The organism is Nocardia sp. NPDC005998 (assembly GCF_040614395.1).
Classification (GTDB): domain Bacteria; phylum Actinomycetota; class Actinomycetes; order Mycobacteriales; family Mycobacteriaceae; genus Nocardia.
In genome coordinates this window covers 1-55,542 of record NZ_JBEXUI010000049.1, presented here as the reverse complement: position 1 = coordinate 55,542, position 55,542 = coordinate 1, and the positions used below count along the sequence as shown (strand labels likewise).

Below are 55,542 nucleotides of genomic sequence, written 5' to 3'. Positions count from 1 at the left end.
ACGCGCAGCCCGGCTCCCTGAACGGCGGTCGCCGGGCGCGTCGGCACGTCGGCGGCAGCCCTTCAGGCCAACCCGCCCTTTGATCTTCTGAGCCATTCCGCACGCGATCGAGCAGCTGGGCAGGCAGACGACGAATCTCACGCCTAGAGATCCACATCTCGGCTTGGGTTCCCGCCTCCTCATGGCCCCATGATCTGACTTCAGTCCGGGTGAGTAAAGGGCGCTTCGCGTCGCTACGCGATGCCTTCGGCACCCTTGACTAACCCTCCTTCAGCACAGGATGGCCAGTATGAGAAGCGGGGGGAGTAGGTGGCGGATAGACGATCTTCCGCATGCAGCGCCGAGGCCATCTGTCGGCCGTCAACGGTCAGGTATAAGTGCAGACCCGATTCCGGCGTGGGGTTTGGGACTACCGTATGCAGTTCGATACGGTCCCAGCGTGACGGACCCCGACGCACCGCAACCACATGCGGTCGATGTTTCCACTCGTAACAGGCTTGAGTCGCTAAAAGAGGCAATCGACGCATACGCGGATCTGCTATGTGATCACGCGGCGCCTCACCCCGGCAGTGACTTTCTAGAGGAAGAGGGGAAGCTCTCTATCCGCTCTCCCCATGAAGTCGCCACGGTCGTCGCTCTGAACGCGCTAGACCACCTGCGCCTAATCGCTGACCATGCTCTGGCTTCATCACGGATCACTGCGTTTGCGTCGTTTACCCTGGTTCGATCTGCAATTACGGCAGCAGGTCTCGCGGGATGGCTCTTAGCTGCGGAAGATAGCAAAGAGCGACTCAGGCGAACATTGGTTATAACCCATTACGAGTTGTCTAATGCACGAACTGCCGCCCGCGAGATCGATGGTCAGTTCCGTGACGACACAGAAGGAAATGCGAGCTATAACCAGCGACTCGCTGCCGTAAAGAGGGTGATCGCCAATTATACAAGTCAGATAGAAAAAATTGAAACTGATGCAGTAAATTTAGAAATTGCACCGGGGAGGTCGAAAGATGAACTGAAAGTGATTAGCAGTAAGCCAAGTGATACGGATATCATTCGTGAGGCAACAAAACTAATCTCGGTTGACCTGGATTACTATCACGAATTCGGAGTAGCGAAAGAAGTGCTTCGGATCTGGCGAACCATGAGCGCTCACGCACATGGTTTGAGCTGGGCGGCCGAGTTGACTGCGACAGTGACGACGGAGGCGGACGGCGCCATCCTCACGACGTGGAACCCGCAGGGTGAGGACTTGCTGCAGGGTATACAAGTTGCCTGGGACCTCATGTACGGGGCAACCGTCAGATACATCGAGTTGCTTGGTGCGCAGCCTGAGTGACCGGTCCCCAATGACGGGACCACCCGGTAATGGAGTCCGGGTTGTTTCGTTCGGATTCAGTTGATGCTGCAGGCCATTGGGTGGTGGGTGTGGCTGCAGCGGGCAGCGTACTCGGCCGGAGTCAGGTAGCCCAGCGCCGAATGCCGATGCCGCTTGTTGTGCTCGTCCTTGAAGTCGCCGATCACCACCCGGGCCTCGAGCAGGCTGGTCCAGTGGTTGCGGTTCAAGCATTCGGTGCGTAGCCGACGGTTGAACGACTCGACGAAGCCGTTGTTCCACGGCGTGCCGGGCGGGATGTAGACCATCCCGACCCTGTCGGCGCAAAACTGTTGCAGCGCAGACGAAATCATCTCCGGCCCGTTGTCCATGCGCAGCACCCGCGGCGGCCCACCATGCGCGGTGAACACCTTTTCCAGCTCGGCCGCCAGCCGCTCGGCGGTGATCGAGCATTCCACCAGGTGCAGCAGCGACTCCCGCGTGTGCTCGTCGATCATCGACGCGATCTTCACCGGGTCAGCCCGAAAATATTATTCCTGCAGCCCATCTCGGCTTCGCCCTCCCGCGCGTCTTACCTTGACGCTGTTGATCAGATGGGAAATGGGGGTGGACGACTGGGGGCAGACACCTGTCCACCCACAGTCGTCCGCCCCGGAGGTCAGGCTCTGGAGTTCGCCGGGTGGCATAAAACTGCACCGCGCACGCGGTGTGTGCGTGCGCAGTGCAGTCCGGTTGCATGAATTTACTTGCCGAAGGTCAGTGTCTGCCAGGCCGTCGAGCGTGACCCGAATTAGGTTTCGGGAAGCGACGGCGTCCTTCTGCGAGCATCGTGGAAGAACCCCAAGCAAGCGCTGAGGATCCAGCCTGCTTGGGTCCAGTCCGACAGGACTCCTACAGCGCCGGCCAAGCTCGCGCTGACCACTATGGCCAGTAATGGATGTACGACCATTTCGGATACAGGGTCGTCGGGTTCGGGGTCGGGGTGACCCTGTACGGGCAGCCTCGAAGAGGGCATGATGGTCCTGTCTGTGGTTATGGGATTCATGGGCATACGCTGCCTCCGTCTGCGCCAACAGATGGAGGCAGCACCCCGTCTGACGTGCGTCTCGATCGCCAAGTGAATCGAGGTGTTCGCGTTTGCCGCCGGGGTGATTGCCATTGGACCACGACATCGAATCCCCCGCCACTGCCCCCTTTTTTCCTGAACTATTCCCCCACAGGAAAGAACTTGGGGGGAAATAGTTCAGGAAAAAGGGGGAATACGAGCGATTCTGATGCGCCGTATCGATTCCTGCTGGTCGTGGCAATCTCTAGCGGAATGAAACCGGCGGGTCGTGTTACAGGAAAAGGAAAAAAGAGGGGGGAGTGGGTGCAGGAAATGGGGGGAAATGCTTGTTCGGGCGGAAAATGGGGGTAATGGGACCAGTGAATATGACCAAGCTCACGGGAGCTGGGTGGGGTGCGGAAAGAAATGGGGGGATTGGGTCGTGCCGGTGTCCATCTACCCGGTGCAAGCCTGTCGGACGACGATTCTGACGACAGCACGACGACCGCGGGCATCGGATGCACGCCGACAGCACCGAATCCGGTTGCGAATCAGCGCTGTTCGCGGTGGGTGCCATGTCTGGCAGTGTGGAGGGCCGGGTGCGAACGTGGCCGTAGCCGAACACGCGCGTCCAAATCGGCGTACAGAGGTGGTACGACATGGCCGGTGCCGGGACTGTCTGATCTTCGGCTCTGGTGCACATTGATGAGGCGGGCCGCGCGAACTTGTCGGTTGGGCTCCGCATCTGGAGCGAACATCGGTGGGGCTCATAGGAAGTTCGAAAGGGTGAGGGTGTGTCGCCAGCAAACCCTACCGATCGGTTGCTTTATTGGTGCATGTCGTGACCGCCACGCCGATGTGAAATCAGCTGTCCCAATCGATTTCGACGCCCGGTGGATGGTACGGGGAATGGGGGCGCCAAGGGAATCTTGCTGCGATGGCCGGTGATGTGCGTCCGTTGATACGGGCAAAAGGGTGTACGTCCCGTACCGGTGGGGCGGGACCTCGTCCTGAATCATGTTGTTGGCCAATAAAAATGAGGTGGGTTCGGTATTCTCGATCTATCCGGGCCAGGTGGCGATGGGGGCCCGCAGGGGTGGAGGAGGCCCGCGGTGGCACGTGAATGGTCGTACTGGACGAGCAACAAGCTTCAGATACTCGGCGACTACGTGCCTGCGTTCAATCGAGCATCGAAGAAGAGTTCGGAGCGCCTATACCTAGATCTGATGGCCGGCAGGCCCGAGAACGTCCAGCGACTGACGGGTGAAGTGATCGACGGGTCACCGCGCCGTGTGTTATCCGCAGATCCGGGTTTCACCCGTCACGTGTTCTTCGAACTACCCTCCAAGGCTGAGAAGCTTGAATCGGTGCTGCGGAACGAGTTCCCTAGCAAGGACTTTCGTGTAGTTCCTGGCGACTGCAACCGCACGATCGATGAAGCGCTGACCCGCCTGCGCGATTACCGGTGGGCACCAACGTTCGCGTTCATCGATCAGCAGGCCGCAGAAGTGGAGTGGCAGACGCTAGCGAAGATTGCCCAGTTCAAGGGTATAAACGCGAGGACGAAACCTGAGCTGTGGCTGCTGGTCTCGCCGGCGTTCGTGGCCCGCGGAGTTAGCGGTAGAAAATCGCAGGCGTTCCGCAAGAAAGTCACTCGCTTCTACGGCACGCGGAACTGGCTGAACATCCAGGAGGCGCGAGAAGCCAGGTCCATCACCGGTCGTCAGTATCGCGACGAGATGGTCAACCTCATCCGCTTCCGTCTGGCTGAGGGACTGGGATACAAGTTCACCCAGCGGATTCCGATGCTGATGACGAACAAGAGCTCCATCTACGACATGGTTTTCGCTGGCGATCACGACGTGGGCGACAAGATCATGAGGCACCTCTACAACAAGGCCGCTGAGCGAGAACCCGAAATGATCGCTGAGGCTCGTCGGCTGACGGCCATGCAACGGGAAGAACGGTCCGGAATGTACTCGCTGTTCGAGCTACCCTCCGCCGAGCCCGACGTCAAGGGTGAGGTGCTATGGCAATCCGCGCCGTACTGGCAACCGGCGAGTCGGGAGTGGTGGACCGAGCGCGACGTGGTGTAGGCGCGCTCGGCCGCAACACCGGCAGGAAGTTACGCGGTCAGGGCGGGCATCCCATTCCACAACTGGCCGTCGAGCTCACGCCCCATGGCTTTTGGCGTACGGCCCCCCCATTGCTTGAAGAAGAACGGCACGTCGGCCTCGTCGCAGGCGTCGCGAATGTCGCGCACCCACTCCGGGTCCATCGGGCGGTGACCCACTCCGGATTCGCCGCCGGCGATCACCCACCCGATGCCGTCGAGCACCAAACCATCAAGTGGACCCAGTAGAGGCTCGCACGACAGAAACCGCACTGCGGCGGGCACGCTCCGTAGATGGTCGACTCGATCCAGGTAGTCGGCGTTCTCGACCGAGACCCCCATCCAGACGTTGCTAGGCCACTCCAGTTGCTCAGCAATGCGTTTCAATCGTAGCGATCGTTTGGTGAGAACCTGATAGGTGTGCTGAGGGGTCTCCCTCATCACTTCGAATACGTCCCGGATGAAGCCGATCGGTACCTTCGCGTGGAACAGGTCGGACATGCTGTTGACGAACACCACGCGCGGGCTGCGCCAGCGCAGCGGAATATCAAGTGCTGATGGGTGAATCGTCACTCCGAACCCTGGTCCGGAAGTGCGGGGATCGCCATCGTTCTGGTATTTTTCTGCGCCCATCGACTTCAGTCGCTTCGCCAGAGTCATCGCGTAGCAGTGGTCGCAGCCGAGTGAGACGCGATCACACCCGGTGATTGGGTTCCATGTCGCTTCGGTCCACTCGATACTCGATTTGTCCGCCATGACGCCTCCCCTCTCGAATTGGTCTTGACAGTACCTTCGTAACGACGCCGTGTAGTGGCTGACCGTGATCTCCGTCGTCGATGACGGTTGACACCCCCAGCCCCAACAAAGTCCCAACAATATGGCCACCCGTCCGCGTCATGCGAAAGTGTGTTCGATTGTCGACAGTAGTCCACCGTGGAGCGTTGCCGCAGGTGGAAAATGGTTTTCGGGTTGCAATTGACAGCATCCGGTCGTGTCGAGTAGCGCCGATCGGCCGTAATGAAAAGGTCGGGGGTTCGATTCCCCCAGGCGGCTCCAGCTCAGAGGGTTTTGGTGGTTTCGGAACCGCCGTATGAGACCCCAGTGTGCCAACGCGCGGGAGAAGTTCCCCGTGGAATGCCTGCTAGTTGGTTTCGGATGCTCGGGCTTGCCAAAGCTATTGTGAGCAAGCCGAATACGCTCACTACATCCTCCAGGCCGACGGGGAGCAACGCACCGAACGTCACCACTTTTGCCACAGCGACCCGCAGTTGGTTGTAGGGGTAGCCAGGCTGCGATGGTGTTGAGTGCTGGCTGCGACTTCCATGCTTTGTGGAAGGGGATGCCGCGGGCGAGCATGAGCGATATTGAGCCGTTGCGAATCTGGAACTGCTCGCGGATGATATCCGGCGATCGAGACCTGCACGGCCAGCCACAGTCGACGCCAGCAGCATCACCAGACCTGAACCACGATCCGCGACACTGCCTGGTGCAACCTGACAGCCATAGACCTCCGATGTTCTCGAGAGTCAAGCCGCCGCATGCTGGCCCAACGAAAAGATTGCCCGGCTGTGACGGGACATGCAGGAGGCGGTGATGTCAGGACAGCCAGTCGGCGTAGCGAGTAGCGGCGAGGTGTGCGTCCTTGTCGGTGAGGACATCACCCTCGACGACGGCGAACATGCCGGCGGTGGGGTCGGTGACGACGGTGCGGTTGTCGCCCTTGTGGGACAAGGTGATCCGGCCCAACTCGTCCAGGGTGAAGATCTCGGGGCCAGCAATGTTGCGAATGCCGTTCAGCGGGGCGCTCGCGGCGACCTCCGCCACTGCGGCTGCCACGTCCGCGGCGGCGATCGGCTGGATCGGCGTGGCGGGCAGCCGGACGGTGTCGCCGTCAGCGGTCCAGGACAGGACGGCGTCGATGAACTCCATGAACTGCGTCGCCCGGACGATCGAGTAGGGGATCGGCCCGGCCGCGAGGAGGTTCTCCTGGAGCGCCTTGGCACGGTAGTAGTCCAGCTCCGGCGCCAGGTCCGTGCCGACGATCGAGAGGATGACGACGTGGCCGACGCCGGCTTTCATGGCCGCGGCCAGCAGGTTGTCCATCGAGGTCTGGAAGAAGGCAGGGGCGGCATCGTCGAAGGTCGGGGAGTTCGTCAGGTTTACGACGACATCGGCTCCCGCCACCGCCTCGGTCAGTCCCTGACCGCTGATGACGTCGACGCCGCTGGATTTTGAGTGCGGTACCGCCTCATGTCCAGCGGCGGTCAGGTTCTTGACGACCTGCGACCCGATCAGTCCGGTGCCGCCGATGACTGTGATCTTCATAGCATGCCTTTCATAAAGGTCGTGTACGGAGATGGCACATGACTGGTTACACAGGTGTGGGACAAGAAACGGTGCATTGATCAGCCCGGGAGGAGCCGCGTCGCGGGCCGTCGACGAACGTGACTGTCTCGTCGAGCGGCGCCCGGCCTATTCGAGCGTCACCTGCGGTGACGTCCTCGAACCCGATCGACATGCCGCAGAACAGGACAAGCTCGTCTGGTGGTGAAAGAACTTCCGCGACGGTCCTGTGGAACTTCGCCCACGCCATCTGTGGACAACTGTGCAGCCCTTCGGCGCGCAGCAGCAGCATCACGGTCTGCAGATACATGCCGACGTCGGACCATTGAGGCCGACCCATGTCGCGGTCGACATAGCAGAACAGGGCGGCTGGCGCGCCGAAACAGTCCCAGTTCGCGACAGCGGCCTTCTGACGCGCCTCCAGGTCCTCCCTGGGAATGCCGAGTGCGCCGTAGCGCTGCTCACCGAAGGCAGACCGGCGCTCACAGTAGGGGGACTTCAGTGCGGCCGGGTACATCTCGTACTCCGGCTCGTCCCAGGAATCGCCTGAGGCCAGGCGTTCGCCTGCGCGCTTCTTGATCTCGGCCAATGACGAGCCGGTCACCACGTATGCGTGCCACGGCTGAATGTTGGATCCGGACGGCGCCCAGGTCGCGGCGGACAGGACGCGCTCCAGCGCCTTTCTCGGGACAGGGCGGTCGGTGAATTCGCGCACCGCTCGCCGGCTCATCACCGCTTCATAGATGTCCATGATCGCCCGCCTCCATCTACGCAACTGGTCTGCCTTCGTTATGCTGGCCATAGTATCATTCGATACCGTATCGTTCGATATTATCTCGACCATCAGCTCTCGGTTCCCCGCCGCGGGCACTGCACCTTGGAGAAAGCTCATGGCCACGTTGCTGCACATCGACTCATCCGTGTTCCCGCACGAGGCGTCCTCGTCCCGTTCGGTTACGGCCGCCTTCCGTAAGACATGGGAGGAGCAGCACCCGGAGGGGGCGGTGATCTACCGCGACCTCGCTGCCGACCCCGTTCCGCACATCACCGCCGACGCCTGGTCTGCCGGATATGTCACCCCCACCCGTCGCACCCCGGAGCAGTCCGCCGCGTTCACCGCACGCGTGATGTTCATCGAGGAGCTGGAGCGGGCGGACGCCGTCCTGATCGGCGCCCCCATGTACAACTTCTCGATCCCGTCGACCCTCAAGGCATGGCTGGACAACGTGCTCCTGCTCGGCCGCACCGCCGGCGAGACTCCCTCCGCTCAGGGCACCCCGGTTGTGGTCGTCGCCAGCCGCGGCGGCTCCTACGCGCCGGGCACCCCGCGCGAGGGCTACGAATTCGTGCAGAACTACCTGAAGGCCGTCCTCGAGAGCATCCTCGGTCTGGACCTCGACTTCATCGTCCCGGAACTCACCCATGCCCCCCGCAACCCAGCTATGTCCGAACTGGTCCCCCTCTACGAGGCGTCCCGCCAGCGCGCCCTCGAGGAGGCGACTACCAAAGCCAAGGAACTCGCGCAGCGTCTCACCGCGTAACCCTCCCGACCCGAAGGCGCCGTATGCCCCTCACCCAGGACGACCTCCTCGGCGCAAGCACCCTCGCCATCGGTGCCAGCGGCGCCCTGGACCGGCGGGCAGGCGTGGCAATGTGGGCTGTCGGGGTTCCGGCCTATGGGGCGGCTCGCATCGAAATGACGATGATGCCGGGCGATGGTGAAATGTCCATCGGCCAGGCATGTGGCGCGGCCGCCGCGCCAACCGCTCGCCCTCCTCGACAGTGCAGCCCTGACCGGCCACCTTGCCGAGGCGCAGCGACAAGGCCGCAGCTCTCGAGATCGGGTTCGCCGCGGAGCCGCGCCACAGCGCCGACGCGGCCGACAACGGGCGCGCCTACGCCCCGTCGTCTGCGGGATGGGCAAGCCGGATCAGGAGATCCGTCAACTGCTCGGGCTCGCCGCGACCCAGTCCGGCAACCAGACGCTCAGCCAGCGGCTCCGCAGCCGCGTGGGCCGCATCGAAGAGCTCCAGTCCCCGAGGTGTGATCTCCACTGCCCGGGCTCGCCGGTCGCCCGGAACGGCCTTGCGTACGGCAAGACCCTTGCGCTCCAAGTCGTCCACGATGCGCATGATCCCGGCCTTGTCCGACCCTGTCGCCGCCGCCAGATCCCGCTGCACCGTGGGCCCGTGATTGACCAGCTCGATCAGCACCGCGAAATGCCGCAACTCGATGCCGATCGGCTGAAGCGCCTCCCCCATCACCGAGGCTGCATGCCAGTGCGCCCGGCGCAACAGCAGGCCGAGAGCGAAAGGCGAAGGATCCCCGGGACGGTCGGTCGCACGTGAGGCGGCGGTGTGGTGAGGAACATCGGCGGCCATGATGCCAGACTACTTCATCCGATACGGTATCGTTTGAAACTAAATGCGGCGCTTTGCCGCCGAGCTCGAGCTTCTCGATTGTCACGGAATCGGCGACGTACACCTGCTCGACCTGGACGTCGATCGCATCTGCCCCGCCCATCTTGTCAGTATGAGCGGGCGTCAGATCTGCACGCGGTTAATGACCGATGCACCGAAGTGGCGGCGCTGCCACCAGCGCTCAGGTGGTTGCCTCGGGACAATCGCGGAGATCCGGCAAAACGATCGCGAACAAGCATGGTTTCTTCGCGGCGGCGCTGGCCGCGGCCGCGCGCCAGCTAGTCGTTGGGGAGATCGTTGGGGTCGGGTTGGCAGGTGAGGTCGGCATCGGGGAGGGTGCCGTCGCGGAAGTAGGTGTTGACGGCGTCACTCACGCATTGGCTCAGGTCGGCGCGGAGGATGCCGTGAACGCGGGTGTCTGCCAGTGTGACCATTCGTGACGCTGTCAGGTCCTGGTGCAGTGCAAGGCCTTGCTGGTAGGCGGTGCGGGTGTCGCGGGTTGCGTGCAAGATCAGGGCTGGTGTCGAGTTGTGCACTGCGGTGGGTGGTTCGATCGGGTCCGGCCAGAATGCGCACGCGGTGATGTTGTTGGCGAATGCGCCGAACACTGGTTGGGTGGCTCGGACATCTTCGATGTTGCGGCGGTACCAGGCCGGATCTCGGGGTGCGGCCTTGTCGCCGCACATGACTGCGGCCATGCCCGAGGCGTCCAGCGAAACGGGGCCGCTGATCTTCGTTTTCAGCTGGTTCATGTCGACGGACAGCCCGGACACTGCGTCGGCCACGATCCGCACGACCTCGGCGAGGTTGGTGTTCTTCTGCGGATTCGACAGCATCGCCATCAGCATCACCGGGACCGTGTGTTCATCGATGAGATAGCCGTTGCCGATCACCGGATGCGTGGCGGCACGTCGGATCATGTCCTCGACAAAGGCTCGGACCTGCGGTCCGCTGCTGCCGAAGTGGTAGTCGGCGTCGTGGCGGGCTGCCCAGATCGCCCAGTCGTCGAGCCCGGCCTCGTTGACAGCGCCCATGTCCTGGTACGTGCCGATCCAGTAGCGGTCCGGGTCGATGGCGCCGTCCAGCACGATCCGGTCGCTGTGCTGCGGGAACATCTGTGTGTACACCGCGCCCAGGTAGGTGCCGTAGGAGCCGCCGTAGTAGTTGAGCTTGCGTTCGCCGAATGCGCTGCGAATGACATCCATGTCCCGGGCGGTATTGCGGGTGGTGATGTGGCGGGCCTTCTCGGGATCGGGTGCCACGCAGGACGCAGCCAACGCGGCGGCCAGGGTGGTGTCGCGAGCGTAGCCGAAGGTATCGAAGCCGGCCGAGAACATCATGGTGGGCAGCGGCAGCGCACAATTCACCCGGTCCGATCGGCCGATACCACGCGGGTCCATGCCGATCAGGTCGTACCGGGCACGGACATCCGGTGTGAGCCGATCCTGGAGGTCGACCATCATGCTCAGGCCCGGACCGCCGGGACCGCCGGGGTTGGACAGCATGATCCCGCGTCTTTGGGCAGGGTCGGTGGCTGGGATGCGCGAGATCGCTACGGTCAGCGTGCGCGAGTCCGGTCGGTTGTAGTCGAGCGGTACGACGACGCCCGCGCATTGAGCCCCCGCGCCATCGAGCACCGCGTCATTGCACGGCTGCCAGTCCAGTTGCTGGTGATAGAACGACTCCAGCCCACCTGGGATGTCATCGACCGGGTCGGCGCTTGCCGGTCCCATGGGCAATGTGGCGAATGCGGCTACCGATATGACCCCGAGAACGAGCCATCGAATCCATGTTATCGGCATTGCATCTCCTGCCCGCGACCTCCGTGTACGCATCCCTGATTCCGTCGCACAGCCATTTCCGGAGGTCTCGGACCAGCACCATACAGACGTTTGCTGAAACGGGCTCGGCGAAGCCGAGGTTTTTAGAATCGTCACCCATGCTTGCCTCGGTCAGATCGATCTTGTGTCTCCAACATCAGGTTTCGCGACGCGAGCCGACGTGCACAAATCACAGACTGATTGCGATGGCGTCGTATGCCAAGCAATTGCCTGCCATGTCGCGAACAAACACCCGCGTATCTCCTCGGTCCAGGAGAGCTTTTTTCGCCTTTCTGGGCGGCCGCAACCTTTGTTGAAAACTTTATAAATGTAAATATGAAATCGTTATGCTACCGTGATCCAAACCCCAAGTGTTGTAACCGGTTGGTGCAGGCCCGGAGTGCCTGCGCGTCGGATAGTTGGACGCGGGAGGCGTGATGGAATCCGGGCATATGTTGTCGACGTATCGGAAAAATGCTTGCCGCACAGCGTGTTCGGCTACCGATGTACCTGGTCTGCCGGTCGACGGCGAACCCTGGCAACCAGCGGTGTGGTGGCGGATCGGTCGGCTATGGCTTGCGCCTCTCACGCTCGCCATGATCATGCTGGCGGCAGCAATGTCGATGCCGGTCGCGCGAGCCGCAGTGCTGTCCCCCGGTGACGATCCCTTCTATGCCGCACCCACCGATCTGGCGTCACATCCGAACGGTGCGGTGCTCGGGGCGCGGACGATCTCACTGTTCGGTATGCCGATACCGGTGGCGGCGTGGCAATTGCGGTATCGCACAACCGATTCCGAAGAGCATCCGCAGCTGGACGTGACGACCGTGCTGGTGCCACCGGTGCCCTGGAGCGGGCCGCGGCCGGTGTTGTCGTACCAGGTACCCGAGAACAGTCTCGATACCCGGTGCGCGCCGTCGTCCACGCTGCGCGGCGGACGCGCCACCGACATGGCGAGCGCCATGCAGGACGCGCCGTTCATCGCGGAGGCGCTGCTGCGGGGATGGGCCGTCGTAGTCAGCGATTACGAAGGGCCGCAGTCCCGACTCTTCGACGGCGTGACATCCGGGCGTGGCGTCCTGGACGGAATCCGGGCCGCACGGTCCTTCTCGCCAGCCGGCATCGATGCCGCGAGCCCGATCGGCGCCTTTGGATACTCGAGCGGAGCCTTCGCCACGCTGTGGGCCACGCAGCTGCGTCAGGAATACGCACCAGACGTGCGATTCGTCGGCACCAGCGCCGGCGGTGTCCCCACCGATATCCCGGCCGTGGCGCAACGCGCCGACGGTGATGCAGGGGCGATTCTGATCCTGCTCGGGCTGGCCCGCAATGAACCCGACTCCCGGCTGGCCGACTTGCTGAACGACCGGGGCCGCCGCGCGCTGCTCGCCGCAGACACCTCCGCCTGCGGTGCGGATCTAGCTCAGAACTACTCCGACATCCACGTCGACGACCTCGCCACGGTCCCGAACCTGCTGGCAAATCCCGCTTTCCGCAACGCCGCCACGCCCAATGAACTCGGCCGCACCGCCCCTGACACCCCGCTGTACCTGTACCACAGCGTCGCCGACGAGAAGATCCCCGTCGCCGGCTACACCGCCCTCGTCGATAGCTACTGCGCTCAGGGCGCCACCCTCACCGCAATCCACTCGCTGTTCCCGACGCACATCGGAGCCGCCGCAGGCGAAGCCATGGGCGGCATGAACTTCCTCGCCGACCGCTTCGCCGGGACACCACAAGCCCCGGGGTGCGTGGTGCAGTAAGCACCGGTCCCGTCAGGCCGAGTGCAATGCACCGCCGTCACCAGGGTCGTGGCCACGCCGTCGTTGATGCGAATGGCGAAGGTGCGCTTCAGTGCTGCGACATCGATCGCGCGGTCGGCACCTGCTGACCTTGGAGAAGGATGCCGCGGACAGCAGCAACCGGTCGCCGGCCTCGACACCGGTCGCCGACGCCGGGCCCGTCAGGGCGTCATCGGCCCTGCTTGGATTCACTCGAGGTTCGACGGGCTGCACGAGAATGTTCTCAGCCTGACAGCGGCGGACCCGGGCCTGTTCCATCCGGATCAGGCGGCACACTTCCGTTCTGAAGATCCGATCCGGCGCAAAACCGTCGGTAGGGGGTTCAAATGTCCGTCGCCGATACCCCCAGCCACGCAAGCGCTGTGCAAGCGAGCACCGGCAGGATCGTGTCATGGAGCGAAATCAGCCCCGCTTCGGAGGAGACCCATCATGACCGACAAGATCCCAACCCGGCTCGGCAACGTCCAGGAAACACTATTCATCCCGCTGGCTGCCCGAGCCCGCGAGACGCGCAAGAAACACCCAGTGCTCCGCGACCCGAAAGCGGTCGAACTGGTGGAGTCGATCGACTTCCCCCGCGAGAAGTACGAGCGCAGTTGGGGCTCGGTGATCATGGTATTGCGCACCGCCGTATTCGACACCTGGATCCGATCATTCCTGCAGCAGCACCCCCACGGTACGGTCGTCGAGATCGGCACCGGCCTCAATACCCGCTTCGACCGCGTCGACAACGGCACCGTGCACTGGTTCGACCTCGACCTCCCCGACACCATCGCCCTGCGCCGCCATTTCTTCACCGACACCGAACGCCGCTCGACGCTCGCCGCCTCCGTGCTCGACGAAGACTGGATGGACCAGGTCGCCGACTCCCCGGGCCCGTACTTCTTTGTCGCCGAAGGCGTTCTGGTCTACCTCCCTGAGGACGAGGTGCACCGCACCCTGACCCGCCTCGCCCACCGCTTCCCCGACTCGTCCATCGCCCTGGACACCTACGGCCACCGCATGATGCGACACCAACACCAGCGCGCCGAAAAGGGCGACGTCACCGCCCACTGGCAATGGGCCTGCGACGATCCCACCACCCTCGAGTCCCTTGGCCTACGGGTACTCGAATCCACCACGGTCGCTCGCCCACCCCAACCCTTCCACAGCCAACTCCCCCTCACTTACCGTGCTCTCCTCCCCGTACTACACCGATTCATGGACCGCAACGACGCATTCCGCCTAACCCTCTTCCAAACCCCGGTGCCTCAGTGACGCCGAATCGGCAGGGTCTGTCCAGCGTTGGCTACCGCCCACTCGCTGTTGCATTCCAGTGATCTGTCCAGCACGATCGTGACCAGCCGGCTGGATGTCGGTGTGGTGGTGGCGTCGTTGGGTCGATCCGCAACGTCCTCTTCGTCGACTGCCCGAACCGAGGGCTGCGATCTTGGTACGCGTCGGGTCCCGCCGCCGGATTCGCGGCTCACCACCGGAGCCTTGCGCTGCCTGCCGGGTCGCGTCGCTGAATGTGCCGGGAATCCGATCAATCGCGCGAAATCTATTGTGCTGCAAGCTCGATCACCTACCTCGACGTGCGCCTCCCTGATCGCGGTGACTCGGAAGCTCTTTCAGCGCCATGCGCCCTGCCTCTCTGCGGGATGCTGGTTCCTCAAGGTATGCCGTCACGTGACACCAAGTTCTGGGTCCTTCGACCGGCACGGCCGAACACGTGTCCGGCCGCGCCGAGAGCAACCGACGACAGCCCTTCCTCGCTTATCAGCGGGCCGCGTCGGTGGATTTCGAGGTGACCTGGGCCAGAAGTTCCAAGGCTATGGGGGCGCAGAGGGGCTGCTTGGCCAGTGGTCGCAGATCCTCCACGGTGAGGGGTCGCTCCTCGGCGGCAGCGGCCAGCTTGGCTGTGGCGAATCCGCACACGTGCCCCTGGCACCAGCCCATTCCCGGCCGCGCCAGCAGTTTGACAGTTCGTACATCGGTGGCGCCGAGCTCATCGCGGGCCCGACAGACGCTGTCGAAGCTGACCTCCTCGCACCGGCAGATCGTGGTGTCCGGGGTGAGCCACTCGTGCCAGCGCGCCGGGACCGGGTGCGCCTGGTGCATGGCGGCGGCGAAGACTCGGAGGCGCTGGATGCGTGTACGCAGTCGACGAATATGCATGGCGTGGACCTCGAGCGCGTCGGCCGCCGCGATCCCGGCCAGTTCACCCTCGGCTACCGCAAGCAGTGCCCCGCCGACTCCGGTTGCCTCGCCGGCGACGTACACCCCTGGCATGGTGCTGCGTTGCGAGTCGTCGACGACGGCGACGAGAGACTGGTCGACGTCGATCCTGGTTTGGGCGCCCACCGCGGTGATGAGTTCCATCGAAGGGGTGAAGCCCCAGCCCAGGGCGACCAGGTCTACGTCAACGGTCGTCGTGGGGCCGACAACTCGCCCCGCATCATCGAGCCGGGCCAGTTGGACCGCCTTGGTGCCGGTGGGATCGGCGTCGATGCGAGTCACCGCGGTGCGCGTCCGGTACGGGATCCGGTGGCGGGCCAGCGCCATGGCGTACTCCGCACCCTCGGCGACCTTGGCAGGAAGGGCTGCCACGGCGCGGGCGTGGCGCGCCCATCCGGTCAGGGTATTGGCCTCGCACACGGCCACGACTGTCGCTCCGGCATCGGCGAGCTGCTTGGCGACCGGAAGGAGGAACGGGCCTGTTCCCGCGACGACAGCGCGCTGGCCGGCGAGTGTGCGGTGTCCCTTCAGCAGGGCTTGTACGCCGCCGGCAGCCATGACTCCGGGGAGGTCCCAACCGGGGACGGGCAGCTGGCGGTCGTACCCACCTGGACAGAGAATCAGCCGGGCGGCGACGACGAGGCTGGGCGTCGCCTCAGCGGCGTCGACGCCCTCGATCGTCGAAGTGAGGTGGAGAGTCCAGCCTCCTTCCCGGTCATCGGCGTCGGTCGGCGCCGCGGGCTCCACGAACCACACCTGGGCATTGGGAAGGTGCACCACCGCGCCCATCTGCCGGTGTCGGCGCAGCTTCTCACGAAGCTCGGTGAACAGCTTCCAGTCGTGATGGCCTTCCGCCTCCGGCCCACGTGGGGTGCGCTCGTCCGGATGACGCCAGTACTGGCCGCCGATCTGGGCACCAGCGTCCACCAGCACGACGGTCTTGCCCCGGTCCGCCGCAGCTACTGCGGCCGCAAGGCCGGCTGGGCCGGCACCGACGACGGCTACGTCAAACGTGCCGACCGTTTGTCCACAAGGGGTCGGGTTGGTGCTCATGGCTTGGTCCCTCCGTCGTTGGGAGCGTCAGTTGCCGCACCGACCGGCGCAGCAGTCGTGCTCAGCTGCATGCCTTCGCGGACGGGGACGAGGCAGGCGCGCTGGTTGGGTGCGCCGTCGACGGTGATCAGGCAGTCGTAGCAGATCCCGATGCCACAGAAGAGGCCTCGGGGGCGGCCGTTCTTCCGGGTGGTGCGCCAGGACTGGATCCCGGCGTCGATGAGTGCCGCACCCACGGTCTGGCCGGGGTGGGCGAGGAGTTCCTGGCCGTCGAGGGTGAGGTGAACGATGGACGTGCCGCCGTCCTCGACTGTCCGCGGACCGGCCTGGGCTTTCGGATGTCTAGTCATGCGTGGTCACCAGCCGAGAAGCGAGCGGGGGCGAAGGGGGTGAGGTCCAGATCGGGCGACTTGTCGGCCATGGCCTGAGCCAACAGCTTCGCGGTGCCGACCGACAGCCCTATGCCGGCGCCCTCGTGCCCGGTCGCGTGCCACATCCCGGTGAGGCGGGAGTCGTGGCCGATCACGGGCAGATGGTCGGGGCAGTACGGCCGGAACCCCAGGTAGGTGCGCATGATGCGGACCCGGGCCAGCGACGGGAACAACGCCAGTGCCTTGGCCGCGATCTCGCGCAGGACCGGCAACGATACGGTGCGGTCGAACCCGACCCGCTCCCGCGAGGACCCGATCAGGATGGTCCCGGCCTGCGTTCCCTCGATCACGGTAGAGGTCTGCAGGCCTTCGTCGGAGGAGTGCGTCGAGGCGACGTACTCGCCGGCATACACTTTGCGGTTGATCGTGGGCGGCAGCGGCTCGGTCACCAGCACGAAGCCACGCCGGGGAAGGACGGGTACGTCGACCCCGGCCATCGCCGCGATCTCGCTGGCCCAGGTGCCGGCGGCGTTCACCACGTGGTCGCAGGCGATCGTTCCTCGACTGGTGCGGACGGCTTTGACCCGTCGTTCGCCACCCAGGTCACGGTGCTCGATCCCGGTGACTTCGATACCTGTCGAGATGACAGCCCCCATGCCGCGTGCCAGCCGCAGCAGATGGGCGGTGAGAAGCATGGGTTGCACCTGGGCGTCTTGCGGGTAGTACGCGGCTGCCGCCAGGCCGGTGCGGATGTTCGGCTCGTACTGGCGGATATCGGCTGCGTCGACGTCCACGGTCTCGATGCCCGCCAGGCGCTGACGGGTGCCGAGTTCCCGTAGCGCGTCAGCGCCCTCGGGGCTCGACGCGACGACGAAGCCGCCCTTGGACTCGAACTCCCATAGCTGACCGAACTCGGCCAGGTCGTCGTGCCACACCGAGTGCGAGTACAGAGCCAGGTCCAGCTCGTGGCCGGCCTCCTTGTCCGACACCAGCAGGTTGCCCTCACCCGCGCTACTGGTCCCCGACGCAACCTGGCCCTGCTCGAGCACCTGCACGCGGAAGCCTTCCCGCGCCAGGAAGTACGCGCAGGCCGCGCCGACCGCACCCGCGCCGATCACCACGACTTCTGCGCCCTTGGGCAGGTGATCGCTCATGCCACCCTCCCGGGAGGCCCGGAAAGCGCGGTCACAGCAGGAACCCCGCGGGGAACGGGTCGGTGGGATCGAGCATGTACTGCGCGGTGCCGGTGACCCATGCCCGTCCGGTGATGGTGGGTACGACGGCACGAATCGTCTCGCCGTCCTCGGTGCCCGGCAGCTCGACCTCCTCGACGAGCCGGCCGACGAACTTGGACCCGATGAACGACTCGTTGACGAAGTCGGTGTGGAGGTCGAGCTCGCCGCGCGCGTGCAGCTGTGCCATCCGGGCACTGGTGCCGGTGCCGCAGGGCGACCGGTCGAACCAACCGGGGTAGATCGCCATGGCATGCCGGGAATGCTGGGCGGTAGCACCCGGCGCCTTCAGGTACACGTGGTGGCACCCGTTGATGTCCGAGCGTTCCGGGTGCACCGGCCTGGCCTGCTCGTTGATCGCGTCCATGATGGCAAGCCCCGCGTCGATCAGCCGCTGCTTCGCCGCCCGGTCGAACGGCAGGTCGAGGTCGTCGAGGTCGACGATCGCGTAGAAGTTGCCACCGAACGCGATGTCGTAGCGGACGTCGCCGTACCTCTCGACCTTGACGACCTGGTCCAGCGCGAGGCTGAACGACGGCACGTTCGTGATGGTGACCGACTCCGCGTGCCCGTCTCGTACGGCGACCTCGGCGACGACGAGACCGGCCGGGGTGTCGAGGCGGATCGTGGTCACCGGCTCGACGACGGGGACCATCCCGGTCTCGACCAGCACAGTCGCCGTACCGATGGTGCCGTGGCCACACATCGGAAGGAGCCCCGAGACCTCGATGAAGAGCACGCCGTAGTCGGCATCAGGCCGGGTAGGGGGCTGGAGGATCGATCCGGACATGGAGGCGTGGCCGCGCGGCTCGAACATCAGCAGCGTGCGCAGCTCGTCGTTGTTGTCGATGAACCATTGGCGGCGCTCCGCCATCGTGGCACCGGGGAAGACTCCGACGCCGCCGGTGATGACGCGCGTAGGCATGCCCTCGGTGTGTGAGTCCACCGCGTGAATGATGCGTGTTGTCCTCATGTTGCCCTTTCTCGGATGCTCCAGCGGTGCGGATCAGCTCAGCTTCCCGTCAACTCTGCGTGGTACGTCGGCGTCATCGCGCAGCTCGCTCGGAAGCAGGAAGTCGGGGAATCCTTGATAGGCCACCGGCCTGGTGAACCGATCGATGGCGGCGGTGCCGACCGAGGTGGTCCCGGCAGCGGTGGTTGCCGGATAAGGGCCTCCGTGCTGCTGGGCGTAGGTCACCGAGACGCCCGTCGGCCACTGGTTCCACAGCAGTCGGCCAGCCTTCGAGGCCAGTATGGTCGTCAGCCGCCCGACGATCTGGTCGTCCTCGTTCGCCACCAGGGTCGCGGTGAGCTGTCCCTCCAGCTGCTCTGCGACCTCGACCAGCTGCTGCTCGTCGGCGTACTCGACGATCAGGACGGTCGGGCCGAAACACTCGGCCAGCAGCGCTTCCGGGTCGGCCAACAGATCCTGCACCGAGGTGGACAGGATGGCCGGAGCGGGCGGGTCGTTGAGCGGATCCTCCCCCTCGGCGACCACAGTGACAGCGGGGTGCCGGCGCAGCTGTTGCTGGCCACTCAGGTAGCCGGCCGTGATCTTGTCGTTGAGCAGCGGCGCGGCCGACGGCAGCGCGCCGGCGCGCAACGATGCCAACAAGTGGGAGCCGCCGGGTGCGAGGACCACGCCCGGCTTGGTGCAGAACTGGCCCGCGCCCAGCGTGAAGGACCCGACCAGCCCGGCGGCGATGTCCACGCCGCGGTCGGCGTCCGCGGAAGCAGTGACGAACACCGGGTTCACCGACCCGAGCTCGCCGTAGAACGGGATCGGCTCCGGGCGCGACGACGCCAGGTCGAACAGCGCTCGCCCGCCGGGGATGGAGCCGGTGAACGCCGCAGCCTTCACCTGCGGGTGCGTCAGCACGACCACCCCGGCCTCTTGGCCGTAGACGATCTGCAGGAGCCCGCTCGGTGCGTCGAGCTCGTCGAATGCCTCGGTCACCACCTGCGCCGTCGCGGCGGAGAGCCCGACATGGCCCGGATGTGCCTTCACGATCACGGAGCATCCGGCAGCGAGGGCAGAGGCGGTGTCGCCGCCGGCCACGGAGAACGCGAACGGGAAGTTGGAGGCGGCGAACACTACCACCGGGCCGTAGGGGACGCGGGTACGCCGCAGGTCCGGACGCGGCCCCATCGACCACTCCGGATCCGCGTGGTCCACGCGCGCGTCCAGGTAGCCGCCCTCGTTCACGGTCTCGGCGAACAGCCTCAGCTGGAACGTCGTACGCGCCAGCTCGCCGCGGAGCCGTTGCTCGGTGAGGTGCGTCTCCCGGATGGCGAGCGGGACCAGGATGTCGGCGGCACCATCGAGCCGGTCCGCAACGGCCCGCAGCACTGCGGCGCGCTCGGTGCGGGTTCGGCTGGACCACTGCGTTGCGGCCCGTTGCGCACCGAGGACGATATCGTCGATGCGGTCGGTGCGGGTGTCATACATCATTCCTCCAACGTCGACAGAGATTGTGGTGCGTCACGTGCGTTGCCGGTAGCGGTCGTAGGCATGCTGCGCCACGACCAGGTCCTCCCAGGCCATGCCCACTCCGGAGAAGACCGCCGGGCGACCGGGCGACGGGGTGAAGCGGCCGGTCACCAGTTCGGTCAGGTTGGCCAGCGGGTGTCCTCGCTCAGCGTCCGCGACCCACTCGGTCGCTGGCCGGGCAAGGAGCAGGTTGCCCGACTCACGCATCGCCGCGGCACGGCTCTCCACCACGACGTCGGCATTGAGCACCAGCTCCGCGGGGAGTTCGCGCTTGTCGGGGCCGTGTACGCCGATCGCGCAGACCACGGCATCGCCGGGTACGTCGCCGGCGTCGAAGAGGGGAGTGCGGGAGGACGTGGCACAGACAATGAGGTCCGCCCGCGACAGGTCCCGCGCGGCGTCGGCGGGTCGGACAGGAGCGCCGAGAGCGGCCGACCGTGCGACGAGCGCGTCTACCCTCTCGGGGCGGCGTCCCACCACGGCGATGTCGTCAGGGTGTAGGACGGCGTTGAGGTACGCGATGTGACGCTCAGCCTGCGGGCCGGTGCCGAAGACCACCACCCGCTGTGCGCGTACCGCGGATTCGGGGTCTACGCCGCGGTGGGCGGCGATGAGGTGTTGGGCGGCCATCACCGTAGTGGCCGGGGTGCGCACCAGTGTCAGCTCCGCAGCGTCGAGAACCGCCAGTGGCGCGTGGTGCTCGGTTTCGAACAAGACGTAGACGCCTTGGACGTTCGGGTGTCCGTCCTTGGGGTTGCCCGGCGCGAGGGTGAGGACCTTGACCCCCGACGCGCCGCCGGTAGCGCTGGGCATCATCAGGAACTCGGCGCCCGGCCCGGCGGGAGCGAAGAGCCTCGGGCTGTCCTGTTCGGGATCGATGCGTCCTGATACGAGAGCCTCGGTGAGGACGCGGACCGCACTGGGTCCGTCGACGAGGTCCGCGATGGCGACTGCGCTGAGGTGGGTCGGACCAGTCCAAGGACCACCTGGGCCAGCAGACTGCCCACTCGGTGCCATCATGATCTCTTCCTCTCCGAGGCTCTCGCCCCTCATCAGCAGCACGGGATCGTTCGAATGTGATCCTGGGCTGCTTGCCTAGAGTGTGTCTCTCGATGCCGGCCGGCTAGTTCATGGCATGGGATCGACAGACACGCGCAACTACGATCAGCGGTAGCCCTTGGCCAGAGCGGCCTCGGTGTCGCGGCTTATCGCCTCGGTCTGCTCGGCGGTCAATGGGCTGCGCGGCGGGCGGCACTGACCGCCCTTGCGGCCGGCGATGTCCATCGACAGCTTGATCGCCTGGACGAACTCGGTCTTCGAGTCCCACCGCAGCAGGGAGTGCAGGTCGCGGTAGAGCGGCATGGCCTCCTTCAGGTCCTCGACGTTGCCGGAGGTTGCCAGCCGGTACAACTTGGCGGTGGCCTCGGGAATCGCGTTGGGGTAGCCCGCGATCCAGCCGACCGCGCCGGCCAGGCCGAACTCGACCACGACGTCGTCGGAGCCGATGAGGATGTCCAGATCCGGTGCCAGCTCCTGGATCTCGTAGACGCGGCGAACGTCGCCGGAGAACTCCTTGACCGCCTTGATCAGACCCTCCGAGTGGAGTTCGGCCAGCAGGTCGGGGGTCAGGTCGACCTTGGTGTCGTAAGGGTTGTTGTACGCCACGATCGGAAGCCCGACCTTGGCGGCCTCGCGATAGTGGTTGAGCACCGATTGACGGTCCGCACGGTAGATGTTCGGCGGAAGCATCAGCACCGACTGGGCGCCCGCCTCGGCCGCCTGCTCGATCCAGCGGACGGTCTCCCGCGAGCCGTACGCCGCAACGCCGGGCATCACGCCGAACCCTTCGGGCGAGGCCTGCACCGCCACCTCGACCACGCGGGCGCGCTCTTCGGGGGTCAGCGTCTGGTACTCGCCCAGCGAGCCGGACGGGCATACGCCGTCGGTGCTGTTGGCGGCCAGCCATGCGACGTGCCTGGCGTAGCCGTCGTAGTCGACGCTGAGGTCGTCGTTGAACGGCAGTGCGGTCGCGGTGTAGAGGCCGCGCCAGGGGTTCTCTTTCGAGATGGTCATGTTGTGAAGTCTCCTGGATCAAGGTTGCGCACGAATAGAATGTGATATTGCACTGCGATTCGCAAGAGGCTCGGTCGGTTTGCCTCCGGGTCGCCGGCTTCAGTCTGCCTCCCGTCTGAACTTTATGCAATGTGCTATTGCACTAGCCGATTTCGGTCTCTACGCTAAGCCTCGGTTCCAGCAAAGTCACACCGCAGTCGCAGTGGTTCAGCGCCGGATACCTGACGCCTGAGGCGTTGACCAGGAGTGGAGATACACATGATTCGTAAGACGTGGATCGGCGCCACGGCGGCTGTCGCTCTGACTTTGACCCTGTCTGCCTGTGGCGGGGGCGGTCTGGCGTCGAGCGGCGGAGGTGACGGCGGAAAGGGCGACATCCGGCTGGGCATGGCGGCGCCGCTGAGCGGCAGCAGCTCCGCGATCGGGCCGTACATGACGAACGGCGCGCAGCTCGCGATCGACGAGATCAACGCCTCCGGCGGTGTGCTCGGCCGCAAGCTCGCGCTCGTCCACGAGGACGATGCGTGTGACCCGAGGACAGCAGCGTCGGCGGCCGCCAAGCTCGTCACGGAGGGCGTGACCGTGTCAGTCGGCGGCTACTGCTCGTCGGCGACCCTGCCGACGCTCTCGATCTTCAACAAGGCCGACGTCCCGATGATCATCCCGGCCGCGAACTCCAACGACCTGGTCAAGAGCAAGCTGCCGAATGTCTTCCTGCTCAACGGCACCGGTGCCCAGCAGGCCCAAGCGGCGGTCGATTTCATCAAGTCCTCCGGCGTCAAGGCCGTTGCGCTGGCAGACGACAACACGTCGTACTCCAAGGACATCAGCACCCGCACCGGGGAGAAACTCGGGGCAGTCGGATCGGTCAAGGTCGTGGACCACGAGTCGGTGACCGCTGGCGAGTCGGACTACTCCGCTGCGGTGACCTCGATCCTCAACGCGAAGCCGGACTTCGTGTACTGGACCGGCTACTACCAAGAGGGCGGGCTGCTCATCAAGCAGCTGCGCGCGGCGGGTTACACCGGCAAGATCATGGTCGCGGACGGATCCGTCGACGAGCAGATGATCTCCATCGCCGGTGCCGCCAACGCCCAGGGCGTGTTTGCGACCATGACGCAGACGCCGCAAACGATTGCTGGCGGCGAGAAGTGGATCGCCGACTACAAGGCCGCCTTCAAGGCCGACCCCGGGCCCTACTCGACGCAGTCGTACGACGCCGTGCGCGTGGCAGCCCAGGCGATCAAGAACGCCAACTCGACCAAGGGCAGTGACATCGTCGCCGCGCTGGAGAAGATCGACGGGTTCCCGATCTTCAGCGGCAAGCTCAAGTTCACCCCGGAACACACCCTCAGCGAGGGCGGCTTCGGCATCCTCGTGGTCCAGGGCAACACCTTCGCGCTCAACAAGTGACCCTCGGCTCGCGGGCGCCGATGGCCCGCGCCCGCGAGCCGCGGCCGCATCACCCTCTCCTGCTGGCCCCGCCGGCTCCCGGCATTTAGGAGTGTGCCATGGACCTGCAATATCTCATCCAACTGATCCTGAACGGCCTATTCATCGGCTCGTTCTACGCCCTCGTCGCGCTCGGCTACTCGATGGTCTACGGCATCATCAAACTGCTGAACTTCGCCCACGGTGACATCTACATGATCGGCGCCTTCGGAGGCTATGCGCTGCTGACCGCGGCAGCCGGCTCGCTGGGCGGCGGCGCCTCGATCGTCGTACTCGTCCTGATCATGGTGGTGGCAATGCTGGTCACCGGCACCGTCGGGCTCGTCCTCGAGCGGGTCGCCTACCGGCCGCTGCGCGGAGCACCGCGATTGTCGGTGCTGATCACAGCGGTCGGCGCCAGCTTCGCGCTGGAGTACGGCATCGCCGTCGGGTTCGGCCCGAACCCGCGTGTCTATCCTGTCGGCTTCGGCAACGGTGCCATCTCCGTGCTGGGCGCCCGGGTCACCTACGCCCAGCTCGCCATGATGGTGATCGCGGTCGGCCTCATGGTCGCCCTCGACCAGCTCGTCAACCGGACCCGGACGGGTCGCGCGATGCGCGCGATCTCGCAGGATCCGAAAGCCTGCCTGCTGATGGGCATCAATGTCGACCGCGTCATCTCGCGCACCTTCTTTATCGGCTCGGCGCTGGCCGGTGCGGCCGGAGTCATGGCCGGCGCATATTACGGCAAGGTGGACTTCCTCATGGGCTTCATCATCGGCCTCAAGGCGTTCACCGCCGCAGTGATCGGCGGCATCGGCAATCTGCGGGGCGCCGTTCTCGGCGCTGTCGTTCTCGGGCTGCTCGAGTCCTTCGGAACCGCCGCGCTCGGCAGCGAGTGGCGAGACGTCTTCGCCTTCGGCTTCCTGATCCTGTTCCTGACCGTCCGACCAACCGGTCTGCTCGGCGAGCGAGTGACGGAGCGGGTCTGATGAGCAACGATAACTCGATCCCGGCCCGAGACGGGGCCGTCGACGCCCCCTCCGGCTTCGTGCAAGCCGTCGACGGGACCGGCAACTCCACCGTCGGTCAGGTCGGCTCCGGCCTCGCGCCCGCAGATGCAGCTGGCCGTGTAACGCCGGTAAGCCGCGCGATCAGCCACCCGCTGTTCGGCTGGGTCGTGATGGCCCTCGCCATTGCGCTGCCTTTCGTCAACTCCTCGTCTTACAGCATCCGGATCGCAACGGACGCGCTCATCTTCGTGATGCTCGCCGTCGGCCTGAATATCGTCGTGGGCTACTGCGGTCTGCTCGACCTGGGCTTCGCCGCCTTCTTCGCGATCGGCGCCTATACGTCCGGCATCCTCACCACGTCGCTGGGGTGGCCCATTCTGCTCACGATCCCAGTCGTCGTGATCGCAGCCGTCATCGGCGGGGTGGTGATCGGCGGCCCGACCTTGCGACTGCGCAGTGACTACCTCGCCATCGTCACCCTCGGATTCGGCGAGATCATCCGGATCACCGCGAACAACCTCGATATCACCGGCGGCCCGAACGGGATCTTCGGTATCCCGGACTTCGGCGACTTCGGCCTGCGGTCTGACATCACGACCTACTGGATCGTCGTCGCTGTCGTTGCAGCAGCGGTGTTGGCTTCCGCACGGCTCGGCAAGGGACGGCTGGGCCGGGCCTGGCGGTTCGTGCGCGAGGACGAGGACGCCGCGGAGGCGATGGGCATCCACACCTACCGGGTGAAGTTCGCGGCGTACATCACCGGAGCGATCTTCGGCGGGATCGCCGGTGTGCTCTTCGCGGTGCACCAGACGGCGATCTCACCAACCAGCTTCAACTTCCTCTGGTCGGCGCTCATTCTCATGGCGGTGGTCCTCGGCGGGATGGGCTCGACGCCCGGCGTCGTCGTCGGCGCGCTCGTCATCTCCCTACTCCCCGAATTGCTACGTGGCGCGGAGAACTGGCGCTATCTCGTCTTCGGCGTCCTCCTCATCATCGTGATGCTGTTCCGCCCGCAGGGCATCTGGCCGCACCGGGGCGACGAAAAGCCGTCGCGGATCGAGAAGCGACGAGCCCGCACGGCGGCAAAGGAGGTCGCACCATGACCGCGACACACGGCGAGGTGACAAGGAAGGGCTCGTCGGCCACGGGGCTGCTCCAAGTCCGTGACATGACAGTGGCCTTCGGCGGAGTCACTGCCGTCAACGGCCTGACCTTCGATGTGCGCGAAGGGGAGGTCCTGTCGGTAATCGGCCCGAACGGTGCCGGCAAGACCAGCGCCTTCAACTGCATTACCGGCTTCTACAAGCCGTCGGCCGGGCACGTCACCTTCGACGGCAGCGATATCACCGGCAAACGTCCCGCGGTCATCGCCGCGCGCGGGGTCGCCCGCACGTTTCAGAACCTGCGCCTGTTCGGCGAGCTCAGCGTCCTGGACAACGTGCGCGCGGGGATGCATGTGCGGATCCGGCAGAACGCCTTCGACGCCATCCTGCACACCCCCCGATACCACCGCAGCGAGCAAACCGCGACCGACGAGGCGCACCGCTGGCTCGACTTCGTCGGAGCGCGCGGGAGCCGGGTCCACGAAGTGCGCAACCTGCCGTACGGCGAGCAGCGCCGCGTCGAGATCGCCCGGGCCCTGGCCCGTGAACCGAAGATGCTCCTGCTCGACGAGCCCGCGGCCGGCCTGAACCACAACGAGAAGGAGGAGCTCCTCGGCCTACTGCGCCGCATCAGCGACCTCGGGACCGCGGTCGTGCTCATCGAGCACGATATGGGCCTGGTCATGGAGGTCTCCGAACGCATCGTCGTCCTCAACTACGGCAAGGAGATCGCGGACGGCACACCCCACCAGATCCGCACCGACCCCAGGGTCGTCGAGGCCTATTTGGGCACCGACGACGCCGAGGCCGAAGCGGTGGCCGCCGCGGACGAGGAGATTTTCAGCGATCACACCGCGGCACCGAGCGAGAAGGGCGAGTCGTGAGCACAGTTACCCCTGTCCTCGAGGTCGAGGACCTCGTGGTCAACTATGGACGGGTCGAGGCGCTGCGCGGTCTGTCGCTGACGGTCGGTGAAGGCGAGACGGTGTCGCTGCTCGGCAACAACGGCGCTGGCAAGTCGACCACCGTCTCCACGATCTCCGGTCTGGTGCGCGCGAAGTCGGGACGGATCAGGGCGTTCGGCAAGGAGATCACAGCGGCCAAGCCCTGGGAGCTCGTCGAGATGGGCATAGTCCACGTGCCCGAAGGTCGACGGATCTTCCCTCGGCTCAGCGTCCACGAGAACCTGCTCATCGGTGGTTACACCGTCCGTGACAGCAAGGCGATCGAGGAGCGGATCCAGGAGGTGTACGAGCTTCTACCGCGGCTGCGCGACCGCCGCAACCAGCACGGCGGCACCCTGTCCGGGGGCGAGCAGCAGATGCTGGCGATGGGGCGCGCGATGATCGCCGCGCCGCGCCTGCTCATGCTCGATGAGCCGTCCATGGGACTCGCCCCACTCATGGTCGCCCAGATCATGCAGGTCGTGCGAACCATCAGCGAGCGAGGCACCGCCGTACTCCTCATCGAGCAGAACGCCCGGTCCGCGCTCACCGTGGCCACCCGCGGCTATGTACTCGAGGCGGGCGTGACCAGCCTCGAGGGGTCCTCGGAGGAGTTACGGACCAATCCCCGAGTAGTGGAGGCCTACCTTGGCGCCTGAGAGGTCGTTCAGCTTCGAGACGGTGGACTACCACACCGGCGGTGAGCCGTTCCGGATCGTCGCCCACGGAGCGGTCCGGCTCGACGGCGCCACCGTGGCGGACAAGCGGGTCCGGGGAATCGCGAGCCCGGAGGTGCAGTATGCCCGCGCGCTCCTGTGTAGCGAGCCACGCGGCCACGCGGACATGTACGGCGGCTTCGTCACCGAGCCCGATGACGACGGCGCCGATCTCGGGGTGCTGTTCTGGCATAAGGACGGCTTCTCCACCGCATGCGGCCACGGCACCATCGCGCTGGGTGTGTGGGCCGTCGAGTCCGGCCTCGTGCCGCGACTCGAGCAGGGCACTCGCGACGTACGGATCGACGTACCCTCCGGGCGGGTCACCGCCCGCGTTGCCTTCGAAGCGGGCGAGATCGCCCACGTCTCGTTCGTCAACGTCCCGAGCTGGGTGCACTCCACCGGTGTCGATGTCGAGACCGACCGTGGCCGCGTCACGTGCGACATCGCCTTCGGCGGTGCGATGTACGCCGTGGTGTCCGCCGCGGACCTCGGCCTGGCTGTTCGCCCCGCAGACCTGCCCGACCTGATTCGGATCGGTCGTCAGATCCGGGATGGCCTCAACGCCGCCCGCGCGGCGGAGCACCCGAGCGACCCGCGCCTGTCCGGCGTCTACGCAACGATGTTCACCGAGGACGTCGACCCCGACGGCGCGACCGCCGCCCAGGCGTTCGAGGGACTCAGTGCCGAGGGTGCGCTGCACCAGCGCAACGTCGTGGTGTTCTCCGACGGCGAGGTCGATCGGTCCCCGTGCGGGTCCGGCACCGCGGCCAGGGTCGCGCATCTGACCAGCCAGGGACGTCTCGCCGACGGTGCGGTCCTGGTGCACGACTCTATCGTCGGCAGCAGATTCCGTGCTCGGGCCGTGGCCCGAGTCCAGGCCGACGGTCACGACGCGGTCGTGCCCGAGGTCGTCGGCACGGCGCACAAGTTGGGAGACAGCCGCTTTGTCGTGGACCCGCGTGACTCGCTGGTTCCCGGCTTCATCCTCAGGTGAGGATCCACGGATCGATGGGTTGTCAGGGAACGACCTGGCATCCCTGACAACCGTGACCTGCGGCGGACCAGATCGCTACGCCGCCGGCCCGGCGATTCGGTCCGTGGCGTACGTAACATGTGATATGTCACTGACCGTCTAGCTTGTAATATAGCAACTGACCAGATCACACGCGCCGATCCCGCGGTCGCCACTCATCCGCCCACATCCAACAAGAAGGCAATGATGTCCGCCACCGATACACCGGTCTCGACACTGACGTCGTTCCTCCCCCGGAAGAGCATGCGCGACGAGATCATCGAAAAGTTGCGCGGGGCGATCATCACCGGGGAGTTGCGCCCCGACGTCGTGTACTCGGCCCCCGGACTGGCCGAACAGTTCGGCGTGTCCGCGACTCCGGTCCGCGAAGCAATGATCGACCTGGCCAAGGAGGGCTTGGTCGAAACCGTGCGCAACAAGGGCTTTCGCGTTCGCGAGCCATCCGAACAGGAGCTGGACAACCTCGCCGAGGTCCGCCTGCTCATCGAGGCCCCCACCGTACGCAAGATTGCCGACGCCGGCATCGACCCCCAGCAGCTCGCCGAACTGCGCACCCTGGCCCTCGGCATCGAAAAGGCCGCGACCGAACACGATTTCATCACCTACATCTCCATCGACACCGAATTCCACTGCCGCCTCCTCAGCCTCGCGGGCAACAACGAGTTGGTCGAAACGGTGCGGTCGCTGCGCTCCCGCTCCCGCCTGTATGGCGTCCGCCCACTCGCCGAACGCGGGGAGCTCATTCATTCCGCCCACGAGCACGTGGAAATCCTGAATCTCATCGAACAGGGAGCCGCGGAATCGGCCGAACAGCTGATCCGCCGCCACATCGGCCACGTCCGAGGCATCTGGGCCGAATAGATCGGACTCGACGGACGGCGCGCCCGCGTCGATCGCATTCGCCCGAAGTCGTGAAAGTGCGGTTGAGCGGCGGTAATACGCGCAGGTCGGCTCGTTGGCCTGGTCGTTTTCCAAGGCACCCAATGGGTTTCGATTCCCAAGGCGGCTCCGGATCAGAGGCCATTTCCATGGTCCGCGTACATTGCGCGGGACGCCCAATGTGGCTCGTCGGCAGTTGCGCACGTTCGTGAGATCGGCTGGCGGCCAACGGCTTTGCAGGCATGATGGTCGTATGGTCGATCGTGGAGAATCGCAACTCGGGCTGGCTCTGACCGCTATCGATCCGAATGTGCTACTGGCACTGGCTGATGAGCATCATGCGCGTACGGTGCGGCCACTGGGCAGCCGTTCGGTCGCTGGGCATTTGGTGAAGCCTTACGTGATCGAGGCGCCGGGGCGGCGGGTGAGCGACCAAAACGTGCAGGCCGCGCTGCGGATCGCGGGTGATCACCTGTCGTCGGCGTATCTGCGAGGTTCTCTTGGGCTCGCTGTGCTGCTCGTCCACGCCGGTGGTGACGGTGACTACATCCTGGTCAACACATGGATCGAGGGGTACATGTCCGACCTTGCTGTCTTCGTTGGTCCGGCCGACGATGCCGCCCAGCTCCGGCCCGGACGGGCGGGTCTGGCCCCCTGTGTGTGGGAAGCGGCGGTTCTGGCCCACGAACGAGATGCCTTCACCCGGCATGTCCTGGACGGCCACGGTGTGATCGATGAGCGGCTGGCAGCGTGGCGCGGCGATGTGTTGGAAGGCAAGGTCCGATGAGGGGCACCGTATCGGTCCGGGTGCGCCACGCGCGTGTGGCCGATCTACCCCATGTTGCCCAGCTGGCTGCAGAGCATGCCGCGTATGAGAAGGCTGCGCCCCCGCCAGCCGATTTGGCCCGACGACTGCAGGCTCTTCTGTTCGATGCAGAGCAGCCCCGATTGCGCTGTTTCGTCGCGGAACTGGACGACGGCGAGATCATCGGGTACGCCTCGTGCGCGCCGGAGCTGTCCACATGGGACGGAGCGGAGTACCTCCATATGGACTGCTTGTTCCTGCGCGAGGGCCATCGAGGCTTGCAGGTCGGGCCCATGTTGGTGCAGGCCGTGGTGACCGAAGCCCGTGAGCTCGGGCTCGGGCAGGTTCAGTGGCAAACTCCGCCGTGGAACACCGACGCAATCAGGTTCTACGACCGGTTGGGAGCCCAGGCCACCGAGAAGAGGCGCTACTGTCTCATGGCCGATTGACCCGCCGATGATTGCACCGCAGCGAGGGCAGCGCTGAGGCCGACGGTGACATCAGGTCACCCGCACCAGTTGGACCCGAGGGATTCAGGCCTCGCGGCGCAGGGCGAACGCCTGGTCGATGTTGTTCTCGACCCAGGCGCGCAATTGATTGAGCGGGACTGCGGCGCTGCGGCCCAGCGGGGTAAGTGCGTACTCGACATGCAGCGGGACCGCCGGGTAGACGGTGCGGTCGACCAGGCCGAAATCTTCTAGGCGGCGCAGGGTTTGGGTCAGGACCTTCGGGCTGACACCTTGGAGTAGCCGCTGCAGTTCGCCGAATCGTTGCGGGCCGTCCTCGAGGATGCCGATGGCGAGTGCGGACCATTTGTTGGCCAGCAGATCGAGCATGGCGCGGCACGGGCACTGTGCGGCGTAGACGTCGTGGTGGACGTGCTGACCGGTCGGGCAACTGGTCGGCATCAGCAATCTCCTCACCAGGCAACTTTCCTCGAGGAAAGTTGGCGCTCTTGATGGTAACCACCCCTGCGGGGCTAGCTTCCTCTGCGTCAACAGGGAGGCCGGTCCGGGTCTTCCGGGATTCAGGAGGTGGTGTTATGTCCGCAGTCACGATGCGCGCGGTGACGCAGGAGGCGTTCGGCGGTCCGGAAGTGTTGCGAGTCCGGGAGGTGCCGCGCCCGGAACCGCTGCCCACCGAGGTGCTGGTGCGCGTACACGCGGCAGGAGTCAATCCGGTCGACTGGAAGACTCGGTCGAATTCCGGTGTGGCGGGGGTGCTGGGCGAGCCGCCGTTCGTCCTGGGGTGGGATGTGTCCGGGGTGGTGGAGGCGGTCGGGTTCGGGGTGACCACCCTGCGCGTCGGCGACGAGGTGTTCGGGATGCCCTGGTTCCCGCGTGCTGCGGGTGGTTACGGCGAGTATGTCACCGCGCCGGCTCGCCAGTTCGCGCACAAACCGGGCACGATCGACCATGAGCACGCGGCAGCCGTGCCGCTGGCCGCCCTCACCGCCTGGCAGGCGCTGATGGACACCGCCCGGGTGCAGGCCGGACAGCGCGTACTCGTGCACGCGGCCGCCGGCGGTGTCGGGCACTTCGCGGTGCAGTTCGCGAAACACCTTGGCGCGCACGTGCTCGCGACCGCGAGCCAGGGACATCACATGTGGCTGACCGGCATCGGAGCCGACGAGGTCATCGACTACACCACCACCCCGTTCGAGCACAGCGCCGCCGATGTGGACGTCGTCCTCGACCTGGTCGGCGATATCCACGACAACACCTCGATCCGGTCGCTGGAGGTTCTGCGGCCCGGTGGGCTGCTGGTGTCGATTCCCACCGGGGTTTCCCCCGAACTGGCCGCGGCGGCCCAGCAGCGCGGCGTGCGGGTCAGCTCTTTTCTGGTCGAGCCCGACGGCCCGTCGTTGACCCGGATCGCCAACCTCATCGACAGCGGGCAGGTGGAAGTCGCCGTGGCGGAGGTCTTCCCGCTCGAGCACGCCGCCGCCGCCCACGTGCGCGGCGAAAAGGGCCGCACCCGAGGAAAACTCGTACTCCGCATCGTCTGACACCGTCATCCGGGCCCCAGCGAAAGATCGGAATTCCCCGTGTTCTATGAGATCCGCCGTTACCAGACCCCGGCCCGAACGCCGCGCCGAATGGGTCCGCTAGATGGAGGAGGTGGTCGTGTCCTTCCAGTCCGGGCCTAGCCTCGGCTGCCGCTGAGACGAAGCGCAGCCGTCCCGCGGGTGTGGGAAAAGTTCGAAGCATCGTTGGAGGGTCGCCGTGGCGATCGTGGGGCTGGATCGGTGAATCGTGACGTCATTTGTCGATGAATCCTGACAGCGGGCAGGACACGGCACTTGACATTGTCACTGTGTGAAGGCCTTCACTGGCTGTCGGAGGTGGTCCCCATCAACTCGACACACAGCAATCCACAGGACACGCGACTGCTCGACGCACTTGCCGCAGCGAACTCGTCGACGCGGCTGGCGGCGGCTCTGGCAGTCGGCACGCATCCCGAGCCCGGTTTCGTCGATGCGCTCGTAGCGCGGTGCGCGATCGAGCCGGACTTCTTCGTGCGCGACATGCTCACCTGGGCGCTGACCCGTCTACCGGCGCAGATCACGGTTCCGAAACTGCGCGCGGAACTCCGTTCCGAGCGGGCACAGGCCCGCAGCCAGGCATTGCACACGCTGTCCAAGATCGGCGATCCGAGCGCGTGGTCGGCGATCACGCGGTCGTTGCTGCACGATGCCGACGACGAGGTCGCGCGGAGTGCATGGCGTGCTGCCGTCGTTCTCGTGCCCGAGGGGGAGCGGGAAGGGCTGGCCGCGGAACTCGCCGGGCAATTCGGCCGTGGCGATCGAGAGGTACGGCTGAGCCTGAGCCGTGCTCTCGTCGCGCTCGGCGACGTGGTCGAGCCGGTCCTTCGGACGGCGATGGCAAGTCACGACCCGACGGTGCGTGTGCATGCCAGCGCCACGGAGCGGCTCTTGCGCGATCCCGATGCCGGATTCGACGTCGCCGTCGATGAGGCAAGACGGGTCCTGGCGCTCGGTCCGGACCGGGAGGAGCGAACGGCATGCTGATCGGCGAGGTGGCGCGCCGCTCGGGGGTGAGCGCCCGAATGCTCAGGCACTACGACGCCCTCGGGCTGGTGCAACCGACCGGCCGTACCGTGGGTGGCTACCGGGAATACTCGCCCGAAGACATCCGCCGGATTCTTCATGTGGAGGGGCTGCGGTCGCTGGGACTGTCGCTGAGTCAAATCGGACGCGCTCTCGACGATTCCGGATTCAGCGCGACCGCACTGGTCGGCGACCTCATCCGCAAGACCGAAGAACGGCTGAACCGGGAGCAGGAACTCCTCGAGCGGCTCCGTACGGTCGATGCGGCCGAGCCCGCCGGCTGGCAGGACGTCCTGCGCATCGTCGAGCTGCTGCACGGGCTCGGTTCGCAGAGTGCCGCCCGCCGCCAGCAGGCCGTTCTGGCCCCGGCCGAGGATGTGTCGGTGCCCGCCGAACTACTGGCCGAGGCGGTCCTGACCGAATCCGATCCGAACGTTGCCGGCGCCCTGCGGTGGGCACTGGCGCGGGCGGGCGGTGACGGTGTGGCGAGCGTGGCATCCGGCATGGGCTCAGCAGACGTCGACGTTCGGCGGCGTGCGGTCCTGGCCATCGCCGAGCTACCCGGCGGCGAGGCGACCGCGGTGCTCACCGACGCGCTCGACGATGCGGACAGCACGGTCCGCAGAACTGCGGCACTCGCACTGGGTGCGCGGGGCGTGACCCAGTCTGTACCAGCACTTCTCGGCATGGTGATCGAGGGCTCGAACGATGTCGAGGCGGCCGAACTCTTGGGATCGTTGGCACGGGACGCGAACTGGGCAGACCGGATCATGAGTGCGTTGATAGATGAGCTCACCGAACAACCAGCGGACTCGGCAGTGCGGATTCGACTGACCCAAGCACTCGCCGAGATGCCGGGGACCATCGCGCTGGACATCCTGCAGCAACTGGTGCACGACGATGAGCGGGCCGTGGCCCTTATCGCCGAGACCCTTGTCACGAGGATCCAGCAACGGTCCGACAATCCAAATCAGTGATCACGGCGAATGTGGCTCAGGGCCCGGAGCAGACTTCATTGCCGCCCAAGTCTTTTGGCGCACCACCGCCAGGATCATATGCGGTGGGTGGACGCATGCGCAGCTGGACGAGCATCCAGCCCAGCGGTTGATGAATGTCGTCGCAATGGCGAGACGTTGATGGATGGATAACCATTCGGCGAGGTATCAGGTACTACGACGCGCGTGCCGACTCGACGACTTCTGCCGGTCCGGCAAACTCGGCGATCACGCAAACGTCATCTGCAGCCCAAGCATTGAGCAGACATTGGAAGAGGAATTCACTGTCTCTAGATTTTCGCGAACGAAGCCGCCTCCTGGATTTCTGTGATCCAACGGCCTTGTGAACCCATCGACGATCCGGGAAGTCCGGCGTCAGCGGTTGGCGGTGGTTCGGGCCCGAAAGTGGATGCGTTCACCGTGTTTTCCGAAGAGGCTCAGCAACTCGACGCTTCCGTGCCCGGCCGCGCCGAACCAGTGCGGGATCTGGCAGTCGAACTCGGCGGCCTCTCCGGCACCCATGACGAAATCGTGGTCGCCGAGCCGGACACGCAGTCGGCCGCGCAGCACGTAGAGCCATTCGTACCCTTCGTGGGTCCGTAGGAAGGGCGCTTCGTCGTGGGCGGGGATGATCATCTTGTACGCACGGGGATCTCCTTGGTGGCGCGACAGCGGGATCAGCACCCGGCCCCCCTTCTCACTGGGTTCCTGCGGCACGCGAGGGTCGACGATTCGGGGCGCGGCGACGATGTCGTCGAGTGCGATGCCGAGGGCCGCCGTAATCGGTAGGAGCAATTCGAGACTCGGTTTGCGCTGACCCGATTCCAGCCGGGACAGCGTGCTGGTCGACACGCCGGTGACCCGAGCGACATCGGCCAGGCTGAAGCCCTTCTTCTCCCGGGCGGTCCGCAACCGGGGAGCGATCTGCTCGATCACGGCACCTACGCTCGGCTGATCGTCCATGGGAGCCACTCAATCAGTATGTCCCGGAATCGGCAAGGCTCCTTGCTGGTTCTGCACAGGCGGCCGGATGCTCGTCTCGGAGGTGGTTCGAGATGGACACAACAATGGATCCGGCGCCGACATCGGTGCCCGAAGTTCAGTTCTGGGACGCGATCGTCATCGGCGGTGGGGCCGCCGGGCTGTCGGCCGGTGTCGTGCTGGCGCGGGCGCAGTTCGCGACGGTGGTCGTCGACGGTGGAGCGCCGCGAAACGGGCCTGCCGGTGCGATGCACGGCTTCTTGACCCGCGACGGTATGCCGCCGGCCTTGTTCGTCGCGACCGGAGCAGCTGAATTCACCCGATTCGGCGGGACATTGGTGCAGGCATCGGCAGTGCAGGCCTGCCGGACCGCGGACGGCAGCTTCGAGGTGCGGCTCGACGACGAGCGCGTGCTGCGTGCCAGGTCGGTGCTCGTCGCCACCGGGTTGACCGACGAACTCCCCGATATCCCAGGACTGTCCGAGCGATGGGCCTCGGTAGTGCATCACTGCCCGCACTGCCACGGCTACGAAGTGCGGGATAGGAATGTGGTGGTCATCGGCAGCCCGATGGCGGCGGTTTCGATGCATCTGGCGGCACTGATGCGGCGCTACACCTCGTCGGTGACGTTCTGCACCAACGGTATCGAGGTCGGCCACACCGAACGGCAGCGGCTCGCGGCTTATGGCGTGCGGATGATCGACGGGCGTGTGCGCGAGATCGTCGAAGACGACTGTGCCAGTGGGGAACTGGCTTCCATCCGCCTGGAGAACGGCGAAACTCTGCTGTGTGACGCTATTTTCGTCGCGCCGCGACCGATCCCGCACGATGCGATCTTGACCGCGCTGGGCGCGACCGCAGACCCGGCAAGCGGGCTTATCCCGGTCGATTCCCAGGGAGCCACCGGCATTCCGGGGCTGTGGGCAGCCGGGAACGTCGTCAATCCCCGGGCACAGGTGATCACCGCCGCGAGTGCGGGCTCGGTCGCCGCCATCGGTATGACCGGCTGGCTGCTGGCAGGAGAACTGTCGTCTGCTGTCGCACACAGCGCAGTGATCGGCGGAGGTGATCGTTGATGAGCACCACGCAGCTGGCCCGCGGCAGCCGCAGTGACAGGTTGCCTGCGGGCGTATACCTGCTGGGCTTCAGCCTGTTCGCGATGGGAACCGCGGAATTCCTGCTCGCCGGTGTCCTGCCGGACGTCGCCGCCGACCTCGACGTCCCGCTCTCCTCGGCCGGGATTCTCATTACCGTGTTCGCATTGGGCGTCGTATTCGGCGGACCGCCCTTCGCGGTCCTCAGTCTGCGATGGCCACGCCGCACAGCTCTGGTGGCCACTCAGGCCGCCTTTGCCGCGAGCGTTGCCGTCGGCCTGCTCGGCAGCTATCCGGTGCTGCTGGCCTCCAGGGTCGCTTCCGGCATCGCGTACGCGGGATTCTTCGCCATCGCGTCGGTGACCGCCATCAGCCTGGTCACGCCGGACCGCAATGCCCGTGCGTCCGGAGTCGTGGTCAGCGGCCTGAGCGTGGCCATGGTCGCAGGCGGTCCCGCAGGGACACTGCTGAGCCATTTCACCGGGTGGCGCGGCGGGTTCTGGGCCGTGGTGCTGCTGACGGTCGCCGGGATGGTCGGTTGCATCCTCGGAATTCCAGCTGCCGCAACGGATACGAAGCCGGTCGCGGACCCGGACGTGGCGCGTGAACTCGCCACTATGCGTCGACCGATGCTGTGGGGCATCTACGCGATCACGATCCTGACCACCGCGGCATACATGATCACGTTCAATTACCTGGCCGCCATGCTCGCCGACATCACATCCGTCCCCGAGGTCTGGATCCCGGCCGTCCTTGCGCTCTTCGGCATCGGTGCCTTCGCCGGACTGTCCATCGGCGGCCGCATCTCCGACCGGCGCCCGCACACGGCGCTGCTCGCCGGCACGGTCGCGATCGTGATCCTCTCGGTCGTCCTGGCGGTGGCGATGGAGCATGTCTGGTTGATCGTGCCCACCGTTTTCCTCCTCGGGATCGCCGCGTTCGTCCTCAACCCCGCGCTGTACGGTCGGGTATTCGCCATCGCCGCAGACGCCCCGACCCTCGCCGGCTCGACCACGGTGTCGGCCTTCCAATTGGGCATCAGCTGCACTCCTGTCCTGGCGGCCGTCACGCTCACCCAGGGCGCCGCGCTGACCTCGGTATGTCTGATCGGAGCAATCCTCGCCGCAGCCGCCATCCCGCTGATTCGCCTCGACAATCGCAGCGGCAGGTTGGGGATGCGATAACCAGCAGATTGCAACCGGCATCGGCGCGGAGAACGATCGGCATGGTGTTCTCCGGGTCGATGCCGCGCCGGTTCTCCGAGGCGATGCGCGCCCATCTGACGGCCCCGACTCCTGGCGCTCGAGTCGTGAACAGTTGATATCGACTGGTGATGTGTTGCAGGAGAATGACTTTCGACTCGGCTGCACGATGCTGAACGGACGAGCCGGAATTGACGAGAGCGTTCAACACGGTCGAGCTGCGGCGACGGGCTCCGACGCGGTGTGCCTGCACGTCCATCTACCTGCAATCCGGGCTGCGGTCTGAACCTGGGAACGGTGCTGTTGATTTCGGTCGCGCTCGCGGCCGACGTAGCTAGTGCAGGCCAGCAGGCGAGACCGACGTCACGACCGCTGGCCGGGGGGCTGCAGCAGTCGTGTTTGCAGTGCCAGATACAGCAGTGCCGCGTCGGCGGGCACTGCGAACACCGAGCCGGTGAGCTGTTCTATTCGCTTGAGACGGTGCAGCACGGTGTTGCGGTGCAGGTGCAGGTGCGCGCCGACGGCCGAGGTAGAGCCGCCGAGCTCGTACCAGGCCAGGGCGGTCTGGATGAGAGCGTCGGCGTCGGTGGGGTGGAGTTGGTCGAATGCTGCGAGTGTGTCCGAGAAGATGTCTGTGGCGAGTGCGGGGTTCGCTGCTATCAGGGCACGCGCCGGCGATGAGGCATAGGTGTGGATCCCGGTATCGGTCGGGCTCAGGCACCGGAAGGCGAGGCGCGCTTGGTCCAGCGCTGCCGGCGCGGAACCGAGGTCGCTGAAGGGTTTGCTGGCGCCGGCTCGCGTTCGTGCGCTGCGTAAGGCGTGGTCGAGTTTCACTGGGGTGGCCGCGGTGGCGAGGGTGATCCAGTCGTCGGCGAGCAGGGTGCGCACGGTGGTCACTCCGGTTGCGGCGAGGCGGATTTCGCCGACCAGGACGACGAACGTGCCGTGGGCAGGCAGCCGCATTCTTTTGCCCAAGTTCGCCCGCTGCGCCGGGGGGAGGTCGGGATCGAGCAGCGTCAGCAACAACCGTTGATCGGGCTGGTCGCCCCCGGCAACCAGGGTGCGCCGATAGGTGTCGGCCGCCACGATGGAGTACTCGTCGACGGTGGCCCATACCCGGGTGGACAGCTTGGGCAGGGCGGGACGTTCTTCGGGCTGAGCGCGTTCGACGATGACCTCCCAGAATGCCAAGCCGACGACGCGGAAGGCGTGCAGCAGACTGTCCAGGGGGATTCCGCGCTCGGCCTTGAGGCGTCCGGCTCGGTGCGCGGGTTCGAGCGAGTACTCGTGTCCGGCCATGGCGTCGAGCAACGCGGCGAGGCTGTCGGTGACGAGATCGGTCAATTCGGGGTGACCGAGCGCGGCGTCGCCGTAGTCGGCCTCATCCTGGTTGATTCTGGCCGTTGCCATCTCGGAGATCGCGACCAGATCGGCGCGCAACTCATGCAAGAGGCGCGGGTGGTCTATGTGGTTGTGCTGGGTCACTGCCGCTCAACTTAGCGTCCGTTGTGCGTGCGCACAACGGCGGTGTTCGAAGTGGCTGCGTGCGCCCGTCGCCACAGTGGACGACCTTTGGCGACACTGAATTCCCCACGGTCACATCGACAAAAAATTACGATCGGAGTTGCTCATCATGACCACTGCCACTCGCGAACTATTCGAGCGCTACCACGCGTGCTGGGAAGACCGCGACGCGGACCGAATCGTCGAACTCCACACCGTCGACTCGGTGTTCCACCTGCACGCGGGACAGGAACCCGCCCGCGGGCGGGCTGCCATCCGCGAGGCTGCTGCCGGGACGTTCGCCCTGATTCCCGACCTGGCCTTTCACCTGGTCTCGCTACGCGTCGGGGAGGATTTCTGGGTGGTGCAGTGGCAGCTGACCGGGACCTCGGCAACCGGCAATCGCGTATGCGTCGACCTCGCGGACTATGTTCTCGTCGAAAACGGCGCAGTCAAGGAGAAGCACTCCTACGTCGACGGGGTCGCCATGCAGGCCGCCCTGGGGTGAACACCCCCTCGAGGTCGGTCGCCCTCTCGGAAAAGCTTGTGCCTCAACAGAATTGGCGTAAGTAAGAGTGCCCCGCCGGTGCGGGCGGGGCACCTCGACACACCCGAGAATGGTCAGGGGATGTGCGGCCCGTGTAGGTACGGGTGGAAAAGTCGCAGATCGCCTGGCGCCCCGACACGCCGGTCCCGCACCGTCGGTGTACTGCTGGCGGACTTCTTCGACGCGTTCGCCGATGACACGATGCCGCCAACCCGGGCATTGCGCGGGTAGCGCGCCGACCACGTGCAGTAAGGAGATCGACGCGAGGGTGCGGTGGTCGGGGCGTTGTGCGTCGCGCAGCACCCGTCGAAGTGGTTGGCGCAGTGCGGTTTTGGTTGCGCGGTCGATGGTCGGCAACACCGAAGGGCAGCTCGGCGCGGCCGAGGCGCGGTGATCGGGTAGATCGTTCAGACGTCGGTACGGGGCAGTTCGATGATCGCAATGGCTCCGGTCGGGAGGTTCTGATCGATGCGTACGGTGCCGCGGTGTGCGGTGATGATCTCGGCGACGATGGCCAGCCCGAGCCCGGATCCGCCGGTGCCGCGGCCGCGGTCCTGCTGTGGTCGGTAGAAGCGGTCGAAAATGCGTGCGCGGTCGGGCGCGGCGATGCCGGGTCCGTCATCGGCGATTTCGATGTGGGCGTGGCGGTCGTGGCGTCGGAGTCGGACGGTGATGGTGGTGGCGGCGTAGCGGGTGGCGTTGTCGAGCAGGTTGCGCAGCGCGCGCGAGATCTGAGTGGGGTCGCCGCTGATGCGAGCGGGTTCGACCGCAATGTCGATGGTCAGTGCGGTGGTGGTTCGGGTGCGGGCGACCTCGGCGGCGAGGACGTCGTCGAGGTCGATATCGATGTGCCGCTGGGCCAGGGCGTTTTCGTCGGCGCGGGCGAGCAGCAGCAGGTCGTCGATGAGGTGGCGCATGCGTTGGGCCTCGGGCAGCAGGGTGTCATCGAGCATGGCCGCGTCGAGAATGGTGGGTTGGGCGCGGCCGAGTTCGAGGGCGGCGGTGATGGTGGTCAGTGGGCTGCGCAGTTCGTGGGATGCGTCGCTGATGAAGCGGCGTTGGGCGTTGTGCCCGGCCTCGATCCGCGCCAGCATGTCGTTCATCGTCTCGGCCAGGGCCGCGATTTCGTCGCGCTGCGGTGGTACGGGGACGCGGTCGGTGAGGTCGGCGCTGGTGATGGCGGCGACGCGGGTGCGAATGCGTTCGACCGACCGCAGTGAGCGCCCGACCAGGATATAGGTGGCCAGTGCGGCGAGCGCGACGATGAACGGGGTGGCGAAAGCGACCAGGGCCGCGACCAGTTTGATGGTGCGTTCGATTTCTTCCTGGTTGGTCGCGACCACGATGGTGTAGCGGCCGCCGCGCCCGTCGACGGTGGCCGCGCTGACCCGGCCTTCGTCGGCACGGGTCGCTATGGGTAGGTCATGGACGATGATTCCCGGGGCGGGGCGATCGTCGGTGATCGGGCGGGTGGGGCTGTTGGTGGAGCTCTGCACGACTCGGCCGGTCCGGTCGATGATCTGCACGATAGCGAGCCGGTTGTCGGTTGCCAGCGCGCTGCGATCCAGGTCTGCGGGGGTGTCGAGGGCGAGTTGGGCGGTGACCTGGCGGATCCGGTCGGTGGCCGCATCGTCGGAGGCGGTGACCAAGGAGCGATACAACACGTAGGTCAGCGATAGGGCGGCGATGGCGAGCCCTGCGGTGATGACGACCGTGACGATCAGTGCGGACCGCACCCGCAAACCCCATCGTGCGGGGTGGGTGAGGGTGCGGATCAAGCCTGCTGCGGTGTCGGCGAACCGGCGGCGTCGCGGTGCGGCGGCCGAGGATATGTCATCGGGTAGTCGGTTCATTGTGCCCAGCTTCACGGGATGCGGGCGCGGCGTCGGTGACGGCCGCGCTGATGGTCTGATCAACGCGGTCGAGGACAGCGGACATGCTCCGAGTCTGGGCCCGTGTTGCTGTGGAAACGCTGAGAGCTGCAGCGATCGCCGAGCGGGTTCGGCTGTAATGAACCTGCGGGCGGTGACAGAAGGGCGGTGGTGGTGCGGGTACTGGTGGTCGACGACGAGATCCGACTGGCCGAGACCCTCCGGCGCGGTCTGTCGGCGGAAGGGTTCGTCGTCGAAGTCGCACACGACGGAATCGACGGGCTGGAACTGGCCGCGACCGGCGACTTCGACGTGCTGGTGCTCGACATTATGCTGCCGGGCAAACACGGTTACCAGATCGTGCGGGAACTGCGCGAACGCCGGATATGGACGCCGGTCCTGATGCTCTCGGCCAAAGACGGCGAATACGACCAAGCCGACGCCTTCGATCTCGGCGCCGATGACTACCTGACCAAACCCTTCTCCTTCGTCATCCTCATCGCCCGCCTACGCGCGTTGATCCGCCGGGGCGCACCGGAACGACCCGCGATCCTCACCGCCGGCAGCCTCGCCCTGGATCCAGCGCGGCGAAGTGTCAGCCGCGCCGGACAGGAACTTTCGCTGACCCCGCGCGAATTCAGCGTGCTGGAATACCTGCTGCGCCACCGGGGCGACGTCGTCACCAAATTCGACATCCTGCGCTCGGTCTGGGACGCCAACTACGAAGGCTCCGATAACGTCGTCGAGGTCTACATCGGCTACCTCCGCCGCAAGATCGACACCCCGTTCGGACTGGCCAGCATCGAAACCGTCCGAGGTGTCGGATACCGTCTCCTCGACGCCACCTGACCAGCCAGTTCGAGCACATCCGCGTGCGATCGGCCGCACGTTTTCAGCGTGCTCTCAGCGGCATTTGGGCAGACTCCGCACCCATGGACGTCGGCACTGGAGAAGGAGAGCACCGATGGTGAAGCACGTGGCTCGGAGTCTGCTCGTCGACTACAAACTTCCCCAGATCACGGTCATGTTCTGGATACTCAAGATCGCCGCGACCACCTTGGGCGAGACCGGTGGTGATCTGCTGGCACAGACACTGAAACTCGGCTATGCGCAGGCATCGCTGCTGTTCCTGGCCATCTTCGCGATCAGTGTCCTGACCCAATTACGGGTCCGCCGATTCCACCCTGCGCTCTACTGGACGGTCATCGCCGCCACCAGCACGGCGGGCACGACCATGTCCGATCTCATCAACCGCGGACCGGGCTCGGACACCTCGACCGACGGCGGCCTCGGCTACGGCGTCGGTGCGCTGCTGCTCATTTCCGGGCTGGCTCTGGTGTTCGCGATCTGGAAGTTCAGCGGACAGACCTTCGACGTCGCCAACATCACCACCTTCCGCGGTGAACTGCTCTATTGGGCCGCGATCCTGCTGTCCAATACCCTCGGCACCTCCCTCGGGGACTACCTTTCCGACAGCTCCGGCCTCGGCTACTGGGGCAGCGGCTTCCTGATCGCGGTCGTCATGGCGCTGATCCTGGCGGCCCACTACCGCACCACGGTCTCCGGCGTACTGCTGTTCTGGATGGCGTTCGTCCTCACCCGTCCGCTCGGCGCGACCATGGGCGACTGGCTGTCCAAACCCCACGCCAGCGGCGGACTCGCGCTTGGCACCTATGGCACCTCCGCCGCGCTCCTGGCAATCCTGATCATCGGCATCACCTACAGCTACCGAAAGAGTCAGCGCACGGCCACACCCGAGCACACGGTGGAGCCCACGCACAACGATGACGCCGACACCGCGTCCGACATCCTCGGTACTCGATAGCCGACAGCCGACAGCCTCCTCCACAGCAGTCGGCCTCGAGCCTTTCGGCGGCGGCTCCGATACAGCTTCCCCAATGGCGGCACATGGCTGTGGTCACCTGCGGCTCCCGGTAGGACTGGAGTTACCACCATCGGTCTAGCACCGAGAGTCCCTGTGCCAGTGCCGCTTACCTGCTCGTGTTCGTCAGATATCGCGTAGCCGTAGGTGATCAGGGTGGCGAGGCTGCGGGTTCGCCCTAGTGAGGTGACGGCGGATGGTGGGTCGGGTAGCGCCGAATTCGGCGTTGATCTGATCGGGCAACGTGTAGTAGGCGTCGGCGGCGCGGAGATCAGCTGCGACCAGCCCAATCGGAGGGGAGCATCGGTTCGTATTCCGCGCGAAGGGAATTGAACTTCGGCCAGTACATGTCGGGTGGGCATGCGGCGAGCCTTGCGCGCAGGATGTCCAGGTGGGTGTGCCAGCCTGCGGCGATATTGAGCATCTCGCCGCGCGTCGGCAGCCTGCGGTGGGTGACCGTCAGGCAGACTTTGTCGCCGGCCTCCTCGAGCGCGAAGGTCACATCCGAGTCGGCGAGGCCGCCGCCGGTGCTCCAGGTGTGGCGGAGCAGGTGCGGGGGATCCCATTCGAGCACCTCGCCGTGCTTGCGGTCGGCCACCTCGGCTGGATCGCCCTCGCCGGTGAGTTCGTGGATCCGGAACACGTGTTCGATCCGGCCGCCGGTGGCCTGTTCGAACAGCCCGCCGGCCAGCCAGGTCGCGCGCTTGTCGATGTCGGTCAGGTATGCCCAGACCCGTTCGATCGGTCCGGGCAGCAGCCGTTCGATGCGGACTGTGCCCGGTTCGACGACCTCGCCGTATTCACTCATCTCGATCCTCCTGCAGCAGTGCGGTTTCCAGGGCGTCGAGGCTCTGGTTCCAGAAGCGTTCGTAGAAGTCCATCCATCCAGCGCAATCTCGGAGCGGGCGCGGATCGAGTCGGCACAGGTGCGTGCGCCCGTGTACGGTGCGCCGCACCAGCCCGGCCCGCTCGAGCACCTTGATGTGCTTCGACGCGGCCGCGAGCGAGATGTCGAACGGCGCCGCCAACTCGCCGACGCTGCATTGGCGGCGCGCCAGGGTGTGCAGCATCGAGCGGCGCGTGGAGTCCGACAGCGCATGGAACACCACGTCGAGCTGTTCCGAAGGATCCTCAACCACATGGTTGACTATCCCGTGCTCCGGACTTATTGTCAACCCATCGGTTGAATATCGCAGCCGATTCATCTACCCCTTCAGGGAGAAACCCATGACCGTGCAGAGCTTCACGACGACGTTCGCCGTGGATCAGACCCCCGAAACCGTCTTCAATGCCGTGCTCGACGTCCCCGGTTGGTGGTCGAAGGCACTCGTCGGACGCAGCGAAAAGCCCGGAGACGTCTTCACTTACGAGGTTCCGGGCGTGCACCGATCCACCATCGAGGTCACCGAGGTGGTCCCCCACGACCACGTCGTCTGGCGCGTCCTCGACGCCCAGATCACTCTCGTCGACGACCAAACCGAATGGAACAACACCGAAATCCGCTTCGAGATCACTCGATCCGCCGACACCACCGAACTCCACTTCACCCACGTCGGCCTCACCCCTGAATTCGAATGCTTCGAAGCCTGCCGCAAAGGCTGGACCTTCTATATCGACAAGAGCCTCCGCGACTTGATCACCACCGGCACCGGTCAACCCGACGAAGACCCCCAAGCCCTCGCCCTCTCGAAGGAGAAAGCCGCAGCGACTCCGCACTGACGAAACTCGCTCCATAACAGCCCAAAACGCGAAACCCGCCCGTCGCCTCCGTCGATGTCACAGGCGGCGCGGGCACAGACCAGTTAGCAATTTACTTCGGCAAACCCTGGCGGCCGACACTTTTCAACATTGGTTTCGACCCGGTTGACGACCGCGTAGCGGGCGTATTCGACTGCTACCACGGAACCAGGCAAAAGCCCGGCAACGGCCGCCGGTAGTTCGCGTCCCTGGTCGCCGAAGCGGGGCACAGGAAGCGTCCAGCCTCGCTAACCGAATTCGCCGAGTTCGCGACTGTCGCCGCCCATCCAAAGCGGCGGCTATGACCGGCACGACCGCGAACCTCACAGGCGGAATCATCCGTCGACGGAATCGACTCTCGAGTTTCCGCACGAAGCAACACCATTTCCAGATAAGTAACGAAAGGTATCGTCAACATGGCGAAAATCGCAGGCAGCGCGGTGCTGATCACCGGAGGTAATCGCGGTATCGGCCGCGCTCTGGTCGAGGAGGCTCTGAAAAGGGATGCGCGACGCGTCTACGTGGGGACGCGAAAGCTCTTCGCGCACACCGATGAGCGTGTCACACCACTGACTCTGGACGTGACCGACCGGACGGGGATTCAGCAGGCGCTCGGCGCGGTCGAATCGCTGGACATCCTGATCAATAACGCTGGCGTCACCGCCCATGATGATCTCAGCGATCAGTCCGTCCTCGAACAGCAGCTCGCGGTCAACCTTTTCGGCCTCCTCGCCGTGACTCGGGCCCTGCTGCCCGCGCTGACCCGCGCTGGCGGAGCAATCGTCAACACGCTGTCATTGGCGAGCCTCGCCCCTCCACCGTTCAGTCCGTCCTACGCGATTTCCAAGGCCGCTGCATTTTCTGCGACCCAAGTTCTGCGGATGCGCCTGGCCGGAGAAGGTATCACCGTCCACGGTGTCCTGCCCGGGCCCGTCGCGACCGACATGAACGCGAACCTCGACATTCCGATTCCGATGGCATCTCCAGAGTCTGTCGCGCACGCGATCTTCGACGGGGTAGAGGCCGGCGACGAGGACATCTTCCCCGACCCTGTGTCGGCGGAGCTGGCCGATGCCTGGCGCAAGGGCGTGACAAAGGGCCTCGAGCAGCAATTCGCCACCCTGCCTCAGAGCATGTAACCACCTCGGCAGCCGGCGGGAGTAACCCCGCCGACTGGGCAGGGAACGGTCTCGGCAGACCTGGAAAGACGCGTTCCCGCCCCGAAAACCGCTGTCAGCGACAGCCTTTGGTGATAGTCGATCAGTTGTACGTTCGCCGCCCGCAGGGTTTCCTCGTTCGAGGTACCGGGCCAGGAGGCGCTACGCCATATCCGTCGTTTTTCGGCGATCACTGCCGGGACTCCGAGAGTTCTCAGATGTGCTCTCGAGCGTGGGCTTCGGCGGTGGCTTTGAGGTCGTTCAACCAGGCTTCGAGGCCCGCTCCGAGGAACGCGGTGGAGGTGGGTACGTCGGCTTCGACCTGTGCGCCGGTCCAGTTCTCTTCGGTGCGCACCAGCACACCGCCGTCGACTTCGGTGAAGTTCCAGACATGGATGCCGTTGTCGATGCGCAGTCCGTCGCCGATGGCGGGTCCGCTCCAGCGGATGCAATTGCTCTGCTGCATTTGCTGGACGGAGGAAGTGATGGTCAGGGTGGTGGCAGGGGTGGTGGGGCTGGCGGGCACCGGAGTTGTCCACCGGAACTGCGAGCCCGCCCGCAGTGGTCCCTGGTCCAGGCGCTTCATGCTGGTGACGGGTTGCTGCCACGAGGGCCAGCGTTCCACGTCGCTCTGCAATTCCCAGATGGTGCTCAGTGGGGCCTTGATAAGGGTCTCGGTCCGGTATCGGATCCGCGCGGCGTCATCGATGCCTGCCCCTTGGCAGGTCAGCGAAGCCGGGTGAGTGGGGTCCCCGGTCGTTGTGGCCTGACTGGTGCTGCCAGTGCGTGCGTCGTTGTCGCTGCTGCACGCGGCCACGGAGGTCATTGCGACCGCGGCGGCCAGTGGGAGCAGGAACAGGGCAGTGCGCGCACCGGCTCGGCGGCGGGGGGTTTGTTGGGTGTTGGACATGGTTGCTCTCCTCGTTCGGGTCTCGGGCCGACTGCCTTCGAGTTAGGCCCACTCGATTTAGTTAGAAGCTATAACCATGAAGATGTGAGTGTCAATAAGGAAAGTGATAAGGTCTAACTCGAAGGTATTGCGGAGCCTGAGAGGAGGCGGTCGATGGGAGCGGCTGGGACCAGTTCGCGGGAGCGCTATCGGGCCCAGGTGTGCGACGAAATCAAGCAGCACGCCTGGGCGCAAATCGCCACGGCGGGCGTATCCGCGCTGTCGCTCAACGCGATTGCGAAACGCGTGGGTATGAGCGGCCCCGCCCTCTACCGGTATTTCGCCAGTCGCGACGAGTTGATCACCGCACTCATCCGCGACGCCTACCGAAGCCTTGCCGACGCTCTGCGGGCCACGTTCGACTCCGGTGCCGACGTGGCAGGGTTGGCCCGCGCCGTGCGGGAATGGGCCTTGCGGGACCCGCAGCGGTACTTCCTCATCTACGGCACACCTGTTCCCGGCTACCGCGCACCCGAGGACACCACCGAGATCTCATCCGAAATCATGACGGTGCTGATCGAGGCATTCTCCGCGCTGTCTCCGGCAGGGCAGTCGACGCCGTTCGACGCCCACCTCGAGAACCACCGCCGATGGGCCGACGGCCACGCGGTGCCGGCCACGACGCTGCACCGTGCCATATCTTTTTGGACCCGCCTCCACGGCGTTCTCTCGCTCGAACTCGCGGGCCACTTCACCGGCATGGAGTTCGATCCCGCTTTACTGTTCGCCGACGAAGTGAACACCCTACTGACCCCCTGACCACGACCGGGCCGAGCGGCGGCACGGCAGCGGCTGCGCCGGCACGATCGCCGCGAATTCGGTCGAACACCCGCGTTGCCACAGCCTCGAAAGGCTGTTATTACGACCGGAACCCACATCGGCCGAGGCGGGCGATCGAGCAGGTCGCAACGACCCTGTCCGGCGAGAGCTGACAAGCGGATACGTCGAACCTCGTCAACCGGGGTGCGTGTTGTGTCATGCCTCCAATATCAGTTGCAGTAGCTTGCGCAAGGATTCGCGCTGCTCGGTGGTGAGTTGAACCAGTGGGTCTGCGGCGAAGGGCATGCGGGTGCGGAGGTCGGCGGCGGCGGCGCGACCAGCGGGGGTGGCGGCGACGAGTTTGATGCGACGATCGCCCGGGTTCGGGCGGCGTTCGACCAGGCCGCGGGATTCCAGGCGGTCGATGATCGTGGTGACGTTGGAGGGCTCCGCGTGCAGGCGAGCAGCGATGCGACGCATCGGGACGGGGTCTTCGGCGGCGAGCAGTGCCTTGACCTGGAGCGGGGTCAATTCATGGGCGGTGGCCGCAGCCTCGGATTCTTGTGCATAGCGGCGAGTGATGGCCGCGAAGAGGCTCAGGACGTCGCTGGCCAGCTCATCCGAAGTGTTCGACATGGAAACCATATCTACCAAGATGCTTGACAGCGCGTAATGTCACCATACATAGTTATGAATCATAATAGTTATGCAGCATAAGCAAGCGAGGGATTTACGAAGATGAGCCCCAAGACCGTCCTGATCACCGGCACCTCCTCTGGCATCGGCCTGGCCACCGCCATCGCCGCCGCAGAGAATGGCTGGCAGGTCATTGCCACCATGCGCGACACCGCCAAGGCGGGCGCGCTGCGCGCGGCTGCGGAGACGGCCGGTGTGAGCGTCGAGGTCCGAGAGCTGGATGTGACCGACCCCGGCTCGGTCGCGGCCTGCCTGGCCGGGCTCGACCGCCTCGACGCGCTGGTCAACAATGCCGGCGCCGGTCATCTGGGCACACTGGAGCAGGAGAGCATCGACGACGTGCGCGCCGTCATGGAGGTCAACTTCTTCGGCGTCCTACAGGTCACCAAGGCGGCACTGCCGCTGCTCCGCGCGAGCGAAGGACGCGTGGTGACCGTCGCCAGCGTGGGCGGTGTGGTGGGGCAGCCGTTCAACGAGGCCTACTGCGCGGCCAAGTTCGCCGTCGAAGGCTTCATGGAGTCGCTGGCGCCGGTCGCGGCGAGGGTCGGTGTGGCCGTCAGTGTGGTCGAGCCGGGAGCGGTGGCCAGCGAATTCGTCAACAATGTGGCTGGCCGGGACACTGTGCTGGAACAGGTGGGTCCGTATGCGCCCGCGCTGTCGGCCTATCTGGACCGCACCCGCAGTGCCTTCGCAAACGCACAGACTCCGCAAGACGTGGCGACGCAGATGGTCGAGCTGCTGGCCTGTGAGCGGCCCGCGTTCCGAACGCTTACTTCGGACACCGCGCGCGCTTTCGTCGGGATGAAGCTCGCCGATTTCGACGGTTCGGCCGTACAGGCGATGACCGGCGCTTGGATCGCCTAGTCACGCATCGCTGTCGGCGGTGAGGATGCTGGTCCGCCTCTCTCACCGCCGACATCGCGTGAACGCCGACAGACGCGATGTATCCCTACTGTCGTTGTCGTTCACAGACTTTGACGCGAGGTCGAGTACCATCGGTGTCGCCTGCGCTGGGGAACGTGACATCTACAGGCTGTCGGCCGACGCCGATGGCACATAGTCGTTAGTCCCGAAAATGCCACGCCGACAGCAATATTCACGTCACGCAACGAGGCATCGTGCTGCCACCAGCAGCCTGACCGCCACCGAAGGTGTTGGCTGACACAGGAAGTTGGCCACCGGCCAGCCCAGCGGCCGGTCGGCCTGGTTGAACTGCGCGAGCAGCCGACGATTGCCGCGCGCCCACTGCACGGTGGCGTCGGCACCAGAGCCGTTGGATCGACTGTCCCGGTGCGGGTTATCGGTCTCTGGATCGGCTTGGGCTGGTGCCGGTGTGGTGGCGGAACCATCGGGAGAAGGCGCTGAGTTCGGAGAATCCGAGTTCGGTTGCGATATCGGTGAGTGTGCGGTCGTGCTGGGTGAGGTAGCGGTGGGCGAGGTCGAGGCGGGTGGCGTCGAGGAGGGTGGTGAACGTTTCCCCGCTGCGGGTGAGGTGACGGTGCAGGGTGCGCCGGTCCATGCCGAGCTGGCGGGCCACGGTGGCGGCCGAGCAGCGTTGGGTGGGTAGCAGGGATTCGATGACGGCGCGGACTTGGTCGGCGGTGGATTCGTCTGCCGGGGTGAGTGTTCGGAGGTATTCGCGAGCGTAGGGGCGAAGCAGGGGGTCGGCGAGGGGGTTCGGAGCGTCGAGGTCGCGGGAGTAGAAGACGATGCCGTCGAAATCCTGGTCGAATTCTATTGCGGGACAGAGAATCTGGTTATGGGTGCCCGGCTCGGCCGGTGCGGCGTGGGTGAAGCAGACCGATACCGGATGCCATGCGTTGCCGAGGAATTCGCGCAGAATCCGGCAGGTCGCACCAACAGCGAGTTCGACGGACTGTCGGCCGAATGAGACCCCGGGAGCTTGTTGGATGTGGATGGTGGTCAGGCCGTTGGTTTCGATGAGCCGGATGCGCAATGCTTCGTTGTGCAGGGTGATGTAGCGCAGCGCGATGCGCAGCGCACTGCGGATATCGGGTTCTTCGCGGGCGACGAGGGCGACCGGGCCGAGATTGGACAGGCTCCGCCGCTGGGCCAGGCGCAGCCCGAAGTCGTCGCAGCCGGTTTCGATGGCGGAGCGTTCCAAGAGTTGGTCGATCGCGGCGGCGGATAGCCAGGTGTCGCTGGCGGTGAGTCCCGCGGGACCGATGCCGACCGATCGCAACAGCAGCATCGGGTCCAGTCCGAACGACAAGGCCAGATCGACGTAACCGGACAGTACGGCACTGCGCACCATCGTTGTCATTGCTCACATCCGCCCATCGTGTCCCATATTGTCAAAAGGATAGACCCATCTAGTCAAGCCTCCTCTGATTTGTGCGCATACCGTGACCGCTATCACATTCCGCGCATCACAGGAGCCGCCGTGACAATCGAGTCCGCACCGTCGTCCCCGTCCACGCCGACCGTCGATGCCATGCGTGCCGGGAATAGTTGGAACCCATTGTGGGACAAGCTGTTCGAGTGGGATCCGGAATGGACCGAGCAGTTCATGTCGATGGGTAGTCTGCCGATTCGCCGCGGCGTACTGACTCCACAGTTCGTCGAGTTGTTGAGCATCGCGGTCGACGCCGCGTGCACTCATATGTACTCCCCGGGAGTACGCCGACACATCCGCGCCGCCCTCGAGCTCGGGGTCTCCCGTGCGGAGATTCTCGCAGTGCTCGAGCTGACCAGTGTGCTGGGCATTCATGCCTGCAATGTCGGTGTGCCTGTTCTTGCCGAAGAGTTCGACGCGTTCGAGCGTCGCCGCGCGGAGCAGCGGTAAAAACCCGCTCCGCACAACCGAATTCGATCACAATCCAGAAAGGACGATCATGCATTTTCTCGACGATTCGCTGCTACCGGAGAATCAGGAAAAGCTTGTTATTCAGGTGGCCCCCTACGGTCCGGAGTTCTTGCCGGGGGATTCCGATGACATTCCGGTGACGATGGACGAGCAGATCCAGAAGGCGGTGGACTGCTACAACGCAGGCGCGCAGGTGCTGCATGTGCACGTGCGTGAGGCCGATGGTCGGGGTTCGAAGCGATTCGAGCTGTTCAACGAAATGCTTGCCCGGCTCCGCGAAGCGGTGCCGGAGATGATCCTGCAGGTTGGTGGGTCGATCTCGTTCGCGCCGCCGGAAGGCGCCGACAAGGCGAAGTGGCTGGACTACGACACCCGTCATATGTTGGCCGATCTCGATCCCGCACCGGATCAGGTCACCATCGCTATCAACACCAGCCAGATGAACATCATGGAGTTGCTCAGCGACGACGATATCGCGGGGACATCGCTACAGAACCCCGTGCTGTACCAGGCATACCGCGACATGGTGGTCGAAGCAGGTCCGGAGTTCTATATCGAGCATCTGCGCCGTTTGACCGCTGCGGGCATCCAGCCGGCATTCATGCTCGGCGCGCTGCCTCAGCTGGAAACGGTGGAGCGTTTGATTCGCCGTGGCATCTACACCGGCCCGCTGGTGCTGAACTACGTCGCCATCGGCGGTGGTGCCGCGGGCGTGCATCCCGCAGATCTGATCGAGTTCATTCGCCGGACGCCGGATGGTGCGGTGCTGACGATCGAGACGATCATGCGCAACGTGACGCCGATGTGCACGATCGCGATCGCGCTGGGCCAGCATGTGCGGGTCGGCATCGAGGACAACCTGTGGGGCCGCAAGGGCGAGCGGCGCACCTCGGTGGAGCAGGTGGAGCAGATGGTCCGGATCGCCGACGAGCTGGGCCGGGGCGTGGCTTCGTGTAAGGAAGCACGCGACATCTACCTGTTCGACGAGGTCTACGCCGACACCGACGAGGCGTTGGCGAAGATCGGATTCCCGCCCAACCGCAAAACCGGTCAGGTCGGATTCCTGCACCACGCGTAATCGCGCCGGGCAGCGCGTCGGCTCGCGCGCTGCCCGCTCGCCGCATTCGTCATCGTTCGTACCGGCCCGGGGCCGGTACGCCAGTTCCACCAGGCTCGAGGAAGCGCCATGGATCTCCATACCACCCCCACCGACCGTTCCACAGATACACCCGCGGCCTCGAGCGCTCGTTCCCGGATCTTTCCGTGGATAGTGTTCGGGTTGACCTTCGGTTTGATGGTGTCGGACTACATGTCCCGCCAGGTGCTGTCGGCGGTGTTTCCGCTGCTGAAATCCGAGTGGGGGCTGTCGGATTCGCAGTTGGGCTCGCTGAGCAGTGTGGTGGCGTTGATGGTGGGCCTGTTGGCATTTCCGCTGTCGCTGGCGGCCGACCGGTGGGGCCGTGTGCGCAGCATGCTGGTCATGGCGACCGTCTGGAGCCTGGCCACCCTGGTCTGTGCGCTGGCCACCGGCTACGGCCAGATGCTCGGCGCGCGGTTCTTGGTCGGAGTCGGCGAAGCCGCATACGGCAGTGTCGGAGCCGCGGTGATGCTATCCGTGTTCGCACCCCGCTTGCGGGCCTCGCTCAGTGGAGCGTTCCTCGCCGGCGGCTCCTTCGGTTCGGTCCTGGGTGTCGCACTGGGCGGCATCGTCTCGGCACACATCGGCTGGCGGTGGACCTTTGCCGTCATGGCCGCGGTGGGCCTGCTGCTGGTGGCCGCGTTCCGAGTTCTGATCACCGAATCCGTCCTGAGCCGCCACCAAGTCGCTGAGGCACCGGCGACGGACCCGGGTTCGGCACCGCACAACAGTGCTCGTGCGCCGTTGTCGAGCCTGTTCTCGTCGGTGTCGGTGTGGTGTGCCTACGTTGGCGGCGGACTGCAGTTGTTCGTCGGGGCGGTGCTGATGGCCTGGTTGCCCAGCTTCTTCAACCGCTCCTACTCGATGCCCGCGGACCGCGCTGGGCTGGTGGCCGCGATATACGTGCTGCTCATCGGCACCGGAATGATCGTGTGCGGCATCATCACCGACCGGATCGGTCGCACCGATCCGGCCCGCCAGTGGAACAGTGCACTGGTTTACTGCACGATCTCGCTGATCCTGCTGACCATCGCATTCAGTCTCGACACCGGTACTGCTCAGCTGATCGTCCTAGGGTTGGGGGCATTGACTGCCGCCGGTTCGGCCGGAGCCACGTCCTCGATGGTGGCCAGCCTTACCCACGCCAGCTTGCGTGCCACCGCGTTCGCAACGGTTACCTTGGCCAACAACATCTTCGGGCTCGCACTCGGCCCGCTCGTGGTCGGCTTCCTCGCCGACCGCTACGGACTGGCCAACGCCTTGCGACTGGTCCCTTTGACCTACCTCAGTGCGCTCATTGCGCTGGGCATCGGCCGCCGTGCCTACCCGGCCGGATTACGCCGCCTGGCCGGGCTCGACGCCCAGCTCACCACCGCCTGAGCGCACCACGCCCGCCCGGCCGACCAGACGGCCGTCATGCTCGCCGACACCCCCGATCGAGGTCCCTCCATGCTCAATCTGTCTGTGCTGCTGGAAGATACAGCCCGAAACAATCCGCATCACGACGCGATTGTCGCCGGCGATGACACGCTGACCTACGCCCAAGTCGACGCCGTCACCAACCAGGTCGCCCACCTGCTCGTCGCCCACGACATCCGGCCGGGTGACAAGGTCGCGCTATCGTGCCCGAACCTGGCCTGGTTCCCGATCATCTACTACGGCATCCTGAAGGCGGGTGCCGTGGTGGTCCCGCTCAACGTCCTGCTGAAAGACCGCGAAATCGCCTACCATCTCGACGATTCCGGCGCCAAGGCCTATTTCTGCTACCAGGGCACCCCCGAGCTGCCGATCGGCGACTACGCCCGCGCCGGTTTCGACCGGGCGCCGAGCTGCCGTCACCTGTTCATCATCGACTCACTCGCCCCGCAGTCCGGCCAGATCGCCGGCGACCTGTCCACCGCCGTGCGGGCGCAGCCCACCGAATTCGACGCCCGCTTGCGCGAATCCGGTGACACAGCGGTGATTCTCTACACCTCCGGCACCACCGGCACACCCAAGGGTGCCGAACTGACCCACGCGAACATGCTGTTGAACGCATTCACCGCCAACCGGCAGTTCGACAACAGCCCGGCACGGCACGACCGGCACCTTGTGGTACTGCCGTTGTTCCACTCCTTCGGGCAGACGGTGAACATGAACGCGGGGTTCTCCGTCGGCGCGACCCTGGTCCTGCAATCGCGTTTCGACGCCGCCACCACACTGACGTTGCTGCACAGCGAACGGATCACCCTGTTCGCCGGTGTGCCGACCATGTACTGGGGGCTGCTGCAGGCCCTCGACGGCAGCGTCGAAATCCACCCCATGCACGAGCACCTTCGGTTGGCCGTTTCCGGCGGCGCCGCGCTGCCGGTCGAGATCCTGACCCGCTTTCGGCAGCGGTTCGGAGTGGATATCGCCGAAGGCTACGGGTTGTCGGAAACCTCACCGCTGGCCCTGTTCGCCGACCCCGATCACGAGCCGCGCCCGGGGTCGATCGGCCGTCCGGTCTGGGGAGTGCAGGTCCGACTCGTCGATGCGGACTGGAACACCGTCACCGGCAACGATGCCGTCGGTGAGATCGCCATCCGTGGCCACAATGTCATGAAGGGCTATCACAACAGGCCCGATGCCACCGCCGAGGTCATGTGCGACGGCTGGTTTCGTACCGGTGACCTGGCCCAGCGCGATACCGATGGCTATTACTACATCGTCGACCGCGTCAAGGACATGATCGTGCGCGGTGGTCTCAACGTCTATCCGCGTGAAATCGAAGAGATCCTCATGACCCATGAGGCGGTCTCGCTCGCCGCTGTGGTCGGTATCCCACACGAGAGCCACGGCGAGGAAATCAAGGCGTACATCATCGCGGCCCCGGGAACCGCACCGACCGAGGACGCGCTCATCGGATGGGCCAG

General features: G+C 65.4%; 51 protein-coding genes and 1 pseudogene. 30 read left to right on the top strand and 22 right to left on the bottom strand.

The features are described from left to right. The first annotated feature begins 439 nt into the window (after positions 1-439). A complete protein-coding gene (locus ABZ293_RS37625) occupies positions 440-1,336 on the top strand; it encodes a hypothetical protein (protein WP_355188741.1) in 897 nt (298 codons plus the stop codon). 56 nt (positions 1,337-1,392) lie between these two features. On the opposite strand, the pseudogene ABZ293_RS37620 reads toward ABZ293_RS37625, so the two are convergent. Beyond that, positions 1,393-1,848, bottom strand: a pseudogene (locus ABZ293_RS37620) (integrase core domain-containing protein); the annotation flags it as partial. A 1,642-nt stretch (positions 1,849-3,490) separates the two neighbouring features. Between ABZ293_RS37620 and tcmP the strand changes: the two are divergent. Then, positions 3,491-4,474, top strand: a complete 984-nt coding sequence (tcmP, locus tag ABZ293_RS37615) for a three-Cys-motif partner protein TcmP (protein WP_355188739.1) — start codon at positions 3,491-3,493, stop codon at positions 4,472-4,474. A 29-nt stretch (positions 4,475-4,503) separates the two neighbouring features. On the opposite strand, the gene ABZ293_RS37610 is transcribed toward tcmP, so the two are convergent. The 3 genes from ABZ293_RS37610 to ABZ293_RS37600 form a co-directional block, all read right to left on the bottom strand. Further along, positions 4,504-5,247, bottom strand: coding sequence for a phage Gp37/Gp68 family protein (locus ABZ293_RS37610; RefSeq protein WP_355188737.1), 744 nt, complete (start codon positions 5,245-5,247; stop codon positions 4,504-4,506). A gap of 840 nt (positions 5,248-6,087) precedes the next feature. Further along, entirely contained in the window at positions 6,088-6,816 is a 729-nt protein-coding gene (locus ABZ293_RS37605) for an NAD(P)H-binding protein (protein WP_355188735.1), read from the bottom strand. A 46-nt stretch (positions 6,817-6,862) separates the two neighbouring features. Further along, positions 6,863-7,585, bottom strand: coding sequence for a nitroreductase (locus ABZ293_RS37600; protein ID WP_355188733.1), 723 nt, complete (start codon positions 7,583-7,585; stop codon positions 6,863-6,865). A gap of 139 nt (positions 7,586-7,724) precedes the next feature. On the opposite strand from ABZ293_RS37600, the gene ABZ293_RS37595 reads away from it, so the two are divergent. Continuing rightward, entirely contained in the window at positions 7,725-8,375 is a 651-nt protein-coding gene (locus ABZ293_RS37595; protein WP_355188731.1) for an NAD(P)H-dependent oxidoreductase, read from the top strand. Positions 8,376-8,729: 354 nt separating this feature from the next. Here ABZ293_RS37595 and ABZ293_RS37590 read toward each other — a convergent pair whose 3' ends face one another. Both ABZ293_RS37590 and ABZ293_RS37585 read right to left on the bottom strand, forming a co-directional pair. After that, positions 8,730-9,215 (bottom strand): MarR family winged helix-turn-helix transcriptional regulator, encoded by a 486-nt coding sequence (locus ABZ293_RS37590; protein ID WP_355188728.1) that lies wholly within the window; start codon positions 9,213-9,215, stop codon positions 8,730-8,732. 317 nt (positions 9,216-9,532) lie between these two features. Further along, complete coding sequence (locus ABZ293_RS37585; RefSeq protein ID WP_355188723.1) at positions 9,533-11,056, bottom strand: alpha/beta fold hydrolase; 1,524 nt, start codon at positions 11,054-11,056, stop codon at positions 9,533-9,535. A 641-nt stretch (positions 11,057-11,697) separates the two neighbouring features. On the opposite strand from ABZ293_RS37585, the gene ABZ293_RS37580 reads away from it, so the two are divergent. Beyond that, the gene (locus ABZ293_RS37580; RefSeq protein WP_355188721.1) at positions 11,698-12,837 is read left to right on the top strand and encodes a lipase family protein; all 1,140 of its coding nucleotides are present in this window, start codon (positions 11,698-11,700) and stop codon (positions 12,835-12,837) included. 468 nt (positions 12,838-13,305) lie between these two features. Then, positions 13,306-14,133 (top strand): class I SAM-dependent methyltransferase, encoded by an 828-nt coding sequence (locus ABZ293_RS37575; protein WP_355188719.1) that lies wholly within the window; start codon positions 13,306-13,308, stop codon positions 14,131-14,133. 501 nt (positions 14,134-14,634) lie between these two features. Here ABZ293_RS37575 and ABZ293_RS37570 read toward each other — a convergent pair. From ABZ293_RS37570 to ABZ293_RS37540, 7 genes are all read right to left on the bottom strand, one after another. After that, positions 14,635-16,146, bottom strand: coding sequence for an FAD-dependent oxidoreductase (locus ABZ293_RS37570; protein ID WP_355188717.1), 1,512 nt, complete (start codon positions 16,144-16,146; stop codon positions 14,635-14,637). Then, complete coding sequence (locus tag ABZ293_RS37565) at positions 16,143-16,496, bottom strand: (2Fe-2S)-binding protein (protein ID WP_355188715.1); 354 nt, start codon at positions 16,494-16,496, stop codon at positions 16,143-16,145. The genes ABZ293_RS37570 and ABZ293_RS37565 overlap by 4 nt, the downstream gene beginning before the upstream one ends. Beyond that, positions 16,493-17,671, bottom strand: coding sequence for an FAD-binding oxidoreductase (locus ABZ293_RS37560; RefSeq protein ID WP_355188713.1), 1,179 nt, complete (start codon positions 17,669-17,671; stop codon positions 16,493-16,495). Before ABZ293_RS37560 ends, ABZ293_RS37565 begins: the two co-directional genes overlap by 4 nt. Positions 17,672-17,702: 31 nt before the next feature. Further along, the gene (locus ABZ293_RS37555) at positions 17,703-18,695 is read right to left on the bottom strand and encodes a proline racemase family protein (protein ID WP_355188711.1); all 993 of its coding nucleotides are present in this window, start codon (positions 18,693-18,695) and stop codon (positions 17,703-17,705) included. A 60-nt stretch (positions 18,696-18,755) separates the two neighbouring features. Next, positions 18,756-20,201: an aldehyde dehydrogenase (NADP(+)) gene (locus ABZ293_RS37550; protein ID WP_355188709.1), complete on the bottom strand. Its 1,446-nt coding sequence runs from the start codon at positions 20,199-20,201 to the stop codon at positions 18,756-18,758. 30 nt (positions 20,202-20,231) lie between these two features. Then, on the bottom strand, positions 20,232-21,260 hold the full coding sequence (locus tag ABZ293_RS37545) for an ornithine cyclodeaminase family protein (RefSeq protein WP_355188707.1): 1,029 nt from the start codon (positions 21,258-21,260) through the stop codon (positions 20,232-20,234). Positions 21,261-21,404: 144 nt separating this feature from the next. Further along, entirely contained in the window at positions 21,405-22,313 is a 909-nt protein-coding gene (locus ABZ293_RS37540) for a dihydrodipicolinate synthase family protein (protein ID WP_355188706.1), read from the bottom strand. Positions 22,314-22,571: 258 nt separating this feature from the next. On the opposite strand from ABZ293_RS37540, the gene ABZ293_RS37535 reads away from it, so the two are divergent. The 9 genes from ABZ293_RS37535 to ABZ293_RS37495 all read left to right on the top strand — a co-directional run bounded on the left by ABZ293_RS37535 (position 22,572) and on the right by ABZ293_RS37495 (position 30,689). Continuing rightward, a complete protein-coding gene (locus ABZ293_RS37535; RefSeq protein WP_355188704.1) occupies positions 22,572-23,726 on the top strand; it encodes a branched-chain amino acid ABC transporter substrate-binding protein in 1,155 nt (384 codons plus the stop codon). 98 nt (positions 23,727-23,824) lie between these two features. After that, positions 23,825-24,736, top strand: a complete 912-nt coding sequence (locus tag ABZ293_RS37530; protein ID WP_355188702.1) for a branched-chain amino acid ABC transporter permease — start codon at positions 23,825-23,827, stop codon at positions 24,734-24,736. Further along, positions 24,736-25,860 (top strand): branched-chain amino acid ABC transporter permease, encoded by a 1,125-nt coding sequence (locus ABZ293_RS37525; protein WP_355188700.1) that lies wholly within the window; start codon positions 24,736-24,738, stop codon positions 25,858-25,860. The genes ABZ293_RS37530 and ABZ293_RS37525 overlap by 1 nt, the downstream gene beginning before the upstream one ends. Continuing rightward, positions 25,857-26,744, top strand: a complete 888-nt coding sequence (locus ABZ293_RS37520) for an ABC transporter ATP-binding protein (protein WP_355188698.1) — start codon at positions 25,857-25,859, stop codon at positions 26,742-26,744. Before ABZ293_RS37525 ends, ABZ293_RS37520 begins: the two co-directional genes overlap by 4 nt. Then, positions 26,741-27,463: an ABC transporter ATP-binding protein gene (locus tag ABZ293_RS37515; RefSeq protein ID WP_354959722.1), complete on the top strand. Its 723-nt coding sequence runs from the start codon at positions 26,741-26,743 to the stop codon at positions 27,461-27,463. Before ABZ293_RS37520 ends, ABZ293_RS37515 begins: the two co-directional genes overlap by 4 nt. Continuing rightward, a complete protein-coding gene (locus tag ABZ293_RS37510; RefSeq protein WP_355188696.1) occupies positions 27,453-28,517 on the top strand; it encodes a proline racemase family protein in 1,065 nt (354 codons plus the stop codon). The genes ABZ293_RS37515 and ABZ293_RS37510 overlap by 11 nt, the downstream gene beginning before the upstream one ends. Before the next feature lie 225 nt (positions 28,518-28,742). Further along, complete coding sequence (locus tag ABZ293_RS37505; RefSeq protein ID WP_355188694.1) at positions 28,743-29,417, top strand: GntR family transcriptional regulator; 675 nt, start codon at positions 28,743-28,745, stop codon at positions 29,415-29,417. Positions 29,418-29,688: 271 nt separating this feature from the next. Continuing rightward, a complete protein-coding gene (locus ABZ293_RS37500) occupies positions 29,689-30,222 on the top strand; it encodes a hypothetical protein (RefSeq protein ID WP_355188692.1) in 534 nt (177 codons plus the stop codon). Then, positions 30,219-30,689, top strand: coding sequence for a GNAT family N-acetyltransferase (locus tag ABZ293_RS37495; RefSeq protein ID WP_355188690.1), 471 nt, complete (start codon positions 30,219-30,221; stop codon positions 30,687-30,689). The genes ABZ293_RS37500 and ABZ293_RS37495 overlap by 4 nt, the downstream gene beginning before the upstream one ends. Before the next feature lie 84 nt (positions 30,690-30,773). Here the strand turns inward: ABZ293_RS37495 and ABZ293_RS37490 are convergent, their stop codons facing one another. Beyond that, complete coding sequence (locus ABZ293_RS37490) at positions 30,774-31,148, bottom strand: helix-turn-helix domain-containing protein (protein WP_355188688.1); 375 nt, start codon at positions 31,146-31,148, stop codon at positions 30,774-30,776. A 134-nt stretch (positions 31,149-31,282) separates the two neighbouring features. Here ABZ293_RS37490 and ABZ293_RS37485 point away from each other — a divergent pair, with 134 nt between their 5' ends. The 3 genes from ABZ293_RS37485 (at position 31,283) to ABZ293_RS37475 (ending at position 34,287) form a co-directional block, all read left to right on the top strand. Further along, positions 31,283-32,248 carry an NADP-dependent oxidoreductase gene (locus tag ABZ293_RS37485; RefSeq protein ID WP_355188686.1) on the top strand — a complete coding sequence of 322 codons (966 nt, stop codon included), beginning with the start codon at positions 31,283-31,285 and terminating at the stop codon, positions 32,246-32,248. A 336-nt stretch (positions 32,249-32,584) separates the two neighbouring features. Continuing rightward, a complete protein-coding gene (locus ABZ293_RS37480; RefSeq protein WP_355188684.1) occupies positions 32,585-33,271 on the top strand; it encodes a HEAT repeat domain-containing protein in 687 nt (228 codons plus the stop codon). Further along, the gene (locus tag ABZ293_RS37475) at positions 33,265-34,287 is read left to right on the top strand and encodes a MerR family transcriptional regulator (protein WP_355188682.1); all 1,023 of its coding nucleotides are present in this window, start codon (positions 33,265-33,267) and stop codon (positions 34,285-34,287) included. The genes ABZ293_RS37480 and ABZ293_RS37475 overlap by 7 nt, the downstream gene beginning before the upstream one ends. 393 nt (positions 34,288-34,680) lie before the next feature. Here the strand turns inward: ABZ293_RS37475 and ABZ293_RS37470 are convergent, their stop codons facing one another. Next, the gene (locus tag ABZ293_RS37470; RefSeq protein ID WP_355188680.1) at positions 34,681-35,268 is read right to left on the bottom strand and encodes an XRE family transcriptional regulator; all 588 of its coding nucleotides are present in this window, start codon (positions 35,266-35,268) and stop codon (positions 34,681-34,683) included. Positions 35,269-35,360: 92 nt separating this feature from the next. Between ABZ293_RS37470 and ABZ293_RS37465 the strand changes: the two genes are divergently transcribed. Then, positions 35,361-36,362, top strand: coding sequence for an NAD(P)/FAD-dependent oxidoreductase (locus tag ABZ293_RS37465; protein ID WP_355188678.1), 1,002 nt, complete (start codon positions 35,361-35,363; stop codon positions 36,360-36,362). After that, positions 36,362-37,564, top strand: a complete 1,203-nt coding sequence (locus tag ABZ293_RS37460) for an MFS transporter (RefSeq protein ID WP_355188676.1) — start codon at positions 36,362-36,364, stop codon at positions 37,562-37,564. Before ABZ293_RS37465 ends, ABZ293_RS37460 begins: the two co-directional genes overlap by 1 nt. A 381-nt stretch (positions 37,565-37,945) precedes the next feature. Here the strand turns inward: ABZ293_RS37460 and ABZ293_RS37455 are convergent, their stop codons facing one another. Then, positions 37,946-39,067, bottom strand: coding sequence for a helix-turn-helix domain-containing protein (locus tag ABZ293_RS37455; RefSeq protein WP_355188674.1), 1,122 nt, complete (start codon positions 39,065-39,067; stop codon positions 37,946-37,948). Between the two features lie 148 nt (positions 39,068-39,215). On the opposite strand from ABZ293_RS37455, the gene ABZ293_RS37450 reads away from it, so the two are divergent. Then, complete coding sequence (locus ABZ293_RS37450; protein WP_355188672.1) at positions 39,216-39,593, top strand: nuclear transport factor 2 family protein; 378 nt, start codon at positions 39,216-39,218, stop codon at positions 39,591-39,593. 446 nt (positions 39,594-40,039) lie between these two features. Here the strand turns inward: ABZ293_RS37450 and ABZ293_RS37445 are convergent, their stop codons facing one another. Beyond that, on the bottom strand, positions 40,040-41,485 hold the full coding sequence (locus ABZ293_RS37445; RefSeq protein ID WP_355188670.1) for an ATP-binding protein: 1,446 nt from the start codon (positions 41,483-41,485) through the stop codon (positions 40,040-40,042). A 192-nt stretch (positions 41,486-41,677) separates the two neighbouring features. On the opposite strand from ABZ293_RS37445, the gene ABZ293_RS37440 reads away from it, so the two are divergent. Next, positions 41,678-42,352: a response regulator transcription factor gene (locus tag ABZ293_RS37440; RefSeq protein WP_355188745.1), complete on the top strand. Its 675-nt coding sequence runs from the start codon at positions 41,678-41,680 to the stop codon at positions 42,350-42,352. Positions 42,353-42,467: 115 nt separating this feature from the next. After that, a complete protein-coding gene (locus ABZ293_RS37435) occupies positions 42,468-43,328 on the top strand; it encodes a hypothetical protein (protein ID WP_355188668.1) in 861 nt (286 codons plus the stop codon). A 328-nt stretch (positions 43,329-43,656) separates the two neighbouring features. On the opposite strand, the gene ABZ293_RS37430 is transcribed toward ABZ293_RS37435, so the two are convergent. Together ABZ293_RS37430 and ABZ293_RS37425 are read right to left on the bottom strand one after the other, a co-directional pair. Further along, positions 43,657-44,193, bottom strand: a complete 537-nt coding sequence (locus ABZ293_RS37430) for an SRPBCC family protein (RefSeq protein ID WP_355188666.1) — start codon at positions 44,191-44,193, stop codon at positions 43,657-43,659. Next, the gene (locus ABZ293_RS37425; protein WP_355188664.1) at positions 44,186-44,524 is read right to left on the bottom strand and encodes a metalloregulator ArsR/SmtB family transcription factor; all 339 of its coding nucleotides are present in this window, start codon (positions 44,522-44,524) and stop codon (positions 44,186-44,188) included. The genes ABZ293_RS37430 and ABZ293_RS37425 overlap by 8 nt, the downstream gene beginning before the upstream one ends. An 88-nt stretch (positions 44,525-44,612) precedes the next feature. Between ABZ293_RS37425 and ABZ293_RS37420 the strand changes: the two genes are divergently transcribed. Together ABZ293_RS37420 and ABZ293_RS37415 are read left to right on the top strand one after the other, a co-directional pair. After that, positions 44,613-45,104: an SRPBCC domain-containing protein gene (locus tag ABZ293_RS37420; RefSeq protein WP_355188662.1), complete on the top strand. Its 492-nt coding sequence runs from the start codon at positions 44,613-44,615 to the stop codon at positions 45,102-45,104. 434 nt (positions 45,105-45,538) lie between these two features. Beyond that, positions 45,539-46,261 (top strand): SDR family NAD(P)-dependent oxidoreductase, encoded by a 723-nt coding sequence (locus tag ABZ293_RS37415; RefSeq protein WP_355188661.1) that lies wholly within the window; start codon positions 45,539-45,541, stop codon positions 46,259-46,261. A gap of 232 nt (positions 46,262-46,493) precedes the next feature. Here the strand turns inward: ABZ293_RS37415 and ABZ293_RS37410 are convergent, their stop codons facing one another. Next, on the bottom strand, positions 46,494-47,189 hold the full coding sequence (locus ABZ293_RS37410) for an SRPBCC family protein (protein ID WP_355188659.1): 696 nt from the start codon (positions 47,187-47,189) through the stop codon (positions 46,494-46,496). Positions 47,190-47,342: 153 nt separating this feature from the next. Between ABZ293_RS37410 and ABZ293_RS37405 the strand changes: the two genes are divergently transcribed. Further along, a complete protein-coding gene (locus ABZ293_RS37405) occupies positions 47,343-47,987 on the top strand; it encodes a TetR/AcrR family transcriptional regulator (RefSeq protein WP_355188657.1) in 645 nt (214 codons plus the stop codon). 216 nt (positions 47,988-48,203) lie between these two features. Here ABZ293_RS37405 and ABZ293_RS37400 read toward each other — a convergent pair whose 3' ends face one another. Further along, positions 48,204-48,623: a MarR family transcriptional regulator gene (locus ABZ293_RS37400; protein ID WP_355188655.1), complete on the bottom strand. Its 420-nt coding sequence runs from the start codon at positions 48,621-48,623 to the stop codon at positions 48,204-48,206. Positions 48,624-48,725: 102 nt separating this feature from the next. On the opposite strand from ABZ293_RS37400, the gene ABZ293_RS37395 reads away from it, so the two are divergent. Continuing rightward, the gene (locus tag ABZ293_RS37395) at positions 48,726-49,547 is read left to right on the top strand and encodes an SDR family oxidoreductase (RefSeq protein ID WP_355188653.1); all 822 of its coding nucleotides are present in this window, start codon (positions 48,726-48,728) and stop codon (positions 49,545-49,547) included. A gap of 433 nt (positions 49,548-49,980) precedes the next feature. Here ABZ293_RS37395 and ABZ293_RS37390 read toward each other — a convergent pair whose 3' ends face one another. After that, positions 49,981-50,967: an AraC family transcriptional regulator gene (locus tag ABZ293_RS37390; RefSeq protein ID WP_355188651.1), complete on the bottom strand. Its 987-nt coding sequence runs from the start codon at positions 50,965-50,967 to the stop codon at positions 49,981-49,983. A gap of 171 nt (positions 50,968-51,138) precedes the next feature. On the opposite strand from ABZ293_RS37390, the gene ABZ293_RS37385 reads away from it, so the two are divergent. The 4 genes from ABZ293_RS37385 to ABZ293_RS37370 all read left to right on the top strand — a co-directional run. Further along, a complete protein-coding gene (locus ABZ293_RS37385; RefSeq protein WP_355188743.1) occupies positions 51,139-51,489 on the top strand; it encodes a carboxymuconolactone decarboxylase family protein in 351 nt (116 codons plus the stop codon). A gap of 49 nt (positions 51,490-51,538) precedes the next feature. Continuing rightward, positions 51,539-52,588 carry a 3-keto-5-aminohexanoate cleavage protein gene (locus ABZ293_RS37380; RefSeq protein ID WP_355188649.1) on the top strand — a complete coding sequence of 350 codons (1,050 nt, stop codon included), beginning with the start codon at positions 51,539-51,541 and terminating at the stop codon, positions 52,586-52,588. Positions 52,589-52,696: 108 nt separating this feature from the next. Beyond that, a complete protein-coding gene (locus ABZ293_RS37375) occupies positions 52,697-54,028 on the top strand; it encodes an MFS transporter (RefSeq protein WP_355188648.1) in 1,332 nt (443 codons plus the stop codon). A 69-nt stretch (positions 54,029-54,097) separates the two neighbouring features. Continuing rightward, positions 54,098-55,542, top strand: a 1,445-nt coding sequence (locus tag ABZ293_RS37370; protein WP_355188646.1) for a long-chain fatty acid--CoA ligase, incomplete at its 3' end; no start/stop codon positions are given.

Coding starts and splice junctions, on each gene's coding strand:
- ABZ293_RS37610 (WP_355188737.1), bottom strand. CDS start 5,247: ATGGCGGACAAATCGAGTATCGAGTGGACCGAAGCGACATGGAACCCA.
- ABZ293_RS37605 (WP_355188735.1), bottom strand. CDS start 6,816: ATGAAGATCACAGTCATCGGCGGCACCGGACTGATCGGGTCGCAGGTC.
- ABZ293_RS37600 (WP_355188733.1), bottom strand. CDS start 7,585: ATGGACATCTATGAAGCGGTGATGAGCCGGCGAGCGGTGCGCGAATTC.
- ABZ293_RS37595 (WP_355188731.1), top strand. CDS start 7,725: ATGGCCACGTTGCTGCACATCGACTCATCCGTGTTCCCGCACGAGGCG.
- ABZ293_RS37590 (WP_355188728.1), bottom strand. CDS start 9,215: ATGGCCGCCGATGTTCCTCACCACACCGCCGCCTCACGTGCGACCGAC.
- ABZ293_RS37585 (WP_355188723.1), bottom strand. CDS start 11,056: ATGCCGATAACATGGATTCGATGGCTCGTTCTCGGGGTCATATCGGTA.
- ABZ293_RS37580 (WP_355188721.1), top strand. CDS start 11,698: ATGCCGGTCGCGCGAGCCGCAGTGCTGTCCCCCGGTGACGATCCCTTC.
- ABZ293_RS37575 (WP_355188719.1), top strand. CDS start 13,306: ATGACCGACAAGATCCCAACCCGGCTCGGCAACGTCCAGGAAACACTA.
- ABZ293_RS37570 (WP_355188717.1), bottom strand. CDS start 16,146: ATGAGCACCAACCCGACCCCTTGTGGACAAACGGTCGGCACGTTTGAC.
- ABZ293_RS37565 (WP_355188715.1), bottom strand. CDS start 16,496: ATGACTAGACATCCGAAAGCCCAGGCCGGTCCGCGGACAGTCGAGGAC.
- ABZ293_RS37560 (WP_355188713.1), bottom strand. CDS start 17,671: ATGAGCGATCACCTGCCCAAGGGCGCAGAAGTCGTGGTGATCGGCGCG.
- ABZ293_RS37550 (WP_355188709.1), bottom strand. CDS start 20,201: ATGATGTATGACACCCGCACCGACCGCATCGACGATATCGTCCTCGGT.
- ABZ293_RS37545 (WP_355188707.1), bottom strand. CDS start 21,260: ATGATGGCACCGAGTGGGCAGTCTGCTGGCCCAGGTGGTCCTTGGACT.
- ABZ293_RS37540 (WP_355188706.1), bottom strand. CDS start 22,313: ATGACCATCTCGAAAGAGAACCCCTGGCGCGGCCTCTACACCGCGACC.
- ABZ293_RS37535 (WP_355188704.1), top strand. CDS start 22,572: ATGATTCGTAAGACGTGGATCGGCGCCACGGCGGCTGTCGCTCTGACT.
- ABZ293_RS37530 (WP_355188702.1), top strand. CDS start 23,825: ATGGACCTGCAATATCTCATCCAACTGATCCTGAACGGCCTATTCATC.
- ABZ293_RS37525 (WP_355188700.1), top strand. CDS start 24,736: ATGAGCAACGATAACTCGATCCCGGCCCGAGACGGGGCCGTCGACGCC.
- ABZ293_RS37520 (WP_355188698.1), top strand. CDS start 25,857: ATGACCGCGACACACGGCGAGGTGACAAGGAAGGGCTCGTCGGCCACG.
- ABZ293_RS37505 (WP_355188694.1), top strand. CDS start 28,743: ATGTCCGCCACCGATACACCGGTCTCGACACTGACGTCGTTCCTCCCC.
- ABZ293_RS37500 (WP_355188692.1), top strand. CDS start 29,689: ATGGTCGATCGTGGAGAATCGCAACTCGGGCTGGCTCTGACCGCTATC.
- ABZ293_RS37495 (WP_355188690.1), top strand. CDS start 30,219: ATGAGGGGCACCGTATCGGTCCGGGTGCGCCACGCGCGTGTGGCCGAT.
- ABZ293_RS37490 (WP_355188688.1), bottom strand. CDS start 31,148: ATGCCGACCAGTTGCCCGACCGGTCAGCACGTCCACCACGACGTCTAC.
- ABZ293_RS37485 (WP_355188686.1), top strand. CDS start 31,283: ATGTCCGCAGTCACGATGCGCGCGGTGACGCAGGAGGCGTTCGGCGGT.
- ABZ293_RS37475 (WP_355188682.1), top strand. CDS start 33,265: ATGCTGATCGGCGAGGTGGCGCGCCGCTCGGGGGTGAGCGCCCGAATG.
- ABZ293_RS37470 (WP_355188680.1), bottom strand. CDS start 35,268: ATGGACGATCAGCCGAGCGTAGGTGCCGTGATCGAGCAGATCGCTCCC.
- ABZ293_RS37465 (WP_355188678.1), top strand. CDS start 35,361: ATGGACACAACAATGGATCCGGCGCCGACATCGGTGCCCGAAGTTCAG.
- ABZ293_RS37460 (WP_355188676.1), top strand. CDS start 36,362: ATGAGCACCACGCAGCTGGCCCGCGGCAGCCGCAGTGACAGGTTGCCT.
- ABZ293_RS37450 (WP_355188672.1), top strand. CDS start 39,216: ATGACCACTGCCACTCGCGAACTATTCGAGCGCTACCACGCGTGCTGG.
- ABZ293_RS37445 (WP_355188670.1), bottom strand. CDS start 41,485: ATGAACCGACTACCCGATGACATATCCTCGGCCGCCGCACCGCGACGC.
- ABZ293_RS37435 (WP_355188668.1), top strand. CDS start 42,468: ATGGTGAAGCACGTGGCTCGGAGTCTGCTCGTCGACTACAAACTTCCC.
- ABZ293_RS37430 (WP_355188666.1), bottom strand. CDS start 44,193: ATGAGTGAATACGGCGAGGTCGTCGAACCGGGCACAGTCCGCATCGAA.
- ABZ293_RS37420 (WP_355188662.1), top strand. CDS start 44,613: ATGACCGTGCAGAGCTTCACGACGACGTTCGCCGTGGATCAGACCCCC.
- ABZ293_RS37415 (WP_355188661.1), top strand. CDS start 45,539: ATGGCGAAAATCGCAGGCAGCGCGGTGCTGATCACCGGAGGTAATCGC.
- ABZ293_RS37410 (WP_355188659.1), bottom strand. CDS start 47,189: ATGTCCAACACCCAACAAACCCCCCGCCGCCGAGCCGGTGCGCGCACT.
- ABZ293_RS37405 (WP_355188657.1), top strand. CDS start 47,343: ATGGGAGCGGCTGGGACCAGTTCGCGGGAGCGCTATCGGGCCCAGGTG.
- ABZ293_RS37400 (WP_355188655.1), bottom strand. CDS start 48,623: ATGTCGAACACTTCGGATGAGCTGGCCAGCGACGTCCTGAGCCTCTTC.
- ABZ293_RS37395 (WP_355188653.1), top strand. CDS start 48,726: ATGAGCCCCAAGACCGTCCTGATCACCGGCACCTCCTCTGGCATCGGC.
- ABZ293_RS37390 (WP_355188651.1), bottom strand. CDS start 50,967: ATGACAACGATGGTGCGCAGTGCCGTACTGTCCGGTTACGTCGATCTG.
- ABZ293_RS37385 (WP_355188743.1), top strand. CDS start 51,139: ATGCGTGCCGGGAATAGTTGGAACCCATTGTGGGACAAGCTGTTCGAG.
- ABZ293_RS37380 (WP_355188649.1), top strand. CDS start 51,539: ATGCATTTTCTCGACGATTCGCTGCTACCGGAGAATCAGGAAAAGCTT.
- ABZ293_RS37375 (WP_355188648.1), top strand. CDS start 52,697: ATGGATCTCCATACCACCCCCACCGACCGTTCCACAGATACACCCGCG.